This is a genomic window from Thermogemmatispora sp. (genome assembly GCF_042408735.1).
GTDB lineage: Bacteria > Chloroflexota > Ktedonobacteria > Ktedonobacterales > Ktedonobacteraceae > Thermogemmatispora.
Genome location: NZ_JBHOQV010000062.1, coordinates 1 through 57,671 on the forward strand (window position 1 = coordinate 1; position 57,671 = coordinate 57,671).

At 62.2% G+C, this 57,671-nt stretch carries 41 protein-coding genes and 1 pseudogene; 32 read left to right on the plus strand and 10 right to left on the minus strand.

What is annotated here, in order from left to right:
* The first annotated feature begins 222 nt into the window (after nt 1–222).
* Both ACFMO7_RS04735 and ACFMO7_RS04740 read left to right on the plus strand, forming a co-directional pair.
* On the plus strand, nt 223–1,518 hold the full coding sequence (locus ACFMO7_RS04735) for an NAD(P)/FAD-dependent oxidoreductase (protein ID WP_376794363.1): 1,296 nt from the start codon (nt 223–225) through the stop codon (nt 1,516–1,518).
* A 200-nt stretch (nt 1,519–1,718) separates the two neighbouring features.
* Nucleotides 1,719–5,165 carry a hypothetical protein gene (locus ACFMO7_RS04740; RefSeq protein WP_376794364.1) on the plus strand — a complete coding sequence of 1,149 codons (3,447 nt, stop codon included), beginning with the start codon at nt 1,719–1,721 and terminating at the stop codon, nt 5,163–5,165.
* Between the two features lie 38 nt (nt 5,166–5,203).
* On the opposite strand, the gene ACFMO7_RS04745 is transcribed toward ACFMO7_RS04740, so the two are convergent.
* Complete coding sequence (locus tag ACFMO7_RS04745; protein ID WP_376794365.1) at nt 5,204–5,449, minus strand: Clp protease N-terminal domain-containing protein; 246 nt, start codon at nt 5,447–5,449, stop codon at nt 5,204–5,206.
* Nucleotides 5,442–5,654 (minus strand): annotated as a pseudogene (locus ACFMO7_RS04750) (Clp protease N-terminal domain-containing protein); the annotation flags it as partial. The pseudogene ACFMO7_RS04750 and the gene ACFMO7_RS04745, both read right to left, overlap by 8 nt.
* A gap of 315 nt (nt 5,655–5,969) precedes the next feature.
* Between ACFMO7_RS04750 and der the strand changes: the two are divergent.
* From der to ACFMO7_RS04840, 18 genes are all read left to right on the plus strand, one after another.
* Nucleotides 5,970–7,397: a ribosome biogenesis GTPase Der gene (gene der / locus ACFMO7_RS04755; RefSeq protein WP_376794366.1), complete on the plus strand. Its 1,428-nt coding sequence runs from the start codon at nt 5,970–5,972 to the stop codon at nt 7,395–7,397.
* Nucleotides 7,398–7,723: 326 nt separating this feature from the next.
* Nucleotides 7,724–8,287: a type 1 glutamine amidotransferase domain-containing protein gene (locus tag ACFMO7_RS04760; protein ID WP_376794367.1), complete on the plus strand. Its 564-nt coding sequence runs from the start codon at nt 7,724–7,726 to the stop codon at nt 8,285–8,287.
* Nucleotides 8,288–8,617: 330 nt separating this feature from the next.
* A complete protein-coding gene (locus ACFMO7_RS04765; protein WP_376794368.1) occupies nt 8,618–9,265 on the plus strand; it encodes a TlpA disulfide reductase family protein in 648 nt (215 codons plus the stop codon).
* Between the two features lie 138 nt (nt 9,266–9,403).
* Entirely contained in the window at nt 9,404–9,883 is a 480-nt protein-coding gene (locus ACFMO7_RS04770) for a CopD family protein (protein WP_376794369.1), read from the plus strand.
* 214 nt (nt 9,884–10,097) lie between these two features.
* Nucleotides 10,098–10,562: a cytochrome c maturation protein CcmE gene (locus tag ACFMO7_RS04775; protein WP_376794370.1), complete on the plus strand. Its 465-nt coding sequence runs from the start codon at nt 10,098–10,100 to the stop codon at nt 10,560–10,562.
* 141 nt (nt 10,563–10,703) lie between these two features.
* Nucleotides 10,704–12,899: a heme lyase CcmF/NrfE family subunit gene (locus ACFMO7_RS04780; protein ID WP_376794371.1), complete on the plus strand. Its 2,196-nt coding sequence runs from the start codon at nt 10,704–10,706 to the stop codon at nt 12,897–12,899.
* Nucleotides 12,896–13,480, plus strand: a complete 585-nt coding sequence (locus ACFMO7_RS04785; protein ID WP_376794372.1) for a cytochrome c-type biogenesis protein CcmH — start codon at nt 12,896–12,898, stop codon at nt 13,478–13,480. Before ACFMO7_RS04780 ends, ACFMO7_RS04785 begins: the two co-directional genes overlap by 4 nt.
* Nucleotides 13,477–13,866: a hypothetical protein gene (locus tag ACFMO7_RS04790; RefSeq protein ID WP_376794373.1), complete on the plus strand. Its 390-nt coding sequence runs from the start codon at nt 13,477–13,479 to the stop codon at nt 13,864–13,866. Before ACFMO7_RS04785 ends, ACFMO7_RS04790 begins: the two co-directional genes overlap by 4 nt.
* A complete protein-coding gene (locus tag ACFMO7_RS04795) occupies nt 13,841–15,256 on the plus strand; it encodes a carboxypeptidase-like regulatory domain-containing protein (RefSeq protein ID WP_376794374.1) in 1,416 nt (471 codons plus the stop codon). Before ACFMO7_RS04790 ends, ACFMO7_RS04795 begins: the two co-directional genes overlap by 26 nt.
* An 81-nt stretch (nt 15,257–15,337) precedes the next feature.
* On the plus strand, nt 15,338–16,174 hold the full coding sequence (ccmA, locus tag ACFMO7_RS04800; protein ID WP_376794375.1) for a heme ABC exporter ATP-binding protein CcmA: 837 nt from the start codon (nt 15,338–15,340) through the stop codon (nt 16,172–16,174).
* Between the two features lies 1 nt (nt 16,175).
* A complete protein-coding gene (locus tag ACFMO7_RS04805) occupies nt 16,176–16,862 on the plus strand; it encodes a heme exporter protein CcmB (protein ID WP_376794376.1) in 687 nt (228 codons plus the stop codon).
* Nucleotides 16,863–16,928: 66 nt separating this feature from the next.
* A complete protein-coding gene (ccsA, locus tag ACFMO7_RS04810; protein ID WP_376794377.1) occupies nt 16,929–17,672 on the plus strand; it encodes a cytochrome c biogenesis protein CcsA in 744 nt (247 codons plus the stop codon).
* Between the two features lie 84 nt (nt 17,673–17,756).
* Entirely contained in the window at nt 17,757–17,903 is a 147-nt protein-coding gene (locus ACFMO7_RS04815) for a CcmD family protein (RefSeq protein WP_376794378.1), read from the plus strand.
* A 109-nt stretch (nt 17,904–18,012) separates the two neighbouring features.
* Entirely contained in the window at nt 18,013–18,507 is a 495-nt protein-coding gene (locus tag ACFMO7_RS04820; protein ID WP_376794379.1) for a DUF3054 domain-containing protein, read from the plus strand.
* 629 nt (nt 18,508–19,136) lie between these two features.
* The gene (locus ACFMO7_RS04825) at nt 19,137–21,059 is read left to right on the plus strand and encodes a hypothetical protein (RefSeq protein WP_376794380.1); all 1,923 of its coding nucleotides are present in this window, start codon (nt 19,137–19,139) and stop codon (nt 21,057–21,059) included.
* Nucleotides 21,060–21,128: 69 nt separating this feature from the next.
* Entirely contained in the window at nt 21,129–22,373 is a 1,245-nt protein-coding gene (locus ACFMO7_RS04830) for a DUF2851 family protein (RefSeq protein ID WP_376794381.1), read from the plus strand.
* On the plus strand, nt 22,370–23,161 hold the full coding sequence (locus ACFMO7_RS04835) for a pseudouridine synthase (RefSeq protein WP_376794382.1): 792 nt from the start codon (nt 22,370–22,372) through the stop codon (nt 23,159–23,161). The genes ACFMO7_RS04830 and ACFMO7_RS04835 overlap by 4 nt, the downstream gene beginning before the upstream one ends.
* A gap of 481 nt (nt 23,162–23,642) precedes the next feature.
* Entirely contained in the window at nt 23,643–25,121 is a 1,479-nt protein-coding gene (locus ACFMO7_RS04840; protein WP_376794383.1) for a hybrid sensor histidine kinase/response regulator transcription factor, read from the plus strand.
* Nucleotides 25,122–25,278: 157 nt separating this feature from the next.
* Here the strand turns inward: ACFMO7_RS04840 and ACFMO7_RS04845 are convergent, their stop codons facing one another.
* The 3 genes from ACFMO7_RS04845 to ACFMO7_RS04855 form a co-directional block, all read right to left on the minus strand.
* Nucleotides 25,279–27,873, minus strand: coding sequence for a RelA/SpoT family protein (locus ACFMO7_RS04845; protein WP_376794384.1), 2,595 nt, complete (start codon nt 27,871–27,873; stop codon nt 25,279–25,281).
* Nucleotides 27,874–28,461: 588 nt separating this feature from the next.
* On the minus strand, nt 28,462–31,092 hold the full coding sequence (locus ACFMO7_RS04850) for a RelA/SpoT family protein (protein ID WP_376794385.1): 2,631 nt from the start codon (nt 31,090–31,092) through the stop codon (nt 28,462–28,464).
* 482 nt (nt 31,093–31,574) lie between these two features.
* On the minus strand, nt 31,575–31,880 hold the full coding sequence (locus tag ACFMO7_RS04855) for a zinc-ribbon domain containing protein (protein ID WP_376794386.1): 306 nt from the start codon (nt 31,878–31,880) through the stop codon (nt 31,575–31,577).
* A 589-nt stretch (nt 31,881–32,469) separates the two neighbouring features.
* Between ACFMO7_RS04855 and tgt the strand changes: the two genes are divergently transcribed.
* Both tgt and ACFMO7_RS04865 read left to right on the plus strand, forming a co-directional pair.
* The gene (tgt, locus tag ACFMO7_RS04860; RefSeq protein WP_376794419.1) at nt 32,470–33,666 is read left to right on the plus strand and encodes a tRNA guanosine(34) transglycosylase Tgt; all 1,197 of its coding nucleotides are present in this window, start codon (nt 32,470–32,472) and stop codon (nt 33,664–33,666) included.
* 29 nt (nt 33,667–33,695) lie between these two features.
* Nucleotides 33,696–34,514 carry a biotin/lipoate A/B protein ligase family protein gene (locus ACFMO7_RS04865; protein ID WP_376794387.1) on the plus strand — a complete coding sequence of 273 codons (819 nt, stop codon included), beginning with the start codon at nt 33,696–33,698 and terminating at the stop codon, nt 34,512–34,514.
* A gap of 47 nt (nt 34,515–34,561) precedes the next feature.
* Here ACFMO7_RS04865 and ACFMO7_RS04870 read toward each other — a convergent pair whose 3' ends face one another.
* Together ACFMO7_RS04870 and ACFMO7_RS04875 are read right to left on the minus strand one after the other, a co-directional pair.
* Nucleotides 34,562–35,434: a hypothetical protein gene (locus ACFMO7_RS04870; protein WP_376794388.1), complete on the minus strand. Its 873-nt coding sequence runs from the start codon at nt 35,432–35,434 to the stop codon at nt 34,562–34,564.
* Between the two features lie 101 nt (nt 35,435–35,535).
* Complete coding sequence (locus ACFMO7_RS04875; RefSeq protein ID WP_376794389.1) at nt 35,536–36,447, minus strand: DUF488 family protein; 912 nt, start codon at nt 36,445–36,447, stop codon at nt 35,536–35,538.
* A gap of 368 nt (nt 36,448–36,815) precedes the next feature.
* Here ACFMO7_RS04875 and ACFMO7_RS04880 point away from each other — a divergent pair, with 368 nt between their 5' ends.
* The gene (locus tag ACFMO7_RS04880; RefSeq protein ID WP_376794390.1) at nt 36,816–37,619 is read left to right on the plus strand and encodes a glycosyltransferase family 2 protein; all 804 of its coding nucleotides are present in this window, start codon (nt 36,816–36,818) and stop codon (nt 37,617–37,619) included.
* A 35-nt stretch (nt 37,620–37,654) separates the two neighbouring features.
* Nucleotides 37,655–41,047 (plus strand): glycosyltransferase, encoded by a 3,393-nt coding sequence (locus ACFMO7_RS04885; RefSeq protein ID WP_376794391.1) that lies wholly within the window; start codon nt 37,655–37,657, stop codon nt 41,045–41,047.
* An 11-nt stretch (nt 41,048–41,058) separates the two neighbouring features.
* Here ACFMO7_RS04885 and ACFMO7_RS04890 read toward each other — a convergent pair whose 3' ends face one another.
* A complete protein-coding gene (locus ACFMO7_RS04890; RefSeq protein ID WP_376794392.1) occupies nt 41,059–41,823 on the minus strand; it encodes an MBL fold metallo-hydrolase in 765 nt (254 codons plus the stop codon).
* A gap of 68 nt (nt 41,824–41,891) precedes the next feature.
* Here ACFMO7_RS04890 and ACFMO7_RS04895 point away from each other — a divergent pair, with 68 nt between their 5' ends.
* Entirely contained in the window at nt 41,892–44,042 is a 2,151-nt protein-coding gene (locus ACFMO7_RS04895) for a protein kinase (RefSeq protein WP_376794393.1), read from the plus strand.
* Nucleotides 44,043–44,101: 59 nt separating this feature from the next.
* Here ACFMO7_RS04895 and ACFMO7_RS04900 read toward each other — a convergent pair whose 3' ends face one another.
* Together ACFMO7_RS04900 and ACFMO7_RS04905 are read right to left on the minus strand one after the other, a co-directional pair.
* Nucleotides 44,102–44,698, minus strand: a complete 597-nt coding sequence (locus ACFMO7_RS04900) for a hypothetical protein (protein ID WP_376794394.1) — start codon at nt 44,696–44,698, stop codon at nt 44,102–44,104.
* Nucleotides 44,699–44,936: 238 nt separating this feature from the next.
* Complete coding sequence (locus tag ACFMO7_RS04905; protein ID WP_376794395.1) at nt 44,937–47,318, minus strand: transglycosylase domain-containing protein; 2,382 nt, start codon at nt 47,316–47,318, stop codon at nt 44,937–44,939.
* A 264-nt stretch (nt 47,319–47,582) separates the two neighbouring features.
* Here ACFMO7_RS04905 and ACFMO7_RS04910 point away from each other — a divergent pair, with 264 nt between their 5' ends.
* The 7 genes from ACFMO7_RS04910 (at nt 47,583) to ACFMO7_RS04940 (ending at nt 57,611) form a co-directional block, all read left to right on the plus strand.
* On the plus strand, nt 47,583–48,353 hold the full coding sequence (locus tag ACFMO7_RS04910; protein WP_376794396.1) for a hypothetical protein: 771 nt from the start codon (nt 47,583–47,585) through the stop codon (nt 48,351–48,353).
* A 12-nt stretch (nt 48,354–48,365) separates the two neighbouring features.
* Nucleotides 48,366–49,280, plus strand: coding sequence for a 16S rRNA (adenine(1518)-N(6)/adenine(1519)-N(6))-dimethyltransferase RsmA (gene rsmA / locus ACFMO7_RS04915; RefSeq protein WP_376794397.1), 915 nt, complete (start codon nt 48,366–48,368; stop codon nt 49,278–49,280).
* A 213-nt stretch (nt 49,281–49,493) separates the two neighbouring features.
* Nucleotides 49,494–51,812: a tetratricopeptide repeat protein gene (locus ACFMO7_RS04920; protein WP_376794398.1), complete on the plus strand. Its 2,319-nt coding sequence runs from the start codon at nt 49,494–49,496 to the stop codon at nt 51,810–51,812.
* 391 nt (nt 51,813–52,203) lie between these two features.
* Complete coding sequence (gene accC, locus ACFMO7_RS04925; RefSeq protein WP_376794399.1) at nt 52,204–53,553, plus strand: acetyl-CoA carboxylase biotin carboxylase subunit; 1,350 nt, start codon at nt 52,204–52,206, stop codon at nt 53,551–53,553.
* A 255-nt stretch (nt 53,554–53,808) separates the two neighbouring features.
* Nucleotides 53,809–55,053, plus strand: coding sequence for a beta-ketoacyl-ACP synthase II (gene fabF, locus ACFMO7_RS04930; protein ID WP_376794400.1), 1,245 nt, complete (start codon nt 53,809–53,811; stop codon nt 55,051–55,053).
* 777 nt (nt 55,054–55,830) lie between these two features.
* Nucleotides 55,831–56,355 (plus strand): acetyl-CoA carboxylase biotin carboxyl carrier protein, encoded by a 525-nt coding sequence (locus ACFMO7_RS04935; RefSeq protein ID WP_376794401.1) that lies wholly within the window; start codon nt 55,831–55,833, stop codon nt 56,353–56,355.
* A gap of 287 nt (nt 56,356–56,642) precedes the next feature.
* Nucleotides 56,643–57,611: a TIGR03621 family F420-dependent LLM class oxidoreductase gene (locus ACFMO7_RS04940; protein WP_376794402.1), complete on the plus strand. Its 969-nt coding sequence runs from the start codon at nt 56,643–56,645 to the stop codon at nt 57,609–57,611.
* Nucleotides 57,612–57,671 lie beyond the last annotated feature (60 nt).

The window sequence follows — 57,671 nt, forward strand, 5'->3', positions numbered from 1 at the left end:
TGGGGACTGGTACAGCGATCGTCGCTATGGTACAATTGATGCCAATCAGCAACAGCGCAAGGATGCAGGCGAGGCCCTCCTACCTGTGCGTAGGCGCGCCCATTGAGGGAGTAGCCAACCACCATCGGCCCTGGCAACTGGCAGGCCACCCAGCCCCAGCTCAGCAGTCTCCCACAAGGGCCCGAGGGTCATCGCGAAAGCACCAGGGAGAGGAGCAACAGTATGCAGTACGCTATCTTTGGAGGCGGAGCGCTCGGCCTGGTGGCTGCCTACCGCCTGGCTCAGGCCGGCCAAGCGGTGATGGTCTTCGAGCAGGAGGAAGTGCCTGGCGGTCTGGCTGCCGGTTTCCAGATCGAGCCTGGGATCTGGCTGGAGAAGTTCTATCACCATCTTTTCCGCACCGACCGCGCCGCCATTCGCCTGATCAAGGAGCTGGGCCTCGGCCCACAACTGGTCTGGTCCACCCCACGCACTGAGTCCCTCATCGAGGGCCAGATCTATCGTCTCGATTCGCCCACGTCGTTGCTGGCCTTCCGCCCGCTGCGCCTCTACGAGCGCCTGCGCGTTGGAGCCGTAGCGGCCTTTCTGAAGCTCTCCCCATCCTGGCCACTGGAGGGCCGCACCGCTGCCCCCTGGCTGCGACGCTGGATGGGCCGACGCGCCTACGAGCTGGTCTTTGAGCCACTCTTTGTCAGCAAATTCGGCTCCCTGCACGAACAGATCGCTCTGCCCTGGTTCTGGGCCCGCTTCCACGATCGCACCACCAGCCTGGGCTACCTCAAAGGCGGCTTTCAACAGCTCTACGACCGCCTGGCGGAACGGATCACGGCCCTCGGCGGCAAGATCTTGCTCGGAACCCGCATCGAAGGCGCCGAGCCGCTCGCCGATGGCCGCTGGCAGGTGCGCACAACCCGCGGTACCTGGACGGTCGATCGGGTGGTCTCTACCCTGGCAACCCGCCTGACACTGCGCCTGATCCCTGCCTTGCCCCCAGACTATCGCGCTCGCTACGACTGGGGCCAGGCCTATGGCGCTCACTGCCTGATCCTGGCCCTCGATCGCCGCCTGACCGCCACCTACTGGCTCAATATCTGTGACCCCGGCTACCCCTTCCTGAGCATCGTCGAGCATACCAACCTGCGCCCTCCCGAGGAGTACGGCGGTCGCCATCTGCTCTACCTGGGCAACTACCGCCCGATGGATGACCCGCTCTTCCAGATGGAGAAAGCAGAAGTTCTCAGGGAGTTCCTGCCCCACCTGCGCCGCATTCGCCCGGATTTCGATCCTTCCTGGGTGCGCGAGAGCTGGATGTTCCGCGCCCCCTTCGCCCAGCCAATTGTGACCCCCGACTACCGCACGCATATCCCCCCTCTCAAAACCCCCTTGCCCGGCCTCTGGCTGGCTAATATGTTCCAGGTCTATCCCCACGATCGCGGCCAGAATTATTCCATCGCCCTGGCCGAGCGCCTCGTTCGCCTGATCCTGGAGGAGGAGAAGTCAGCTCCCTCTCAACGCTGAGGCAGCACCCTCCTCCCTCTTCCTCCCCAATCCTAAACTACAAGTAGAGCAGTTTTCTACTTCATCCTTGCTGCTCTTTTGTTCCTGACTCAAAGCAAATCAGATACATTGCCACTATTCTGAAAAAACAAGATGCTCAAGCTGCACGGAAGCAACGGAAGCAACGGTCTCTTCGGAGAGCGAGGAGAGGAGGAGGGTTGATGAGCCAGGCTCGTTTCTTCCGCCAGCGCCATCCATTAACCTGGCTGGTGATGGTGCTGGCCTTGATCGCCACACTCTTGCCAGGTCCTTTGATGGGCAGCCGACTGCCCCTGCACCAGTCCCATACCCCAGCGGGAACCAGCGCGGGCCGAACCCAGGCAAAAGCCCCCGGGAACAGCGGCCACACCGCCGTGTTGACCTACAAAAACGACAATTGGCGCAGCGGCCAGAACACGACCGAGACGATCCTGACCCTGAGCAACGTCAACGCCCAGAGCTTCGGCAAGCGCGTTGCCTATCCAGTCGATGGCCAGATCTACGCCCAGCCTCTCTACGTGCCCGGCCTCAACGTTAATGGGACGCTCCACAATGTGGTCTTCGTGGCGACCGAGCATGATAGCATCTACGCCTTTGACGCCGACGCCCAGGCCAGCAATAGTGCCCCCCCTCCGCTCTGGCACGTCAACTACCTGCCCGCCGGCGAGACAACGGTCGCCTGGGAGGACGTGGCCTGCGGCGATACGGTGCCGGAGGTCGGGATTACCGGTACGCCGGTCATCGATCCGGCAACACGGACCATGTTCTTCGTGACCTTCTCGGAAAACGCCAACGGGCAGTTTTTCGATCGGCTCCATGCCATCGACATCAGCACAGGCCGCGAGCGTCCCGGCAGCCCGGTAGTGGTTCGAGCCAGCGTTTCTGGTCAAGGGGCCGGTAGCCAGAACGGAACGGTGAGCTTCGACCCTCGCTACGAGCGCCAGCGCGCCGCACTGCTATTGGCTAACGGCCAGATCTACATCGCCTGGGGCTCATTCTGCGATAACATGCCTTACCATGGTTGGATTATCAGCTATACCTACGATGGCAACGGCTTCCATCAAACCCATGCCTTCAATGTGACGCCCGATGGGGCAGGAGCCGGCGTCTGGCACGGCGGCGGTGGTCTGGCCGCCGATAGCGAGGGCAATATTTACTTCATCAGCGGAAACGGCGACTTTGAGCCTTCCGCACCGCATCCGTCCCTGGGCGACAGCTTTGTCAAGCTCAGCCCCGACCTGCGCCTCTTGGACTACTTTGCTCCGTTCAATCAGGAGTGCCTGGGAGAGGCCGACGCCGATCTCGGCTCGGGCGGCCCACTCTTGCTCCCCTCCTACCCAGAGCTGATCGGCGGCGGCAAGGAGGGCCGCATCTATGTGCTGGACACCAATAAGTTGGGCCAGTTCACAACTGTCACCCAACCCTGCACAGAAAGCAATCGCAGCCGAACCGATGTGGACCAGGTTCTTCAGGAAACTCCCCCCAGCACCGTCGGCGGCATGTATGGAACTCCAGCCTACTGGCGCAGCGCAAGCGCGGAGTACGTCTATGTTTCCAGCGTCGGACGCCCCACTCTGGCCTACCGCCTGCAGCGCAACAGCAAGGGCCAGGCCCTCCTGCCGCCCACACCCAGCTCCCAGACACCCGAGAGAAGTTTTCTCTTCTCGGGCGGCAATCCCTCCCTCTCCAGCAACGGAACCAGCAACGGTATCCTCTGGCTGATCGATCCAGGCGGCATCTTGCGCGCCTACGATGCCACCAACCTGAGCCACGAGCTGTACAGCAGCGCCCAGGACCCGGACTATGATACGCTCGATAGCTACGTGAAGTTCAGTACGCCAACGATCGCCGATGGCCGGGTCTTCGTGCCAACCAAGACCATGCTGACGATCTACGGCCTGCTCAATAAAAGCAGCTCTCCCCCTCCGCCGGTAACCTACAATAATGTGGGCATCAGCGACGATTTTACGCAGAACGTGCAGGCAGCCAACTACGACGGCCTGGGATATAGCTACTCGGCGACAGCCCTGGCTCAGGCCGGCATCACGCCAGGGGCCAGCGTGCTCTGCGACGGCCTGGCCTTCATCTGGCCGGATCTGCCGGCTGGGGTCAAGGATAACTACCAGGCCAATGGCCAGACTATTCCTTTGAACAGTGGACCAGGCGTGACCCTGCTCGCCTTCCTCGGCTCAGCCACGCAGGGATCCACCAGCGGCCTGGCACGCATCAACTACGGCGACGGCTCAACACAGACCTTTACACTCGGCCTGACCGATTGGACAAGCGCCGCGCCCGCTTTTAATAATAAGCTGGTGGCTACGATGAGCTACCGCAACGGACCAGGCGGTCAGCAACCGGTGGCAGTCTACCTATTCTACACCGCTGTCGCGGTCGACCCGACCAAAGCGCTTAAGAGCGTGACCCTGCCCCTGGAACCGGCAGGTTCCAGCCGCCTGCACATTTTTGCTCTCGCCACCAGGGGCCTCTACGGCAGCTATAACAACATTGGGGTGAGCGATGACCACCTGCCCGCCCACGCCAATTTCGACAACGCCGGTCACAGCTACTCGCTGCAGGCCCTACAGCAAGCCGGGATCAATCCCGGCGATAACGCCTTCTACCGCGGCGTCTCCGGCGTGGTTTTTCAGTGGCCCAACGCGGCAGCCGGCCAACTCAACAACTATATCGCTGCCGGGCAAACGCTGCCAGTAGCACCCCAGAAGAACGCCAGCCTGCTAGCCTTTCTGGGCGCCGCCTCGGGCGGCCCCTCCTACGGTACAGCCTATGTCAACTACAGCGATGGCAGCCGCCAGCCGTTCACCCTCGGCTTCAGCGACTGGACCCTCAATGAGGGCAAGGCCCGCGGACCAGCCTTCGGCAATGGCATCTTTCTGACGCTGCCGTACCGCAACCAGCCGACAGGGCAGGAGTTTATGAAGACCTACATCTTTTTCGCCGAGGTGGCCCTACAGAGCGGCAAGACGGTCAAAAGCGTGACGCTACCAGCCAGGGTTAATCAGGGCCTGCTGCACGTGTTTGCTGTGGCGACCAAGACGGCGGAGGAGACACCTTACAATAATGCCGGTACAAGCGATGACAGCAATCCTCAGGCCGCCAACTTCGATGGTACGGGGGCCAGCTACTCGGCCCAGGCCCTGGCAGCCGCTGGGGTTTTCCCCTGGCAACCATTAGTCTACAATGGAGTGACCTTTAGCTGGCCGAATATCGCTTCGGGAGCGAACAATAACTACCTGGCCAACGGACAGACCATTCCTCTCTCCGGCAGCCCTCACGGAACCATCCTGGCTCTGCTGGGAGCGGCAGACCACAGCGATCCCTCGGGCGCCCACGGCCAGGTGCTGGTTCGCTATAGCGATGGCTCGCTTCAGGCCCTGCCACTCTGCCTGAGCGACTGGACGCTCGGAGGCGGCTCCTTTAGTCCGAGCTGTGGCAATAGCATCGCCATCGTGACGGCCTACTATAATCGCCCCGGCGGTCCACAACTGCAGCCAGCCTACGTCTTCTACGCGGAGCTGCCCCTGGACCCGGAGAAAACGGTCAAGAGCATTACGCTGCCGACAACAGTGCTGGGCGGCCACCTGCATATCTTCGCCTTCGGCTTCAAGTAGCTGGACGCAGCGAGCACGCGTCTCGTCGCTCCTGGCTCTCACAACCCAGCGGCGGGGTGGGACTCATCCCGCCGCAGACGATGTAGCGGCGCGCGGGCCTTCTCCAGGCGGAGACCAGCCCGCTCAAGAGCCGCGGTCGCCAGGGTCCCTTGCCGACGCAGGAGGGTCAGGAGCAGCTGCTCTCCGCCCACAAAGCCAGGCTGGCTGCTCCTGGCACACTCCGTCGACGGCCAGAGCAATGGCCCGCTCAGTGGCCGCTCGCAGCAGAAGCAGAGCCAGGTCAACCTCCAGTCTCTTCAGCAAGCTGGCAACAGCGGTGGAGGTACCGCTTGCCAGTCCAACAAGAAGATGCCCTGAAGCAATGTAGCTCTGCTGATGTCTTCCTGCAGCTTCCTGGGCTTCGCGTAGGGCTAGCTGGACATCACTGGTAAAGCCTTGAAAACGACCCTGAACGCTGCTTCGCCCGCCTTTGCGGCCAAGCAGCAGCAAGTCAGGCCGGGACAGCTCTTGCTCCCGCTTCTCGGCCTCAATGAGCGGCTCATTGCTGTGGCTTTTGCGGTCCAGTCACTTCTAACAGAAAGAAATGCTTCTCCCGGTAAGCTCTCTTGCTCCTCCCTTCAGTCCCTTAGACGACCTCAGGCATGCAGGCACGAGCTTCCCCACTATGACATTTTGCAATGAGGAGAGCGGGGGCGAAAAATCGGGACTCAAAGCAGGCCGGAATTTGTGTTATAATCAGACCCAGGCTGTTTTTTGTTCTGACAGACTCCTTTGCGGGACCGCAAGAAAGGGGTGGTAGGGGCTATGAAGCCACTTGTCGCCATTGTAGGCCGACCGAACGTCGGCAAATCTACGTTTTTCAACCGCATGATCGGTGAGCGGCGCGCCATCGTCGAAGATCTGCCTGGGACGACGCGCGACCGCCTTTATGGAGATACGGACTGGAATGGTCGCAGCTTTACCCTCATCGACACCGGCGGCCTGGCTCTTGGTGAGGCCACTCCGCCAGGCCAGGTCGGCTTGAGCGGGATCAGCGGCGATCTGATGGAGCACGTGCGCGCTCAAGTTCGTCTGGCTATCGAGGAGGCCGATGTTATCGTCTTTATGGTGGACGTGCGCACCGGCATCACGCCAGCCGACGAGGAGGTGGCCGCTCTCCTGCGTCGCACCAACAAGCCGGTGATCCTGGCTGCCAATAAGGCCGATAACGATCGACAGAGCCAGCATGCCCCAGAGTTCTACGCCCTGGGCCTGGGCGAGCCGATCGACATCTCAGCGCTGCACGGCCTGGGCACCGGCGACCTGCTGGACAAGATTGTCGAGTCCCTCCCGCCAGCCACGCCCGACGAGCAGGCCGAGGAGGACGAAACGGAGCAAGTCCGCATTGCGATTGTCGGGCGCCCGAACGTCGGGAAGTCCTCATTGCTCAACCGCATTCTGGGCTACGAGCGCTCCATCGTGAGCGAGGTTCCTGGCACGACGCGCGACATGATCGATACCGAGCTGCTCTTTGAGGATCGCAAGCTCGTGCTCATCGACACCGCAGGCATCCGGCGACGTGGGCGTATCGTGCCGGGCATCGAGAAATACAGCGTGATGCGCTCGATGCGGGCCATCGATCGCTGCGATGTGGCCCTCTTGCTCATCGATGCCGTCGAGGGACTGGCGGCCCAAGATACGCACATCGCGGGCTACGTGCACGAGCAGGCCAAAGGGATCATCGTGGTCGTCAACAAGTGGGACGTCGTCCAGGAGCTGCGGCGCGCCTCGCGTCGGGGAGAACCAATCAGCCTGACCCGTGAGATCGCTGAGGCCGAGGAGTACCGCAAAATTCTGAGTGCCGGCCTCAAGTTCATTCCCTATGCTCCGGTGGTTTTCGCCTCGGCCAAGACCGGTTACCACGTGCAGTCGCTGCTGCGCAAGGCGATCGAGATCGCCGACACACGCTTCGTGCGTATTCCCACAGCGCGCCTGAACGAGGTGGTGCAGGAGGCGGTCCGTCGTCATCATCCAACGACGCTTCACGGGCATCAGCTGAAGATCTTTTATGCCACCCAGGTCCAGGTCAATCCACCAACCTTCGTCTTCTTCGTGAACAACCCGGACTACCTGCACTTCAGCTACGAGCGCTATCTGGAAAATCGTCTCCGCGAGGCTTTCGGTTTCGCCGGCACGGGGATCCGCCTGATCTTCCGGGCCCGCTCGAAGGTGGAGCTACCTCGCCTGGGCTAGGCGAGAGGGTCTGTTGCGCCTGTCCGCCTGGCCCGATTCGGCAGGGGCCTCCCTCTGGTCGCGCCTGTCCTATCCAGGCCCAGGGGCCGGAACTCACCTTTGTCTTCTCATCCTTCTTTTCCGTTCTTTCTTCCTTTGCCTGGCCGAAGGCAGCGGGACCCCCGGCTGCCCCCGCCGTCGGCTGCGTTGCAACGGCAGAGTCTCCTTGCAAGGGGGGGAATGCGTGTACCTCTGGGTAGAGCAGTCTGTGAGGGATGGGAATGGGAGATGTTGCTCTGCCCATCGTTGTCTTTGCTTCTTGACCTTTGCAAAGGAGGTTGCGATCGATGCAAGGGACGAATCTGCAAGGTATGCGCGTGGCCATCCTGGCAACGGATTACTTTGAGCAGGTCGAGCTGACTGAGCCTAAGAAGGCGCTGGAAGAGGCAGGAGCGCGCGCGGTCATCGTGGCGCCTAAAGAAGGGCAGATCCAGGGCGTGAACCACGTCGAGAAAGGTGACAGCTTCCCGGTCGATCTGACGTTGCAGCAGGCCAAACCAGAGGAGTTCGATGCGGTCCTCCTGCCTGGCGGAGCCTTGAATGCCGATGCGCTCCGCGTGCTGCGCGAGGCCCAGGAATTCGTACGGCGCATCGACGCCGCCGGTAAGCCCATCGCGGTCATCTGCCATGGCCCGTGGCTGCTGGTCTCCGCTGGCCTGGTACGTGGACGCACTTTAACGAGCTACCATACGATCCAGGATGACATCCGCAACGCCGGCGGCAATTGGGTCGATCAAGAGGTCGTGCGCGATCGCAATTGGGTGAGCAGCCGCAGCCCTCGCGATCTTCCCGCTTTCAATCGGAACATGGTTGAGCTGTTCGCCCAGAGCCGGGTGAGCGCCCGTGGCTAAGGGTTTTTGAAAGTCAGGCGAGCCGCTTCTGTCGGCACGAAGTGAGGCGCCTGGAGAGCGACGCAGCAAAGCTCAGTCGAGCAGCGCCCTCTCGCAGGCGCCTTTTTCATCCGTCTGTCAGACCAGGCCGGGCAAGGCTGCGCTTCTCCGGTCTGAGGGTAGCCAGCCCAGCCAGCAGGCCTGGCCGCGAGGGCTGACCGCCACTTATTTGACAGCTACCGATATTCAGGCTATTGTAAGGTATGGGTCAAGGATTGCAAGCCCGCTATCAGGCAGCACCCTCATAATTTAGCCTGGCATTATCTCGCACGCAAAACGAACAGGGCACCGATGAGCAGCGAAACGCTACCGGTTAATGACAGCCCCGCGACGGCCAACGAGCTGGCCCTGGCACGACGCAGACGGAAACGTAGCATCGCAATTTTTGCGATTGTCAGCCTGCTGAATGTGGCGCTGCTGGCTGTGCTGTGGTCGCAGCTGCTGACTCCCGCCCCAGGGCAGAGGACGACCAGCAGTGGTGCGGCCCCGGCAGGCTTCAGCGGACCAATGGTGGGGAAGATGGCTCCAGATTTTCGCCTGCCTCTCTTGGCTTCAGGCACCGGGTCGAATAGCTCGATCTCTCTCTCCGATTTTAAGGGGCAGGCCGTCGTGCTCAACGTCTGGCAGTCCTCCTGCGAGCCGTGCCAGCGCGAGGCTCCGGTCCTCCAGGCAACATGGCAGCGCGTACAGGGCCAGGGTATCGTCTTTCTGGGCCTCGATTTCCAGGACAACCGCAGCGATGCCCTGAGCTTCTTGCAAGCCCACGGCATCACTTATACCAATGTGAGCGATAGCAACGGGGCCACGGCCATCAGCTATGGGGTTGCCAATCTGCCGACGACCATCTTTATCGATCGCCAGGGCAGAATCGTAGGCTGGCATGAGGGCGAGCTGACAGTCCAGCTTCTGGAGCAGGGCCTGGAACTGCTGAACCACTAAGGGTACGCCAAACGCTTGCCAGCAGGAGCCTGGCCTGGCTTGGGGGCCAGGCCAGAGGCGATAGCCAGGCCAGGCAGGCAAATCAGGCAGAAAGGAAAACAACTGGAAATTGGCTCAGGAGGATAAAGGAAGCTGGCTATGGACTGGCTGCCGGCTCTGCTGCCCCAGGGGCTGCTCTTGATCATGCGGGCGATCCATACGCTGGCCGCCGCAACCTGGGTCGGCGGTAGCATGATGTACTTGCTGGTGGTGCAGCCGGCGCTGCGCCTTGCTCCTGCACCTGAGCTGGCCGCCAAGATCGCGGCGCGCTTCAGACGCCTGGTCAATGGCTGCGTTGGCCTGCTCCTGGTGAGCGGGGCCTTTTTAACGGTCGATCGCCTGACAGAGACGGATCTCGGTTGGCCCTATGTGCTGACGCTCAGTTTGAAGATCGCTCTGGCGCTCTGCCTGTTTGCTCTGGCTTTTTATCTGGGGCAGAGTCCGATCCGTCGACTGGCTCGGCGCTCGTCTCGTTTTGCTCAGGTCGCTCCTCGTCTGATGTTGGCTCTGGGCGTGGTGGTCTTCGCCCTCGGCGCCCTGCTCAATATCCTGTTCGAAGCTAGCCTTACAAGCCGTTAGTCAGGCGATCAGCTTCGGCCTGGCTCCTGGCTCGCGCTGTACCGCCGGTAGCGCTCAGCTTTCTTCTCGCCGGCCTGGCAGCCGGCCACAGAGAGCGGAAGAGCGAGCGAGCGAGCGAGCGAGTTGACACAGAGAGCTACGAACCGAAGGAGAGACGTGCGGGCCGCCTGTCTGCGGGCCAGGCTCGCCTTTGAGTTGTGTGGAGGTTCCTTTCGTGCAGTCGGCTGTGGTTTCTACTCAGACCGAGAAGGATACCGTCCAGATCCCAGCGCGCAAGCGCCGGCGCTTTCCCGCCGGGCTGCTGGTTGCTGGCCTGGCAATTGCCGCTGCCGTCACCTATTTGATTGTGGCGAATACGCGCTCTAGCGCTGTGTATTATATGACAATCGCCGAGTTGAAACACTGTACGACCTGCAGTAGCCAGGCGGTACGAGTGATGGGCCTGGTGCAGCCCGGCTCGATTACGCGCCACGATCAGACGGTCAGCTTTGTGATTACGGACAATCGGCAATCGCTGCCAGTGGTCTACAGCGGCGTGGTGCCCGATATTTTTCGCGCGGGCATTCAGGTGGTAGTCGAGGGCTACTACCATGGCCAGGGCGCCTTCCAGGCTCAGACGCTGCTGGCAAAATGTCCGTCGAAGTTCCAGGCCGCGACGCCAACGCCCAGCAGCAGCTGAGGCCGGGTCCGGCAGCGGTAGTACTTTGTTTCTGCCTTAGATTGATCTCTGCCTTCTCTACCTACCCCAGCGGCAGCCCGCCAGGATGAAGGAAGAGCTGGCTGCCCGCCTGTGGGAGTGCCTTCGAGGGAGAAGAGAGCTGTGTACGTTTCTGATCTGGGCGCGAGCGCTATTCTGTTGGCGTTGCTTTTCGCGATCTATACACCGGTGGCGGCGGTAGTCGGCGCCTGGCGACAGAGTGAGGCTCTGGTGGCCAGCGCCCGCCGGGCGACGCTGGCGGTTGCGGCTTTCTTACTGGTGGCCTCGGGGTCGCTGGTGGCCTCCTTTCTGCTGCACGACTTTGGTGTGAGCTATGTGGCCCAGCACTCTAGCCTGAGCATGCCCTGGTACTATGTGACGGCGGCTTTCTACGGCGGACAGGAGGGTTCGCTGCTCTACTGGGCTTTGACGCTGGGGCTGTTTTCGGCCCTCTTCGTGTTGACCTCGCGTCAAGCCCCGGCGGCGCTGGTCCCCTATGTCCTGGCCACCTTGATGGCTATCGAGACCTTCTTCCTGGTGGTGCTGGCCACGGTCTCCAGCCCCTTCGTGCGCCTTGCCCACCCCCCCGCTGATGGCATCGGCCTCAATCCGCTGCTGATGGACCCGGGTATGCTGCTGCATCCACCGCTGCTGCTGATGGGCTATATGAGCTTCTCGCTGCCTTTCGCCTTCGCGGTGGCCGCCATGATCACCGGTCGTCTCGATAGCGAATGGCTGCGCGCGCTCCGACGCTGGATGCTGGCCGCCTGGACGATCCAGAGCGCCGGCCTGCTGATGGGCGCCTGGTGGGCCTACCACGTGCTGGGGTGGGGCGGCTACTGGGGCTGGGACCCCGTGGAGAATGCGGCCCTCCTGCCCTGGCTGACGGCAACGGCTTTCTTGCACTCGACAATGGTGCAGGAGCGCCGTGGGATGCTGAAGGTCTGGAATCTGGCCCTGGTGATCGCTTCCTTCGCTTTGTCGATTTTCGGCACCTTCGAGGTGCGTAGCGGTATTATTAGCTCGGTCCATTCCTTCGCCTACTCGTCGATCGGCTCCTATTTTCTGGCCTTTCTGGCGCTGGTGATCGTTTTCAGCCTGGGCCTCTTCTTGTTCCGTCTGCCCCGGCTGCGCGCCGAGCAGGAATTCGATTCGGTGGTTTCCCGCGAGGGAATCTTTCTGGTGAACAATTTGTTGCTGGTGGGGATCGCCTTTGCAACGCTGTGGGGAACGCTCTTCCCCCTGATCTCGGCTTTTGTGCGCCATGAGGAGATGAGTGTGGGGGCACCTTTCTATAATCAGGTGACTGGCCCACTCTTCCTGCTACTTTTGCTGGCTATGGGGGTTGGCCCGCTGCTGGCCTGGCGCCGAACCTCGTTCCAGGCCCTGCGTCGCAATCTCGGCCCTCCTGCCCTGCTGGCGGCCCTCTGTGCGGCTGTTCTCCCCCTGCTTGGGGTCTCGTCTTTGTGGGCCAATGTGGCCTTCTCGGTCTGCAGCTTCACGGGCTGCGCTATTCTGTATGAGCTATGGCGCGGAGTGCGGGTGCGCCACCGCCACGGCGAGCCGTATCTGCAAGCCTTGCTGATGCTTTTCGCGCGCTATCGCCGCCGCTACGGGGGCTACCTGGTGCACCTCGGTCTGCTGATTCTGGCCGTGGGGGTGATCGGCTCTCACTTTTTCCAGATGCAAACCGATGCGACCCTTAAGCCTGGCCAGCAGGTGAGCATCGCCGGCTACCAGCTCATCTACCTGGGCAACATCGAGAACTTCTACTCCGAGAAGGATGTGGTTGTCGCTCAGTTTCAGATCTGGCAACATGGCCAACTCCTGCGCTATATCTATCCCGGACGCCAGATCTACCATAACTTCAGCGATCAGCCGGCCAGCATGATCTCGATTACGACCTACGGCCTGACAGATCTCTACGTCTTTCTGGAAGACTGGCAGGGAGCGGCCCAGGCGACGGTCCATATCTATGTGAATCCTTTGACGGTCCTGGTTTGGTTGGGTGGGCTGGTCCTGATTCTGGGCGGCCTGGTATGCTGGTGGCCGGAGCCTCCCGCTCGCGCTCGCTTCAGCCGGCAGGGAAGGCCTCTCCTGGTCGCCGAGGGAGGAGAGAGAGCTGCGAGCCTGGCCTTGCCCTCGGGGGTCTCCCAGCGGTCAAGCGGTCCCGCCCCAGGAGCGACCGGTCAGCAGGAGCGCAGGGAGCAGGTGACGGCCACGGCGCCAGTCGACGAACAGCCGGCTGCCGTCAGCCCATCCTCGTCTGCCCCCGCAGAGCTGCTGCCGGCACGGCCTGAGGAGGAGGCAGGCAAATGAGAGGGCCCTCAATACGAGCACGAACCCTGGTCCCGGTCCTGGCCCTGCTGCTGGTGGCCGCGATTGCCTTTGTCTGGTGGTTTGCCTATCTTTCTCATCCAAGGACGACGACCCTGGACCAGCGGGTGGCTGAGGTAGCCTCTCAGCTGCGCTGCCCAATCTGCCAGGGCGAGTCGGTCCAGGACTCACCTTCTGAGCTGGCTCAGCAGATGCGGGCAGTCATTCGCCAACAGCTCCAAGAGGGCCGCTCAGAGCAGGAGGTGATCCAGTACTTCGTGGATCGCTACGGAGAGACGATTCTCTGGAACCCGCCTCGCCAGGGCTTCAGCCTGCTCGTCTGGCTGCTTCCACCAGCCGCACTCCTGGGCGGCGTGGTCCTGATCTTCTTCGTTCTGCGCGAGTGGCGCCAGCGCCGCACGGATGACGCTCGTCCGGCTTCGTCGCCCGAGGAGACGGCCCTCTCACTCTCGGCCCCAGAACTGGATGAGGAGCTGGAAGGCTACCGCAGAGAGTTGGAGGCGGAGCTGGCCGCCGATGATCCGCTCTTTCAGCCGCTGCATGCACGGAGGGAGGCCCGATGATCTTGCCTGCTTCGCCACTGGCTTTGCTGGTGGCCATCCCCCTGGGACTGCTGGCCCTGGCCCTGGTGCTCTATCCGCTGGTACGCCCGATAGACCAGCAGGCCGCTATCTCCACCGATGGCGGATGGGAGCTTGCTTCGGCCGCCGAATCGGTCCCTTCTGAGGAGGAGGCGGCGGCACGCGCCGCCCTTCATGAGGTTGAGCTGGAGTATCAGCTCGGTAACCTGGCAGAAGCTGATTATCGCTCCTTGCGCGAGCGCTATTTGCGACGGGCGCTGCTCGCGCTCAGGGAGCGCCACATGCGCGAAAGGGCACTAGATACTTTGATTGAGGAGCGCTTGCGCCTATTGAGGGAGGAAGATGCCGGAAGAAGCAATGGAGCCTAGCGGTGGACCTGGCCGCGGTCGCCCTTCCCTGGCTCGGGTGTTTGTGTTTGTGGTGTTAGCCCTCTTCTGGCTGGTCTGGCTCGGCTGGCCAACTGCTCTGAGCTGGGCCGCGAGTGGGGCCAACACGGGAACGATCCGCGGTCATCTGGTGAATGGGACTCATAACAATGCTCCTGTGGCAGGGCAAAGCGTGACACTACAGATGGCCCAGGATGGTTCGGCACGCGACCTGACAACGGTCAAGACCGATAGCCAGGGGGCCTTTCTCTTCTCTGGCCTGGCGACGGCCAGCACGGTCAAGTACGCGGTCTATACCCGCTACCAGGGCGCTCAGTATGTCTCTGATCTGCTGGACCTCAGCAAGCAGCCAGGGCAGGAGATCGAGCTAAGAGTCTATGATGCCACCAGCAGCAGTGCGGATCTGGCAGTGGTCCAGGCGACGATTCTGGTGCACGAGCCAGATGCCAGCAAGGGGACCTTCACGGTCTCGGAGATCTACTTCTTCCAGAACGTGGGGAAAACGACCTATGTCGGGTCGCTGAACGCCAGCCAGGGGCGTCCCAATGCGCTGCTGTTCTCGCTGCCCCAGGGGGCGCGCAATGTGGCTCTGGCCCAGGGCTTTAACGGCGTCGAGGCCGTCCAGGTTGCGGGCGGCTTCGCCAGCGATGCCGCGGTGCCGCCGGGAGAGACGCAATTCTCTTTCTCCTTCGAGGTGCCTTATCAGAGCACCAGCTATGATTTTGCCTATACATTCTTCTATCCAACGGTGCAGCTCTCGGTGTTGACACCGCCCGCCCTGCAGGCCACTTCGGGTGCTCTCCCCTCCAAGGGATTGATGACAGCAAACAACCATCCCTACCTGTTGCTGCAGAACCAGAATTTCCGCGGCGGCGACCAGGTCCACATCAAGTTGCAGGGCCTGCCCTTGAGCGCAGACCAGAACGAGAGCCGCGGCCTGCTCCTGGTCCCAACCTGGGTCTGGCTGGTCGGCGGCGTTCTGGTAATGCTGGCGATTATCGTCCTCTCTTCGCTGTTCTATCACCTCTTCCAGCGCTGGCGCGAGAAGAAGGGGCGAGATCGTCAGCATGCCCCGAAGCGCCCCGCGGCCGCACGGGCAGAGGCAACGCATCCGAGCAGGGAGAAAGTGGCAGCGGCGAGCAGCGAGCAGGATCTGCTGCTGCGCCAGTTGCTGGAGCTGGATAAAGCCTTCGAGGAGGGACGCCTCAAGAAGGCTGAGTATACCGAAGAGCGCGCCAGGATCAAGGAGCGCCTGCGCGTTCTAATGAGCCTTGAGCAGGAAAAGGGAGAGCGGCGCCGAACGGGAGAGCATCAGACGGCTGATACCGCCCGCTCCTCGTCTCACTCCAAGCGCCGCCCAGAGAAAGGGTAAAATTGGCGGAGTGCCAGAGATGGCAGCCAGGAACCTGGCCGGCCTCGCTGATGAGAAGAGCAGAGCCGTGATCAGGAGCAGATGGGGATCACAATGATAACCACTGGCAGCAATGAGCGAGCCGACAAGCGCGAAAGCAGTCGGACCAAAGGGGAAGTGCCTTCTTTGACCGCGGAAGCAGGGGAACAGGAGCGGTTGCCTCACTCAGCGGGCGGGCGACCATTAGTAGAGATCCAGGGGTTAAGGAAGAGTTTTGCTTTCCGCCCGGTATTGCGCGGCATCGACCTGAGCCTGCAGGCCGGGGAACGGCTGGCTCTGCTGGGAGCTAACGGAGCCGGGAAAACGACGCTCCTGCGGATATTAGCCTGTTTGACACGCCCTACGGCAGGTCAGGCCCTGATAGCGGGCCTGGATTGTGTGCACGATGCCCAGGAGGTGCGGCGCCTGGTGGGCTTTGTGGCGCATCAACCCTATCTCTATGAGGAGTTGACAGCTCTGGAAAATCTGCTCTTCTTTGCGCGCATGTATGGGGTGACCCATGGGCGCGAGCGGGCCTCCTTGCTGCTGGAACGGGTCGGTCTGGCCCGAAGGGCGCGCGAGCGCGTCGGCTCGCTCTCGCGCGGCCAGCTCCAACGCCTGGCCCTGGCTCGTGCTCTCTTACATGCACCGCCCCTGCTCCTGCTCGATGAGGCCGAAACGGGACTGGATGAAGCCGGCACTGCCCTCCTGTCCGCCTTGCTGGCCGAGCAAACGGCTCGTGGTGGGGCACTCATCTTAACAACCCACCGGCCAGAGTTCGCTCTGCAGCAGGCAGATCGCCTGGTCATGCTCAAGGGAGGGCGAATCGTCTATCAGGAAAGCGCGGCTGGCCTGGAGCTGGCTGAGCTGCGCCGAGTCTATCAGGAGGTGGTTAGCTGAGATGGGTGCGCTGAGCAACTTCCGCCTTTTTTGTAATCAGGTGCTGGCAATCCTCGGAAAAGATATTCGTTATGAGCTGCGCAGCAAGCAAACCTGGCTGGGTATGGGCCTCTTCGCGCTGCTGGTCTTTGTGATCTTCAATTTCGCCTTTGACCTGCGCGTCGAGAATCGGGCCGCCGTGGTCCCTGGGGCGCTGTGGGTAGCCTTTGTCTTTGCCAGCCTGCTTGGCCTGGGCCGCACGATCGCCGCGGAGCGCGAGGGCGGTTCCCTGGACCGCCTGCTTCTCTGCCCGGTGGATCGCCGCGCCATCTACCTGGCGAAGCTGCTTGGGAATCTGCTCTTTATCGGCGTTGTCGAGCTGGTCGCTTTGCCGATCTTCGCCGCCCTCTTCTCGGTTCCTCTCTTCAGCGGCGAGCTGTTGCCGATCGTACTGCTCGGCACACTTGGCGTGGCCATTATCGGCACTCTTTTTTCGGTCATGACCGCGGCCACGCGCGCCCGCGAGCTGCTGCTGCCCCTGCTGGTCTTCCCGCTCATCGTGCCAGTCGTCATCGCGGCGGTACGGGCCACGGGAGCGCTGATGATCGCTGCGCCCGCTGAGCCGCCCTGGCTGGGACTGCTGGCCGCCTTCGATGTGATCTTTCTCAGCCTGGCACTTCTGACCTTCTCCTACATAGTTGAAGAGTAAACAAGACGTGAGCAAGCTTTTGATAAGGGTTGGTGGGCCGCCCGCCCGCCAGGAGGAACGGACCGTATGGCTGTGATCAATAAGGGTGATGCGGCTCTACGCGAGGCCGCCATGCCGACAAAAAGGCCGCCCTTGCCTCTGGTGTCGCTGCTGCTCGGCGCTCTGGCATTCGTGGGCATGATGATTTCCATATGGGCGATCTTTCTCTACGCTCCTACCGATGCCATCGAGGGCCTTTCACAGCGTATTTTCTACTTTCATGTGCCGGTGGCCTGGCTGGCCATGCTCTCATTCGTGATCGTGGCGCTCGGAGGAGCCGTCTATTTGTGGCGCGAAGACGAACGCTGGGACTGGCTGGCGCTGGCCGCGGCGGAGGCCGGGGCGGTCTTCACGACGTTGACGCTTGTGACAGGCTCCCTCTGGGGCCGGGCAACCTGGGGAACCTGGTGGACCTGGGACGCTCGCCTGACAACCAGTTTGATTCTCTGGTTTCTCTATATCGCCTACCTGATGCTGCGCAGTTACCTTGGCAAAACACCTACCAGCGCACGCGCCGGCGCGGTGCTGGCTATCCTTGGCGTTATCGATGTCCCTATCATCTACGAGTCGGTCAATTGGTGGCGTACCCTTCACCCGGCGGCCGAGATCGGTACCCCTGGCGCTCTGCCTCCCTCCGTCGTGCTGGTCTTGATGCTCGCTTTGACCAGCTTCACGCTCTTTTATGGGGCGCTGCTGATCCAGCTCTATCAGATGGTGCGCCTTCAATACCTGACCTGGCGGCTGCGCGCTCGCCTGCAGGCAGCCGATTAGAGAGAGGAAGAGGAGACTTGAAAGGCGCTTGGGGAGTTGGCTCATGAGCCTGCTACAGGCTCAGAGCAGAGGAGGTTTCAATCTATGGTATATATGGTCATCGCCTATGCCCTGGTTTGGGCTGGACTGTTCGCCTACCTGGCCTTTGTCGCGCTGCGCATTCGCGCCGTGCGCACGGAGCTGGCAGCGATCGAAGAGCTGGTACGCGAACATGAGGCAGGCCGGGAATAGCTGCCGCGCAGACCTGCGCGGCCAGAGCGGAGCGATATTGGCCCCTCGCTTTCCTCGGCCTTGTGATATGATCTACCTACGAGACAAACTGTTTAGGAGTAATGGAGTAATGGCAGCAACGGAGCGAAATCTGGAAGAGCCTGGTCAGCAGTCGTCGGCATCGTCCCCCACTTCTCTCAGGACAACGCCCGGCTATGTAATCAACCTGGTGATCGGGGACGTGCTGGTCTTTCTACTGTTTGCCTTTGTCGGCCTGACAAGCCATCATGAGCTGAACTGGGGGGCGCTCCTCTCTCAGATCGTGTCGGTGGCGCTGCCTTTCATGCTGGGGTGGTTTCTGGTTGCACCCTGGCTGGGAGTCTACCGGCGCAAGTTAGAGACGAGCACACGCCTCATGACCTTCTACACCTTGCGCGCCTGGATCGTCTCCTGGCCGGTGGCAATGGGTCTGCGCTGGCTCTTCGTTGAGCGTGAGCATCCGGTCTCCCTCGATGCTTTCCTGACATTCTCGCTGGTGGTTTTCTTCACTGTTCTGGTGCTCCTGATGGTCTGGCGCTGGCCCTTCGCCTGGTATCGAAGCGGGCGGCTTCGCGGCCTCCACTAGTTCCTCATCAGGGGCAGAGCTGACCAGATCCTGGAGACTCCTGTTGGTCTGCCATTCCAGCAGCAGGCGCTTGTTCCCCTCCGATCCGCTCCCCAGTCCAGAGGGAGCGCAGCAAAGGTGCCTTGTTGGGGTCCTCCGCAGGCCCACAGTTACCCGCTCAGGACCCTTCGGGAGGCATCTATTGCAATCTGGGAGTCGATAGGCTATCCTCTCCGAAAGGGAGGAGGGTGGGGTATCCACTCACTTATTCGTTCGCTCATCCATAACTGCAAGCTGACCCTGGCCCGACTCAGGCTGTGGCCGGACGGGCGTCCGGCCAGCGACCGCCTCCTCACCGCTATCAGCCGCCGTAGTCGCGCCGCAAGCACGGCAAGCCGAGGTCCTGGGTGAGCAGATGGCAGCGTGGGAGACAGGTTCGTTGACTGATTGATTGATCGATCGATCGCGTGGTCCGGTGGGTAGAGAGCTGGTCGATTTGACCCCAGAGATCGCGGCGGACTCTTCTAAGCGGCTCCATGGCCGCTAGATACGGCTGAGGGCATAGGGGCGTTTTGCTCGTTTGCCTGTTGGCATCCAGCGGCAGTCACCAGTCTCAGAGAAGACACAAGAGGAGAGGAGAGGAGAGCGCCATGACCCAGGTGCCATCTGATCACGAGGCAGAGTCGCAAGAGGCTCTGGTCGATCTCACGAAGAAGCTGCGCAAGCGCGAGCGTCGCCTGCTTCAACGCCTGCAGAAGGCTCAAACCGCTCGGGCGAAGGCGGTCGAGCGTCTGAATCGGGCCCAGGCCCGCCTGGAGAAGAGAACCGCGCGCTTACAACGTCTCGAAGAACGGCTCTCATTGGTACGCCAGCAGCTTCAGACGCTGGAGGGGCTGGCTGAGCGGACGCCGGCGCCTGTCGCCCAAGAGGAAACCGCGTCTGTCTCCAGCTCCCAGAGGCTTGAGTTCCCCACGGCGCAGGCTGTGCAGGAAGAGACGGCGTCCCGGGAAGACCTTTCCCCTGGTTCTTCGCCTTCGCCAAGAGAGGCAGCGGGTTTGCCAGAGGCCAGCGATGCTGTCAGGGGTAACCCAGCGCTCAGCGAGCTGCAGGCTTTGGCTCACTTGCTCCTCGAGGAGGGGCGTCGCGAGGAGCAGCTCCGGGCAGGCTGGAAGCAGCCTGAACACGCTTCTTTTTCGCTGCTAGAGAAAGCAGAGACAGCGGAAGTTTCTTCCAGCGAACAGGCTTCGGCTGCCCCTGCGCCAGAGACGCCCGGCTGGCCAGCCTTCGATCAGACGGCAGAGCCTGGGGAGGGGCGTGAACCGGAGTGGGTGAGTCAACTGGCAATCGACGAGAGCGGACCTGCCCCAAAGGGGGACGAGCCAGAGCTACAGACCAGCGCTGAGCGTTCGTCCGTCTCGCCAGCCGAAACAGAGCAGAGCGGGCAGCAGGCCCCAGCAGCAAGGGAGGCACGTCAGCAGGCAATGACCACAGCAGAGCGTCCGCGTCAGGCAGCTCTCTACGGCTTTGACGAGCCTCCCGACCTCCCCGAGTCCGAGGATTCCAGCGCTGAGGAGGCCGATTTTCTGGGGATGAACCCCGCCGCACTTGCCTCCTCGTTGCTACCAGCCTCACCTGCGGAACTGGTGCGCGAGGCCCGAGCAGCGGCGGAGGCGGCAGAGGAGGCTGCCAGACTGGCGATCGAGCGCGCCGCTCAAGCGGCAGCCCGCCTTGAACTCCTGCCGTCGGGCCGCCACCTGGTCCAGGAGCTGGCCGAGGTCGAGCAGGCGGTAGCTCAGGCTAGCCATGCCGCCGAGATCGCTCAGACGACGGCGCGCGCAGTCGAGCGCTGGGCTGGGGCGATTGCCCCAACAGCCGATACATCGCTCCCCGCCCAGAGCACTGCCGAGAGCCAGTTGGTCCAGCCAGCCGAGAGCCAGACAGAGTCAGTCAGTTCTTCCAGCGAGCCAGCTCCCTCCCCCACACCTCCAGAGGAAGCGCTCTCTCCAGCGGCAGCGGCCTCTGCTTATGTGGACCTGGAGCCGGTGACGACTGCTTCCAGCCCGGAGGGAGAACAAAGAGCGGCGCGCTCCCCCTCAGACGAAGAGCAACCCGATCCTGCCCCAGCGTCTTCCGCTCCAGAGGAGGAGAGGAGAGAGCCGACAGCATCAAGAGCGGAGGCAGAGGAAACCTCGAACCTCAGCAGGACGGCTGCAGCGACCGAGTTCTCAGAGGAGGCAGTGCCCGCCCCTCAGGAGGCTAATGATCAGGCAAGCGCAGAGGGGCGGGCCACCAGCAAGACCGTCCATTCCCCTCCAGAGTCGCCGTCGGCCCTGGCAGCTTCACAGGAGCCAACAGAGGGAGAAAGCAAAAGAGAAGACCAAGAAGAGACGGCAACAAGAACGTTGAGCACATCACAAGCAGACGGCACACTGGGAGAAGGGGTCAGACCATCGGAAGTGGCAGAGCCAGAAGCGAGCGCAGAGACCGAAGCAGAGCCAGAGGAGGGAACGGTAGTGCCCACCGAGGCAGCAGACCACCCACCGATCAAGAGGGAGGAGGCACAGGCAAACTGAGAGGGCGGCTGGCTGATGCTATCTGGTTTGCCGCTACAAGTGAGCATAAGATGGCGAGAGGGGAAAGAGATGAGGAAGAGATTCACGGCAGAAGAAGAGAGCCAGTCAAGAGGTAGATTTCGGGAATGCAAGAGGAGCGCAAACGCTTCGGGCGCGCTCACCGGCGATCAGAGCGCGAAGGGGAGCAGCGGTTCCGGTCTGAGCGAGGATGAGGTGGCGCGCCGCTGGTGGGCACTCCCACCAGGTACGTCGCTCCCTCTGAGCACGGGGGGGTCGCTGCTCTTGCTCTTTCCGGGGCGCCCTGGTGGACGCTGCGGGCCGGATGTCCGGGATGCTGTCTTCTACGACGGAGGGCAGGAAGTGGTGGGCGATGTTGAGCTGCACGTGCGAGCCAGCGACTGGCAGGCCCATGGCCATTACAACGACGCACGCTATAACAACGTGGTGCTGCACGTTGTGCTGATCTGCGACCAGGCCAGGCCGTTGCGGCGTCAAGACGGCAGTCTCATCCCGCTCTGCTCACTCTACGATGCGGTGATCACGCCTGCCGATCTTCAGCTCTTTCCTCCGGCTGCCGACGGCTCACCAGCGCGGTGGCCCTGTCAGCGTCTCTGGCCTCAGATGGCACCCGCCGAGCGCGCCCACCTGCTCACCCTGGCCGGTACCCTGCGCTTCCAAGAGAAGGCCGAGCGCTTTGTGACAGCCCTGCGGCAGACAGAGGCCCATGCCTCCTTCTCTGCGTACGACGTCTGCCTGATTACAGCCCTGGCCGAGGGCCTGGGATACGGGCGCGACCGCCGCTTTTTCCGCGCCTGTGGTCGGCGCCTGCTCGGCCTGGCCACGGCCCTGCCCGAGCCAGAGGGACGAGCCTGGAGGCCGCCCCGACTGGAGGCCACGCGCCTTCGGGCGCTGGGCTTGCTGGTCGCCCGCTGGTCGGTGACGGGCGCCTGGGCGACCCTCCTGCCGGCTCTGGGCCTCGAGCTACCCGGGAGGGCGATCGCCGGGTTACGGGCCGCACTGGCTCCTGTGAGCCGCTCCCGCTGCGACATCCTGATCTGCAATGTGGTCTTACCTTTTGCCTACGCTGTCGCTCTGATCGAGGGGAACAGGGCACTCGCCGACCAGGCTCAGCAGCTCTACCAGCATTATCCGGCCCTGCCATCCAACCAAATCACGCGCGCCATGTCCCGGCAGCTCCAGCTCCCAGGCGAGCCACGGCTCGCCTGTCAGCAGCAGGGCCTTCACCATATCTATCAAGAAAGCTGCCGCGCCAAACGCTGCGGCCTTTGCATGGCAGGGAAGCAGCTGCTATGAGCACTTCAGCAGGCAAAGAGCGTCTCGCTCGTTTTCTGGCCCATGCCGGCGTCGCTTCACGTCGCCATGCCGAAACGCTCATCTTCAGCGGGCGAGTGCAGGTCAATGGGCAGACGGTGACCACGCCAGCAACGCGCATTGATCCCGCACGCGACACGGTCACCGTCGATGGCCAGCGCATTCAAGCGTCGAGGCGTCACCTCTACCTTATGTTACACAAGCCAGCGGGCTATGTCAGCACAGTGAGCGATCCCCAGGGGCGGCCCACGGTGCTGGATCTGCTGCCCGAGGAGCTGCGCCGCCTGCGCCTCTATCCTGTCGGGCGGCTCGACCTGGACACCACAGGGCTGCTGCTTCTCACCAACGATGGCGAGTTCGCGCTGCACATGATGCATCCCCGTTTCTCTCCTGAGAAACGCTACCGGGCACTCGTGCGAGGCTATCCCTCTAGCAGCACGCTGGAGCGACTTCGCCAGGGAGTAGTGATCGAAGAAGACGATGGGCGTCCCTACCGCACTGCGCCCATCGGGGTGCGACCACTACAGCGAACGGCAGCCGGCACGTGGCTGGAGCTACGCCTGCACGAGGGGCGGAAACGCCAGATTCGACGTATGCTTGCCAGTGTTGGCCATCCAGTCATCGAGCTGCAACGGGTGGCCATTGGTCCTCTGACGCTGGGCGACCTGGCGCCCGGAAGCTGGCGCCCGCTGACCAGGGCCGAAATTGCTGCCCTCCAGGCCCAGGCTGCGCCAGCGCGCTCCAGATCGGCAGAATGGAGGAAGGGATAGCCCTCCCGCATAGGCGGCACTGACCCACAAAGGCCAAGAATCTTCCAGAGCTGCATCGCTCTCCCAGATTGCAGTCCTTCCGACTCCCTAAACGGCACTTGGGCTTTTGAGACTAAGCTTCCATCCAGGCAGCAGCGTGACTGCCACCCTATCTCATCTCTTGTTCTTAAAAGAAGCTCTAGTCGACTCTCGCAGTCCAGACCGAAGGTGCCTGTGTCACCAGACCGCTCCCTGGTCGGCCAGTGCCGGTCTTCTCACGGCAGCCGTCGGGTTCTCCCTCCTGGCTCCTTACCAGCAAGAACCTACCCGCCAGTGGCGGCAGAGACTTCCTCTTAACATAGGAAGACATGGCTTGTATCTCCTGGGTATGGTAAGAGGAGCAAGAGTAGAGCATGCCAGGGCAGCCAGCAGGCCGGCCTCAGCTCGCAGCCGGCGCGCTCTTATGAGGCGTCACAGCACTGGACCGGGAGAGAGACCTTCTATGTTCACAGCGGAGAGGCTTTTACAAACAATCCGGCGTCTCCAAGACCTGCCCGAGCCGGACGGGCGACGCCTGCTCCTCAACCTGCTGCGCAGGGGCAGCGCGGCCCGACGTGGCCTGCTTTTCCTCATCGCAGAAGAGGCTGGGCAATTGCGCCTGCTTGAGAGCAGTGGCCGTCTGCCGCCGTGTCCGCTCCCTCAGAGCGAGCAGCGGCGGGGAGAGAGCGCCGTCGATCTGATCCCCTTGCACGGCCTCTTTGGCAGCACTCTCCGAGAGCCTGCGGCCCGCTTCATCCCCTCCATCCAGGGCGAACCGCGGGCCTTACCCATCGAGCGCTACTGGAGCAGCGCCGCCGAGCGCCTGCTCCTCTGTCCCCTGGGCCTGGCTGGCCGGTCCCCCAAGGCCCTTCTGGTCCTCTGCTTCACCTCCGAGCCGGCCGGCCAGCCAGCAGCCCAGCACGACACCCCGGCGTCCCTGCTCAAGAACGACCTCTTCCAGTCCTGCCTCCTGCTGCTCGCGAGCTACCTTCCCTCCTCCTTCTCCTTCACAGGAGCCAGTGCCGATGAGCAGGCAAACGAAGGCCGGCCCCAGAAACGCCGGAGCGCAGCAGCGGCAGTGGCTCCCCTAGCAGCCAGGTCCCTGCCGCCAGGAACGGCGATCGAAGAAGAGCGGGCGCGCATCGCCTTCACTCTTCACGACGGTCTGGCCCAGGAACTAGCACATCTCCTGCATCAACTAGAGATAGCAGACTCGCTGCAGGAAAGCCAGCCAGAGGAGGCCCGGCGCGCCCTGGCGGAAGCCCAGCAGCAACTGCGCCAGAGCCTGGAGCGTCTCCGCGAAACCATTGCCACCCTGGCACCTGCCCCACTCGGAGAGATCAGCATCGAGCTGGCGCTGCGCTCGCTACTGGCTGACTTTCAAAGAGCGGTGCCCACCATCGCCCTGGAAGAAAGCATAGAGCAGCCCCTGACCATGCCCCGCGCCCTTGAGGCGACGGTCTTCCACGTAGTGCAGGAGGCACTCAATAACGTGCGCAAGCATGCTCAGGCCAGCCGCGTCAAAATTAGCATCAGCACCCTACGCCGGGAGAAGACACTGCTGGTGAGCATCGAAGATAACGGGAAGGGTTTCGCGCCAGACCGCCGCGAGAGCAGTCTGGCGCGCCAGCTTGGACTCTACTTCATGCGCGAGCGCGTCCAGCGAGCCGGCGGCAGCCTGACCATCCAGAGCGCCCCCCAACAGGGCACGCACATTGAGGCACGTTTCCCCCTGAGAGTCGCCGTCTCCCCTCTCACCGCTCGCGAGCGCCAGATTCTGGAGCTACTCAGCAACGGAGCCAGCGACCGTGCGATCGCTCAGCAGCTCGCATTGAGCGCCGAGGCTGTCAGAAGGCATATTCAAACCATCTTGCACAAGCTCAAAGCCCACAATCGAACTCAGGCCGTCGCCAGCGCTCTCCGCCGCCGCTGGCTAGAGTGAAGCGCCTCTATCCCCATCCCACCCACCCAGATCCGAGCAGACTCCGGGCAGCAGAAAACAGCCCGAAAGACGGTCCTGAGGAGAGAAACAGCCGTGACTCACCAGCAAATCGGCGGCAAAGCAGCCAGGACAAAGAAAAAGCAGAGAGACTGGAGGGCTAGCGTCGGCGGTTACGCTTCAAATCTCTGCCGACCTGGAGCACATCTTTGACCCGCTCCAGGCGAGCGATGATACGCTGGAGCTGCTCGAGGCTTTCGATCTCCAGGGTTGCATTGATCACCGCCAGCTCGCGCGCACCATTAGTACGGGTAGACAAAGCGGCCATATTGATGCCCAGCTCGGCGACCGCACTGGCAATATCGCGCATCAAGCCTGGACGATCCCGCGCCGTCACCAGGATGGGCGCCAGATAGCGGGACTGCTCCACGCCAGCCCAGCTCACCGCAATCAAGCGTTCGCTGTTATGCTCGCGATAGCGAGCAATGTTGGGGCAATCGGCCCGATGGACAATCACGCCGCGACCGCGGCTGATAAAGCCCACGATCTCATCGCCGGGCAGAGGGCAGCAGCAATTGGCCAGGCGGGTCAGCAAGCCGGTGACCCCGTCGACATAGAGATTGACCGCTGGCGCCTCTTTAGTGCCGCTGGCGGAGAGCAGCGGCTCCCCCTCCTGGTGAGTGCCATTCTCGCGCTCACGCCCATCGCGCTCGCGGACCTGCAGATACTCGCCCAGGCGCACAGCCACCCAGTGCTGACGGATCTTATCGCTGCCGATGGCCGCCAGCAGATCCTCAAAGGAGGCGAGACGAGGCTCCCGTTGCTCGCGCTGAGCATTATACTCTTCCACCAGGCGATCCTGCAGCTCCTCCGTCAGCACCTCCAGGCCCCGCAGGCCAAGGGCCTTCAGCTCCCGATCGAGGCGCTCACGTCCGATCTGGATATTGATATCGCGCTCGTGGGCCTTCAGATAGCGGCGAATGTGGCTGCGAGCCGCTGCCGTGCGCGCGAAATTGAGCCAGTCGCGGCTGGGATGAGCCGTACGACTCGTCGTAATATCGACAATCTCACCATTCTTCAGCTCATAGTCCAGGGGAACCATGCGCGCCACCAGCCGCCCCCCCTCGCCATCGTCGATCTCGGTAATGATGCGGGCGCCGGCGCAATGATTGCCGATCTCGCTATGAATGCGATAAGCGAAATCGATCGGCGTCGAGCCAGCGGGCAGATCCTTGACCTCGCCCTTGGGGGTGAAGACAAAGATCTGCTCGGAGAACGGATCGCTGCGCGAGGTCTCGGGCAACTCAGGCATACCACTCTGGGTAGCTCGCAGCTCGCGCTGCCACTCGGCCAACTGGCGCAACCAGGTCAGCAGCTCTTTGGCCGAAGGCGAAGCGCGATCTCCCGCATCCTTATAGTGCCAGTGCATGGCCACCCCATACTCGGCGAGCTGGTGCATCTCAAAGGTGCGGATCTGAATCTCCACCAACTGCTCGTCGAGGCAGAAGACCGTCGTATGGAGGGCCTGATAGCCGTTGGGCTTAGGATTGGCAATATAGTCCTTAATACGGCCCTCCTTGGGCTTCCAGAGACTATGGACATGGCCAAGGGCCAGATAGCAGTCCTGGGTCGTCTCCACCAGAATGCGGAAGGCGATCACATCGTGGATCTGATTCAGGTCCAGGCCGCGTTTCAGGTCTTCCAGGCTCTCGGTGCCGAGCAGGCTGGGCTGAGTCGGCAGGCCAGCGGAGCGCAGAATCTTCTTGTAGAAGCTAAAGAGGTGCTTAATGCGGCCAGAGACCTCCACATGCTTGAGGCCAATAGCCGCCATCTCGCGGCGCAAAATCTCACAGACCTTCTGCACATAGGCGCCCCACTGCTTCTTCTCGGCCTCCATCTGGTCGCGGACCCAGGCATATTGCACGGGCTGCAGGATCTCGAAAGCCAGGTCCTCCAGCTCGCACTCCACGCGCGACATTCCCAGGCGGCCCGCCAGCGGGGCATAAATCTCCCGCGTCTCCCGCGCCATCGTCAGCCGCTCCTGGGGATCGTACTGGAAAGCCGGATCGCGCAGCATACGCATCGCATGCAGGCGGTAAGCCAGCTTCAGCAGGACGACGCGCGGATCATCGGACATGGCCAGGAACATCTTGCGCACCGTCTCGGCCTGCTGATGCTGTAGCGCGTCGCGGTTGCGTCGCTTGCGGCTCTCGCGGCTACTCTCGACCTCAACGCGGCCCGTGGCGGGCAACAGTTGGGCACCAACCTGCTTTTTGCGCTCCAGAATGTTGAGGCGCAGCATGCTACTGACCACGCGCTCCACCGGGCGCCCCAGCTCCTCGCTCAGGCGCTCCAGAGAGAGCAGCTCGGCATCCACCGCTTCAAAGACCAAACCGGCGGCGACGCCAATGGCATCGATACGCATCTCGGCCAGAATCAAAGCCACGCCCAGGGCATGTTCCAGAGGAGGAAGGGCGCGCTTTCCCCTGACCCCACGACAGCGCTCCTGAGCCAGATTCAAAGCATGCTGCACCAGTTCAATCTCGGAGGGGGACATATATTCCTGAACACGAGCCAGCAAGGCTTCTGCCGCACGCTCGTCGGGGGGTTTCTCTCCAACGGCAGTGGTCAGACCTCCGCCGGCCTCCACTTCCCCCAGCGCTCCCGAGGCAGACACAGATGAGCGCTCGCCCAATTGTCGGTCTGACTCATGCTCGATCGTCATCTCGACCATGTGCACATTTCTATATTTCATGAAGAAAATTGCAGGATACAGCCCAGTGCGGATTCACTTATCGCTCTTCCAGGGTAACTTTGCAAGAATCGTCAGCGGCCCCGCCACCTTGCTTTTTCACCGATGTGCTCCTTCATTCTCGCCTGGCAGCATCCCGGGCCTAGCGTTTCACAGGTTCTAGCAGTACATCCTTTCAGATTATAGACCTTGCAGATAGCCTTGTCTAGCTGCCCCAGGCAGCGGCAGACAGCGAGGAAGCGGCCAGCAGGGCGCTCAGAGCTGGACTAACGTAGCCCACAAAGTCCACACGGCCCTCAGCCCAACCCCAGGGTAAAGAGTACCACCGGCGAGGAAAGGGCGGGCGACTGACAGTCCTACCAGGCCAGCCGCTGCAGAAAGGATCACCACACGCTGCTCAGCGCCAGGCCAGGCCCAGGCTGCCCGGCGCGGCGCTGCCACCTGAAAAAAGGGTGCTGCCCACGCCCGAAAGGAGGGGGTCGCCAGCGCACGGCCAAGGCAAGCGCGCCATCCAGGGGGAAGACGAGAGTTCTGGCCCGCGCCAACGGCCACCAGCTCCGTCCTTGACTAACCCGACTCCAGCGCAGCAGCTCAGCTCAGCGGCTCTGAGAGGGTGCTCTCATCAGTCGCACGGCTGCTCCCCCTGCTACCCTGGCCGGCTCGATAGCCCAGGTTGCGTCGCACACTGACGACGCTCTTGACCTGCAGCAGGCGTTTGAAAATGCGCTCAATCTGATCTACCGACTGGATCTCCATCGTTGCCGTGATCACGGCCTTCTGGAGAGCCGGGTTCGTCGTTGAGGAGACCGCCGTCATGTTGATGCCGGCATCGCTGACGACCGCCGCCACATCGCGCAGCAAGCCAGCCCGATCGCGGGCCACAATAGTGATGGGGGCCAGATAGGACTGCGTTTTGACCTGCGACCAGTCCAGATCGAAGATACGGCCTTTGACGCGCTCGCGGAATCGCTGCAGTGTACGGCAATCCTGACGATGAACAATCAATCCCTTGTTTGGACTGAGAAAGCCAGCAATTGCGTCCCCCGGCAGGGGACAACAGCAATGGGCGAGGCGCGTGGCCAGGCCGGAAGTCGGATGGCGCTCGTTGGCCTGCGTCGGGTACGGCGACGAGCGATGTCCGTTGAGAGCAGGAGCAGCAGCCACGGACAAGGACTCGGAGTCGGGCAGCCCGGCGGTTGCTCCCTCCTGCCGCAGCGCTCCACGCTCGCGCAAGAGCGGCAGAAGCTCCCCGACCAGATCCTCCACAGGCAAGTCACCCCGCCCAAGGGCCACGTAGAGGGCCTCCACCGACGGATACTTGCGCGCGCTGACCAGCGGCAGCAACTCCTCGTCTCTCAGAGCCTCAAGTCCCGCCGCGCCCGCAGCCTTGAGCGCCAAATCCAGCCGCTCGCGCCCAAGCTGGAGGTTGATCTCGCGCTCGTGGTTCTTCAGGTAGCGCTTAATCTTAGTGCGAGCATTGGCCGTACGCACGAAGGAGAGCCAGTCGCGTGTTGGATGAATCGCCTGATTAGTCACAATGTCGACAATTTCGCCGCTTTTCAGCTCGTAGTCCAGCGGGACCAGGCGCGTTACCAGGCGCTCGCTATCGCCCAGGCTGGTAATGATACGGGCTCCGGCGCAGTGGTCGCCAATGTCGGTATGGATGCGATAGGCCATATCAACCGGAGTTGATCCGCGGGGCAGATCTTTAATCTCTCCCTTGGGGGTAAAAACAAAAATCTGCTCTTGAAAGATATCGCCTTTGACGGCCTCGATGAAGTCATCGGCGCTCTGTGGCAACTCGCGCTGCCACTCGCGGAGCTGCTCGATCCAGGCGACCATCTCCCGATACGAGAGGCGGGAGCCGCCGCGCTCGCGCAGATACCAATAGCTGGCGATCCCGTAGTCCGCCGTACGCTGCATCTCATGGGTGCGGATCTGAATCTCGGCGAGGCGATTATCGAGGCAGAAGACCGTCGTATGGAGGGACTGATAGCCGTTGACCTTGGGAGTAGCGATGTAGTCCTTGATACGCCCATCCTTTGGGCGCCAGAGAGCATGGATATGGCCGAGGGCCAGATAGCAATCGTGGTCGCTACCGACAAGGATACGGAACGAGACCAGGTCATGCAACTGGCTGACCTCGCCGCCGCTCTGCAGCAACTTGCGGTTAATGCTGGCCAGATGCTTCTGCCAGGCCAGCACCTCGGCCTGGATCTCGGCGCGGCGCATCTCCTCCTCAATGGCAGCGCAGACCGCATCGACATAGGGCTGACGTTTGCGCCGCTCCTCCTCGACCTCGCGCGCCAGGCGCTGATAGCGTTCCGGCTCCAGATAATAAAAGGCCAGATCTTCCAGCTCGGCCTGCACCAGACCCATACCTAACCGTCGTGCCAGCGGAGCGTAGATCTCACTCGTCTCGCGAGCGATGATCTGCTGCTTGGCCGGCGGCATAGCGTTTAAGGTACGCATATTATGCAGGCGGTCGGCCAGCTTGATAACCACCACACGCGGATCCTCGGCCATCGCCAGGAGCATCTTGCGCACCGTCTCGGAGCGAAGACGGCTCTTGAGGTCGCGAGCGGCCTCCTCGCTGTGTTCAGGATGGGAAGCGGAGCCAGGCAGTCCGGCCCCAGAACTGGAGCCGTTCCCGTTCGCGGGCTTGCCGGCCAGAGCCTCAAACTTAGTCACGCCATCAACGATGGTCGCTACCGCCGGACCGAACTGGGCCCGGACCTCCTCCAGCGTGTAGTCGCTATCCTCGACCACATCGTGCAGCAAGGCGGCCACAATGCCATCGGCGTCGATCCGCATCTGGGTGAGGATCAGCGCCACCGCCAGCGGATGCAGAATATACGGCTCGCCTGAGCGGCGCCGGACCCCCATGTGAGCCCGATTCGCCAGCTCGTAGGCCCGCTCGATCTTCTCGACATCCTGCGGCGAGAGATAAGCGCGGGTTTCCGTCAGCAACTGCTCAAAGGCATCGCCCTCCAGATGCCCATCCGAAGGCTGGTAGGGATAGATCACCGTCCAGGTTCGCTGTCGCCGCTCGTGCCGATCCTGATCCTGACTGGCGGCATCCGGGGCTGCAGTGATCAGCGCATCGGTGTCCACGCTCATATTGGGGGAAACCACCGAGGCCACGGGTCGGCCATCAGTTCCCTCTGGCCCCATCAGGGTACCCGCCTCATGCCGGCTGCCATGTTGTTCACGTGAGTCCATATCTGGGTACCCGATCCTCTGCCTGTGCGTATACTGTTCAACAAATTTAGCTGGCCGTTGAGAAATGTTAGACACCTGTCTGTGTATTACCTTGTAATTATAAGGTGCGAGGCATTACTGTCAAGCAGTAGACGGCGAGCGCCAACAAAGAAAAGAAAGAGACAAGGCCAAGAGCAGACCTTGGTCTTGTCCGCGAAGCAGATAAATTGCTACGACTACAATGATTCCTACGTCTCAGGATCACCTTCCCTCACAGGAGCGCGAGCCACAAGCAGAGCCGCGCAGTGGAGGGAGGCCAAACGGGGGTGACGCTGTGCTTGTTTGGTTGTTTGTTTGCTCGCTCGTTCGCTTGCTACCCCGCTCTCCTGCGGTCCTGGTAGCCAGCCATCTCACAGCCCGAACGCAGGCGCCGATCAGAGCGGCCTGGCCCGTTCGGTCAGCGTAGCGGCTGATCCATTCGTTCCTTCAGGGAATGAGGCAGGCTAGCGTCGCGCCACGCGCGCTTTATCATAGCAGCTACTGCAGTAGACAGGCCGGTCGTTGCGGGGAAGGAAAGGCACGCGCGCCTCCTGCCCACACTCGGCGCAGATCACCGTGTGCATCTCGCGCGGCGCGCGCTCGCTCCGGCTGCCTCCTCCCGCTGCCTGGCGCCGCAAGGCCCGACAGGACGGGCAACGCGCAGGCTGGTTCAGCAGGCCCTTCTGCTGGAAAAACTCCTGTTCCCCCGCAGTGAAGACGAATTCGTTTCCGCAGTCACGGCACTTGAGAGTCTTGTCGACGAAGCTCAACCAAGGACCTCCTTAGTGGTATGGTCGGTATCCTCTTCAGGTCCATTCCTGGCCTCTGTCACCAGTCTGTTCGTCGCCCTGAGCAGCATGGGACCCATTCCTGATGGCACTGTGCGCAAGACCAGTCTCGGATTACCGCTTGAAAGCATACACCAACTTTTGCTGTTTTTCAAGTGATTCTCGTCCCAACCAGTCAACGTTTTGATATTTTTACGCGCTTTTCATGTGAAGTGGACCGCCTTACATTGGTTTCACTATGTTTCTCTCTTTGTCAAAAGGATTCAGTCGGCCAGCCAGGCCCTCTCCGGCTAGCAGAAGGGCGTTGCATAAACCTCGGCGATTCGCTATACTGCTCTTCAGCAGAGGAGTCGCGTCCGGCAGGCAGGCAGACGGGCGGTTTGCAGGCTGGCCGAGCCGACTTTGAGCCGCTTTATTCCGACAGGGGGCCTTGCCCCCCTGCCTGGCTTGACAGCGGCGCGGCGCGCCCGACTGGGCTGGGCCGTCCTCCTCTCACCAGGCACGCTTGCTGTCAGGAAGGGAGTGGCCAGTGAACGCACTCGCGGCACGTTCTGGCGCCTTTGCCTTTACGATCGACGTTGAGTATCCTCCGGTGCCATCGGCCCCCACCTGGGCCCGCGCCTGTACGCTGCAGACGCCTCACGGGACGATTCAGACCCCAATGTTTATGCCCGTTGGCACCCAGGCCACAGTGAAGTGCCTGACGCCCGAGGAGGTACAGGCCGCCGGCGCGCAGATTATTCTCGCCAATACCTACCATCTGATGCTGCGCCCCGGCTCGCAGCTGATCGACAGCTTCGGGGGCCTCCACCATTTTATGCGCTGGCCCGGTCCGATGCTGACCGACAGCGGTGGCTTCCAGGTCTTCAGTCTGGGCCACCTGCGCAGACTGAGCGAGGAAGGGGTAACCTTCAAGTCGCATCTAGATGGCTCGCTGCACTTGCTGACTCCCGAGCGCTGCCTGGAGATCGAGGCCGAACTGGGCGCCGATTTTGTGCTGCCCCTGGATATTTGCAGCGGCTACCCCTGTACACCCCAGGAGGCCCGCCTCGCTATGGAGCGTACCCACCGCTGGGCACTGCGGGCCTTGGAGGCTTTCCAAAAACATCCACACCGTCCCCAGCGCCCCCAGGCCCTCTTCGGCATCGTGCAGGGAGCCTTCGATGCCGGGCTGCGCCAGGAGAGCGCCCGCTTTGTCGGTTCCTTGCCCTTCTTTGGCCTCTCGATCGGAGGGCTGTCGGTCGGCGAACCCAAGGCCCTGATGTGGGAGCTGCTGCGAGCAACCACCCCAGCTCTGCCGCGCGAAAAGCCACGCCATTTACTGGGCGTGGGTTCGCCAGAGGACCTGATCATGGGGATCGATCTGGGTATGGATCTCTTCGATTGCGTGCTGCCAACGCGCGTGGCCCGCCACGGGGGTCTCTTCACCCGCACCGGGCGAGTCAATATTAAGCGCGCCCGCTTCCGCGACGAGCATGGTCCGCTCGAGGAGGGCTGCGATTGCTATACCTGTCAGCATTATAGCGCCGCCTACCTGCATCACCTGGCTCGCGCGGAGGAGCAGCTCTACTATCGCCTGGGGAGCATCCACAATCTGCGCTTCATGCTGCGCCTGGCCGCCGAGGCGCGGGCGGCGATTCTGGCAGGGACCTTCCCGGCTTTCCGCGACGCTTTCCTATCCAGCTATGTGCCGGCCTCGGAGACAGCCCGCGAGGAACAACGGGCAAAGTGGCTGGCACGGGCGGCCGCGCGCGCGACGTCGTCCTGAGCCTGCCAGGGAGAGAAGGATCAGAGTTTATGGCCGAGACCTTTCGTTTTCTCAATACTGGGATACACGACGCAGCCCTGAATATGGCGATCGATGAGGCGATCCTGCTACACCACCTGCGCGGCGAGGTGCCGCCTACGCTGCGCGTTTTCCGCTGGTCACAGCCGGCGATCTCGCTGGGCCGCTTCCAGAACGTGGAGCGCGAGATTCTTAGCGATCGCTGCCAGGAGCGCGCTGTGGCCCTGGTGCGCCGCCCGACGGGAGGGCGCGCCGTCTACCACCGCGACGAGTTCACCTATAGTATTGTGACGAGCCGACGCTACGGGGCACCCTCTGGCGTGGTGGCCGCCTATAGCTATCTGGCCCGCGGCCTGCTGGCAGCCCTGGCCCTGCTGGGAGTGCAGGCGGAGATCAGCGATGGGCGCGTGCATAAGCATCCTTCGGCAGCCTGCTTTGCCTCGTCGACCCAGGCCGACCTGACCAGCGGCGGCTATAAGCTGGTGGGCAGCGCCCAGGTCTGGCGCGAGGATGCCCTGCTGCAGCAAGGCTCGCTGCCGCTCGATGATCGGGCAGCGGAGTTCTACGCTCTGCTGCGCTTCCCCGATGAGGCCGCACGAGCTGAGGCCCTGTCCCTCTACCGCCAGAAGACTCAGCCGCTGCACGCTTTCGCGCCCACCGCGACCTGGGAGGAAGTGGCAGAGGCTTTTCGCCAGGGCTTCAGTCAGGCGCTGGAACGGGAGTTTGTGCCGGCAGAGCTGAGCCGCTCAGAGCTGGAGCTGGCCGAGCAGCTCGTGGCCGAGAAGTACAGTAAGCTTGATTGGCGCAAGGACCGCCTGACGCTGGTCTGAGCAGCTTCCGCCAATCCAAGCAGCTTCTGCCCCGCCCTTCAGCAGCATCAGAAAAGGCTGAGCTGGACAGGAGCGCTCTTATGAACTCGAGAGATCTTTGGCGGGTAGAACACGCCAATAATAATAAATGGATTCGGGCTTATCCTATGGTACCGGCGGGTCGTCCCTAAAAAAAGATAGATATCTCGCGCCGCGCAAAACTCTTCCAGGTACCTGCGACGGACCAGACGATTGGCCTCCGCTTCATCGCCATTGGCCCTCGCCAGGCAGTTCCAGTACAGGGCCCCAAGCTCCCAATCTTCTATCAGGAGTTTATGCGGCCTGCTATCACCTGCGCTTAGAAAGACGTAGGAGTACTTGTAAGGAAGCTTCTTGATAGGTATCCTTTTCTTTGCCTCTCCAGCGGCATCTATCTCAAACAGATTATTCTGCAGGTAAAAATCATCCCACTTCTTTTTCCAGCGGCGACTTGTTGGCTCGATTGTGAAGTCGACGATTTCACAGGGCTTGAGGACAGCCAGCGAACGTTGCTGAGGGCCTTTGGCCAGGCCAATCACTTCTGACATCGAATCGAAGACTTCCCGAAGCACATAGCTCTTTCGCTCTTCCCAGCCCTCGGCGCTGGCCGGTATATGGCCATCGAGCGCGATCCGTTCATCCAGCCCCAGGCGGGGCCGATAGCTCTCTGGCCGAAAATCTTTGGCATTTCTGACAAGATCGAGACGAATCCATTCGAATTTACGGTATTGCTGATCATAAGGAAGATTCCGGAAAGGGATGGGATAAATTCGTAGCCATTTTCCATTTTCAAGCACCCCCGCCGTACAAACCAGCTCTTCGTACCTATTGGAGGGAAGAGGATAGGCTTTGACAGCGATCAAGACACGAGCATCGGGAAGTGTCTCGGGCAGATACATCATGGCCTCCTTCTTGAGCGAGGGCTGACTTTCTCCCTCTTCAGGCCAGAGCCAGCCAGCCGTCAGCGCTCCGACAGGAGCAGCGGGGGGTCTGTCGGCTGTGACTATCCAGGGGCCTGCAGGAGTTGATGAGAGGCAGCCTTGCTTGCCAGATGAACAACAGGGGCATCGATATAACCTTGCTCGCACAGATACGCGGCCAGCACAGCACGATGGCAGTGGCCGGGATCGGCCTCAAAACAGGTCAGGGCCACCCGTCTCTTCTCAGCGACGAGCGCAGCCAGCCGCTTGACACTCTCGGCCGCCTGCGGAAGCAGGTCGTTAGCGTAACGAGCAAAGAGCGCGCGATAGGCTTCCTCGCTCTCCAGGTCCCGTCGCAACTCAGAGGGCACTCCCAGGGCCGGCAAATGGAGATAGGCAATCCCTACCTCGTAGAGGGCCTGGGCCAGACGTGCCCTGGCAAAGCCGAACTTGCGCGAAAACGGATTGCGCCGCACGTCGACCAGAGCGCGCACCTCATGAGCCAGCAAAAGAGCCAGGTAGGCGTCCAGGCTCAGCCCCTCGTAGCCCACAGTGAAGAGACAGGCAGCTTCCTGCGACTGAGCCGGGGCCGTCTCGGGCAGAGAGAGGGCCGCGAGCTGGCGGCTAAGTCTCCGCCAGGTCCGGCGTCGATCAGCAGCCAGGCGCTGACCTTCCTCCCAGACCCGCGCCAGCCGGCGGCGATCCTGCTGGCGGAGCTGAGCCAGGAAAGAGGTCTGGCCAGCGGGTGGGAGCAGCGCCACTCGCGGCGGTGGCGTCAGCCAGCGCCGCAGACGCAGTGTCTGCAGGTCATGCTCAAGCACAAAGCTGCGCACCTGCTCGCCCCAGACGACGAATTGATAAGGAGCCTGGCCCCGCTCGCGCTGAGCATGGAGACAGAAGAGCATGATCAGCAGCAGAGCCGTCTCCTCTTCCAGCTCTTCTCCGGCCAGCTCAGCCAGGGCTAAGACCAGCCGTTGGCGATAGACTATGGTCATGGGTCGGAATCTTCCTCTCGTCTCAGCATCTTCCAGCTACTAAGACGAAAAGGCGACCACTCAGCGACACCCTGGCGGCAAGAGTCCCAGGGACGCCGGCCAGGCCAGCGCACCCCGATCACCCTCCAGGCTCATCTTCCCACGATCTTTATTCTACTTCATCCAGAATATTTATTCAACCATCCGTACCGGAAACAAAGCAATCGTTCAGCACAACTCAGATTATAAACGTTTTTCATTCAAATACATGTTAAGTTGCTCATCCTCATAATAGCATAAGAAAGGCAAGGAGAGCTTTCTTCTACGGTGTGAAGAAAGGCGGTAATAGCACCTGTAGCCACATATCTAGAGAAAGGATATCTAGCGCAATGAGCATTTCGTCCCTGGCACAAAGCGATTCCAAGGATACGGAGGCACCGGCCAGGGCGTCAGCCCTGTCCAACGCCGACGCCGTCGCTGTTCCACGCAGCCTCTCGATCGTGCTCCTGGTCCAGAACGAGGAGGCCAGCATCGAGCAGGTTGTGCGTTCGCTGTTGAGCGGCCTGGAAGACTGGGCCACAGACCTGGAGATTCTTGCTGTTGATCGTGGAAGCCACGATCGCACAGGCATACTGCTCACACGTCTTGCCGCGGAGGAACCGCGCCTGATTGTCCTACACCAGCCCGCGGGCTGCGCCTATGGCCAGGCCCTGGTTCGGGCTTTGGGTCTGGTCAGCAAAGAGTTCGTCCTCCTCACGGAGGCTCAACCCGGCCTCAATGTGGACCTTCTCAAGCGCAGCTTTGCGCTTCTGAGCGATTACGATGCCGTGCTCGGCTTCCGCCAGCGTCAGGGCTGGCAGCGGCTGACCGCGCTGCTCTGGCGCTGGCTGCTCTCTTTCACGCTGGGCCTGCGTGTACGTGATCTCTACTGCCCCTTCAAGCTCTACCGCGCCGAATTTTTCCGGCAGCCAACTCTGAAGCTGGAGGTGCAAGGTCCCCTGATCAACGCCGAAATGCTCTATAAATTCGTGCGCGCTGGCTACGTCTACACCGAGATCGCCATCGGCGCAGAGAGAGCAAGCAAGCCGGCCAGGCCGTCGCTGTGGCGCAAGCTTGCCCTGTGGTGGGAAGCGCTCTCTGAGCTGAGCAACTACAGCGGTCGCTGCTATCAAGAAGAGCATGGATGTATTTGAGCAGTATCACTGGAGGAGTGTGGAGGAGAGGAGTAATGGCGTCCGGTCTTCTAACAAAGGAATCTCCCGAACTAAGCGAGCTGCACTTTCGTAACCGCGTGGCGCGCTATCGGCGCTGGCTAGAGGGCAACGTTGGTCCCGGCACGACGCGCAGCAACAGCCGCGAGCTTGCCGAATACCAGCGTGCGGCCTGTCGTCCGATCCTGATTCATGGCAAGGAGGTGACCGTCTTTGCACCATTCCACCCCGAGCATGCGGCCCTGCGCACCTTCAGCCGCGCGCAGCTTGTGCTTCTCAGCGGCCTCTTGCTGGCCTGGGGCGGAGCGTTGGTCTGGCAAGGGCCAGGACTGCTCGTTGTGGCCACGGCCCTGATCACCCTGCTCTACGTCGCCCATCTGCTGCTGCAGTTCGCTATTCTGGGGACCCATCTGCTGGCCCCCGCCGCGGCCAGCGGCGACGAGCGCATCGATGACCACCTGATCAGCGCCCTCAATAACGCCGACTGGCCGCGCTATACTATCCTCTGTCCGCTCTACCGCGAGGCTGCCGTCGTGGGCCAGATGGTGGCCGCCCTGCGTGCTCTGGACTACCCTCGCGATCGTCTGGAAATCCTGCTCTTGACAGAGGAAGATGATGTCGAGACGCGCGCTGCCCTCAAGCAGCTGGCCCTGCCCGCCCATTTTCGGGTCCTTGTTGTGCCGCGGGGCTATCCCCGCACCAAGGCACGCGCCTGCAACTACGGTCTACTGCACGCCCGCGGCGACTATCTGGTCATCTACGACGCAGAGGATATCCCCGATCCTCTCCAGTTGAAGAAGGCCGTGCTGACCTTTGCCCAGCACGATCACTCGCTGGCCTGCGTGCAGGCACGCCTGAACTGCTATAATCCCGCCCAAAATATCCTGACTCGCCTCTTTACCGCTGAGTATTCCCTCTGGTTCGATCTGGTGCTGCCGGGCCTGCAGCGGCTCGGTCTCCCGCTGCCGCTCGGTGGCACCTCGAACCATTTCCGCGTCTCGGTGCTGCGCGCTGTCGGCGGGTGGGATGCCTTCAATGTCACCGAGGACTGCGACCTGGGGCTGCGCCTCTTCCAGCACGGCTTCAGGACCGTGATTCTCGATTCGACCACCTACGAGGAGGCCAATTCTCGCCTCAGCAACTGGCTCCGCCAGCGCTCACGCTGGATTAAGGGCTATATGCAGACGTACCTGGTCTACATGCGCCACCCGCTGCTCTATCTGCGCGAGCGGCGCCTGCGCGAATTCTGCAGCGTGCAACTGGTGGTCGGTGCCAGCGCCGCCAGCCTGCTTCTGAATCCCCTCGTTTGGGCACTCTCCATCTTCTACGTCTGCACCGGTGGCCGCTATCAATCCTTCTACCACCTGCTCTTCCCCGGCCCCATTCTCTACGCGGGCGCCTTCTGTCTGATCTTCGGAAATTTCTTTCATCTCTACCTCAACCTGCTGGCCCTGCTCCAGCGCCGCTACTATAGGCTCGTGCCCTGGGCTTTGCTGATGCCCTTCTGCTGGCTATTGGATAGCCTGGCCGCCTACCTGGCCCTCGCCGAACTACTCATCCGTCCCCACTACTGGCAAAAGACGCTTCACGGTTTCCATCTGCTCAAACAGCAGAAAGCTCCTGAGGCCCTCACGACGTCGGGTGTTCCCATCACTCCAGCGCGCGGACCGGGCGAGATCGAGGTTGGCCTGACCCCTATTCGGCCAGGCGCTCATCTGCCTTTCAGGCCACTGCGCCTGGTGCTGACGCCAGAGACGACCATTCGCCCCTTGCCGCGCATCAAGCGATCGCAGCCCCACGATCTGGGCGCCCTGGTGACCCTGCTCTGCGCCTGCCTGAGCAGCGTCTCGGCCTGTCTCTACTTCTTTCTGCATCAGGAAATCCTCCTCTACGGCGATGCCTACGCCCACCTACGCATTGCGCGCAGCGTCTTCGATAGCGCCACTCCTGGCCTGGCCCAACTCGGCGGCGTATGGTTGCCGTTGCCCCACGTCCTGATGCTCCCCTTTGTCTGGAACGATTTTCTCTGGCACTCGGGGCTGGCGGGCAGCTTTGTCTCCATGATCTGCTACGTCGTCGCCTCTCTCTACCTCTACCGCGGTGGCTTGCGTCTGACGCGCGACCGCTGGGCCGCCTTCCTCTGCTCTCTGGTCTTTATGCTCAACCCCAATATCCTTTACCTGCAGTCAACGCCGCTCACCGAGCTGACCTTGATCTGCATGATGACAGTCGCCGGCTACTACTTCTTGAGCTGGGCCCAGGAGAATCGCCCGCGCTACCTGGTATTGGCTGCGGCCAGCACTTTCCTGGCAACGCTCTCGCGCTACGAAGGCTGGTCCTTCTTTGTCTGCCTGCTACTGTTGGTTGGCCTGACCAGCCTGCTTAAACGACGCTCCTTTGCTGAGACCTGGGCCTACATGCTGGTCTTCGCCCTCCTGGGAGGATTCGGCATCGCTCTCTGGCTGGCCTGGAACCGTATCATCTTTGGCGACACCTTCTTTTTCTTGCATGGCCCTTTCTCCTCTGAGATGCTGCTCTCTAGCTTCGCGCGGGCCGGCCGCTTTTACACCTACCACAACGTTAGCCTTTCTCTGCTGACTTACCTGCTGCTCTCGGTGAAGACCTTCGGGCCATTCCTGCTCTTTCTCTCGTTACTTGCCTTTGTCTTCTTTCTGCTGCGCCACCAGTTGAAGCCGGAGACGCTGGCCCTGATCGCCTTTATGGCCCCGCTCGGCTTTTACATACTCTCGATCTACAGCGGCCAGGCGCTGATCTTGCTGCCCGAGATCGGGCCGGGCCACGACCCAGGGCGCCTGTATAACGACCGGCACGGCGCGGCGGTTGTGGTGCCGGCAGCCCTGCTGCTGGCAACGCTGATGAGCAGCGGGCTGCGTCTGTTGCGCGGACGCCTCCATCTTCTGGGGCGCCTGGCCTGCGCGGCGGCGATTTGTGGCCAGGCTTGCTTCATTGCTGCCACCGGCATCGTGACCCTTCAGGACGGCCTCTACGGGAACTCTTGCACTGGGACGCATCCGGTCAGCATCTACCTGGCCAAGCATTACAACGGTGGTCTGATCCTCGAGGATGTCTCTCCCACCAATTTCGATGTTTCGGAAGCCGGCATCAACTTCCGCAACGTGATCTACGATGGTTCGGGCCGCCTTTGGCAGCAGGCCCTGCGCGATCCTGCGGCTAGCGTCGATTGGATCGTGCTTAATCCTCGCCTCCCAGGCGATCGTGTGGCGCGGGCCTTGCCGCCGGGCAGTCCCTTGCTGCGTCAGTTTGCCCTGGTGCTGGTCGATCCGCGCAGCGGCATGCACCTTTATCACCATCGCGGGCGCCCGCCGCTGCCGGACCGTCCGATTCCTCCCGAACTCCTGACCGCTCACCGCCTCTGTCCTAACGACTGAGCGAGGGCCTATCACTCGCCTGCTGGCTCGCAGCCTTCCTCGTCGGGCAAGACAAAGGTCATGAGGTCACGCCCGACGAGGAGGCTGCCACGATAGCCTTCGGCGCGGGCCTGCTCCTGCAGGCGGGCCGCGTCCAGCTCGCGGTAGAGATGCGAGCAAACAAGCGTCCTGACCTGGGTGGCCGCGGCCAGTTGGACAATTTCGTCGTCGCTGAGGTGCCCGGAATCGATGACAGCCAGGTCGCAGCCTTGCAGGAAGAGACGCTCCTGCTCGTGAAAGGAGGAGTCGCCCGTGACAGCATAGCGCTGTCCCTGCCAGGTGAAGCGGAGACCGTGATTGCCCGCGGGCGGCAGCTCTATGAAATCGAAGCGGTAAGGTCCGACCTGGAAGGTCTCCTCAGCGATCTCGTGGACCAGGATCTGGTAGTGGGGCTGGCGGAAGCTATGGGGACTAAAGAGACGCATGAGACCGTCGACGAGGCGCTGCAGGCCGGGTGGTCCGTAGAGATGGAGGTCCTGTTTGCGAGGTTGCCGCCGCGACCAGGCTCCGGCATGCATGAGGGGAATAAGGTCAGAGACATGGTCGGGATGGAAATGAGAGATAACGATGTGCTCCAGGGCATTGGGGTGAAGGCCCACTTCAAGCAGGCGCTGGCAGATGCCCCGCCCGCAATCAAAGAGAATGGGCAAGCCCGCTAGATTGAGGAGAACGCTGGAGGCGCGGCGCTCCAGCTCGATCTGGCAGGTACCGGTGCCAAGCAGCATGAGATAGCTCATTGGTGGTCATCCCTCTTCTTGACAGACGAACGTTCTAGATGCTATCATGCAGGAAGATCATTGGTAGCATGCAGGACCAGCAAGCAATGCAGGGTTCCTTCCTTCTTTATTGTGACATATGCGGAGCCGCTAATCGTCCCCAGGCCCGTTTCTGCTCCACCTGTGGTCGCCCACTGCAGAATGGCGCTCAGGCTCAATCTGCATCAGCGCCCAACCCTGTCCGGACAGCGCCCTCCACGCCTTCGACACCGAGCGCGCCCCCTACCACTGGCCTGCCGCCCTCCAACACCCCGCTCCGGGGGCGCTACCGCATCGACACCCAGGTCGGCAAGGGCGGCTTCGGTGCCGTCTATCGGGCGACCGACCTGCTCCTGGCCAACCGGGTAGTAGCCATCAAGGAGATGAGTCAGCAGCAGCATCTGAGTCCCCGGGAGCTACAGGAAGCCACCAGCGCTTTCCAGCAAGAGGCTCTTCTCCTGGCAAGATTGATGCATCCGAATCTACCGCGCATCTACGATCACTTTTGCGAAAACGGGCGCTGGTACCTGGTGATGGACTTTATCGAAGGGGAGACCCTGGAGGAGCGCCTGAGCCGGATGCCCAACGGGCAGCTTCCCCTGGCCGAGGTCTTGCGCCTGGGCATCCAGCTTTGCAACGTCCTGGGTTACCTGCACAGTCGTCAGCCGCCGATCATCTTTCGCGATCTCAAGCCAGCCAACATCATGCTGACCGGCGACGGGCACCTCTATTTGATCGACTTCGGGATCGCACGCCTTTTCAAACCTGGTCAGAGCAAGGACACGACGGCCCTCGGCTCTGCCGGCTATGCCGCCCCCGAGCAGTACGGCAAGGCTCAGTCGACGCCGCAGACCGACATCTATGCCCTGGGGGCCACGCTGCATCAGCTTGTCACCGGCCAGGATCCCTCGCTCTCTCCCTTTACCTTCACCCCCTTTCCGCAGCAGGATGCCGTCCATCGCCGGCTAGAGGAGCTGGTGATGCGGATGGTACAGACCGAAGTCAGCCGACGCCCGGCCAGCGTCCAGGAGGTCAAAAGCGAGCTAGAGGGCCTGGCCTCCCAGCACCTCCAGTATCCCGCTCCCCAGGGCGGCCGGGGAGCTTCCCGCAGTCGGTCCGCCCCCAGCCCAGCGGCCTCGGCCAGCAGCGGGGCGAGCGTCGTCACGTCCTCCTCCGCGGCGCCGCTGATCGTGCGCTGCCTTTACAAAGGTCATCAGCGTAACAGCAGCATCTACGCCCTGGCCTGGTCGCCTGACGGGCAGCTGCTGGCCTCCAGCGGGGCCGACGGCAGCATCCAGATTTGGGAAGCGCTCAGCGGGCAGCGGCTGCAGCGCTGCGAGGGACATCGCGGCCCCGTCTACGGTCTGGCCTGGGCGCCGGACGGGCAGCGCCTCGCCTCGGCGGGACGCGATGGCAGCGTGCGCCTTTGGAGCCTGAGCACGGGCGTTGAACTCGCACGCTACCAGGGCCACACCTCCTACGTCTACAGCGTGGCCTGGGCACCCGATGGTCAATTGCTGGCCTCGGCCAGCGATGACGGCACTGTTCACGTCTGGGCTGCAGCCAGCCCCTCGGAGAAGAACGTCTATCAGGCTCATCACAGCAGCGTCAAGGTTGTTGCCTGGGCGCCGGACGGGCAGCGCCTCGCCTCGGGCGGCAGCGACAGCATCCTGCGCATCTGGCCGCGCCCAGTGGGCAAAGGGCGCAGCTTGCTGACCTCCTGGCTCTTTTCACGGAAGCAGATCAACTGCTCCGGCCAGCGGCGGCGCATCGATGACCTCGCCTGGTCGCGCGATGGACGCTACATCGCTGCCGGCAAGGCCGGCGGCTGCGTCGAAATCTGGGAGAGCCATCACGGAAAGGCCCAGAGCAGCTATCGCCAGCACAAGGGACCAGTCTACACCCTTAGCTGGCGCCCCCGAGGCTCGCTACTCGTCTCTGGCGGGCGCGATGGCCTCGTGCATTGCTGGCAGGCCATTGACGGGCAACAGCTCTTCGCCTACAACAGCCAGCAAGGCATCCTCTACTCCCTCGCCTGGTCCCCTGATGGACGCTACCTTGCCTGCGGCGGCCAGGACGGAAGCGTCTACGTCTGGGAGGTCAGCTGGCGGCAGGACAGCCCGGCTCTCTTCTCTCCGCTCATCCGGCAGGGGCAGAGCAGGACCAGCCAGAGCCAGGGGAGGAAAAGATACCAGCGGTAGCGAGAGCCAAAGCACAATTGGCGAGGCCGCTGGCCCGGCCAGATGCCCCATGGCAGCCACTAATCGCCGACGGTAGCCCCAACCACAAAAGCGTCGACACGCGAAGCCTTGCCCCGCCAATAGGGGACCTTGAACTTGTGCCCCCCGCTGAGGATCGTCACATCGCGCATGTGGATGTAGTGGTAGACAATCGGTAAGCCCTCCGGCCCATACTCCGGCTGATCGGACGGCGGCACCAGGGCCGTATAGTACCTGCGCAGCGCATCGGCAGTATCGGGATCGTGCTCACGATGCGTTTCTTCATTGAGATCGATATAGAACTGAGCATAGTGCGCCGTACTTACCATCACCCCGAAAATGAGCAGGCCGTGCATCTGAAGCATCATCTCAATTTCGAGATCGTGCTGCTCTACAAGCTGGATCCACATCTGAAGCGCCACATCCTGCTCACCGTACTCCCTGAGCCAGAGCTGGCGACGCTCCATGCGTGTCAGAGGACGAAAGCCACTCTCTAGCGCCTCGTTGAGTTCCCTCTCCTCGGCGGCAGAAGCCGGCGAGGAGGAGGCAGCCGCACCGGCATTATTGTTATGAGCGACTGACGGCTGCGGCTGCTGCGGACCCTTTTTGTTCGCTTCCTGCCCGGATTCGTTACCCATTGAAAGAGAAACCTCCACAATAAGCCATGTTGCAACATCCAGTACCCTTCTCTGCTCTTCTTATGATATCACGGAGCGAGGGAGAGAGCCGTCAGGAAAGGGAGAAGAACAGGAAAGAAGGAAGGCGGCGGCACTGCTCTCGGTGCCGGGCAGAGGATCAGAGAGCAAGCAGTGCCGCCAGGCTGGGCTGGTGCTGGGACCGGCGAGGGATAGCGAAGACCTGCCTGTTGGTCGTAGCTCAGGAGGTCGTAGGCAGAGTACCGTCAATAAACCAGTCGGTCACCGTCGGATCGCCTGCGCGAGGCAAGAGGCCAGTCAGAGCAGAGACCGTGCCCAGGTGCACGTTGGCAGGCCGGATAAAGTCCTCGGCCGGATAGTGATAGCGCTGGGAAGCATACTCCATCACATCGTGCCAGATGGGGCCGGCACCCGTAATACCGATGACATTGTTCATCGCGCTGTTGTCGCTATTGCCAGCCCAGACGCCGACAGCCAGATAAGGCGTATAGCCGACGGTCCAGTTGTCGCGAAACGTCTGAGTCGTGCCAGTTTTGGCGGCAGCCGGGCGATCGGCCAGTTCCAGAGGGTTACCCGGGCCAAACTCGTGGTAGCGGGAAGCCTTATCCGAGAGAATGCTGCTGATCAGGAAGGAGACATCGGCTCCCAAGGCTCGCACCCCATGTGGGTGGGCGGCATCGTAGCGATAGAGAGGATGACCCAGGCTATCGGTAATCTCGAGGATGGAGACCGGCGGGACACGCACCCCCTGATTGGCGAAGGTCGCATAGGCCCCAGTCAGCTCCAGCAGCGAGACCTCCGCCGTTCCCAGAGCGATAGAGGGGAAGAAGCACTGCTCTGGCGTCGCCTTCGGCGCATTGTAATTCTTGCGGCAGGCTTGCAAATCGGCGCTGTCGATCGAGGTAATGCCCAGGCGCTTGGCCATGTTGAGGACGTTATCGAAGCCAACGTACTCGACCGTCGTCACCGCCGGAATGTTGAACGAGTTCGCGATGGCGTTGCGAATCGTCATCGGGAAGGTCGTGTGGAACTTCTCATCGTAGTTGTTGGGCGTATAGTAGCCGGAAGGCGAATTTGCATCTTTCACCGGATAGATCGTGCGATGATCCGGGACGATCATGGCCGGGTACCAGCCCATCTCGAAGGCGGTGGCATAGACGATGGGCTTAAAGGCCGAGCCGGGCTGGCGCAGAGCGAGAGCCGAATTATACTGGCCCTGGACCTTCGGACTCTGGTTATTGAAATCGGCGCTGCCATCCATTGCCAGAATCTCGCCCGTGGTTGGACTCATCACCACTACAGCGGCATTATTGACATTATTTGTCTTATAGAGCGGTCCCTGATACTGTCCCAGATAAGAGTCGTACTCGACCGTATAGAGGTGATCATGTACGATCTGCTCCACCTTCTTCTCCAGGGTCAGATCGAGGGTCGTATAGACATTGTAGCCCCCATTGAGCAGATTCTGACTGCCGAGCAGGGTGGTCAGTTGATCGATCACATACTGCACAAAGTGGGGGGCCTGAATATGATGGGTCTGGCTGTAGGGCTTAAAGACAAACTTTTGGCTTTCAGCCTCTGCCGCCGCCGCCTGTTGGGGGGTGATCATCCCCAGCTCCACCATCGACTGCAAAACCACCTTCTGGCGTGCCAGCGCCGCCGGCTTATTGAGCGTCGGATCGTAGTAGGAAGGACTTTGCGGGAGGCCAGCCAGCAGCGAGGCCTGCGCCAGATCCAGTTGAGCCACCGCTGGCTTGCAGCGCGTCGCCGTACACTTCGGCTGCAGATTGAAGTAGTTCTCGGCCGCGGCCTCGGCGCCGTAGTTGAGGTCGCCATAGTAGACCGTGTTGAGATACATCTCCATGATTTTCCACTTGGGATACTGCTGCGTCAGGCCATAGGCCAGCACAGCCTCTTCGGCTTTGACCGCCAGCGTGCGCGGCTGGTTGCTGAACAACTCGTTCTTAATGAGCTGCTGGGTAATCGTGCTTCCGCCCTGAACGACGCTCTGGCTCTGCAGATTCGAGAAAACGGCCCGCAGGATGCCCTGCAGATCGACCCCCGAATTCTCCCAGAAGGTATGATCCTCGGCGGCCACAGTGGCGTTGATCAACAGCGGCGAGATATCAGTATAGCTGACATAAGTGCGATGACCACGGTTGGCGCTGTGATCAAACAACTCGTAGAGCAGCGTGCCGTTGCGGTCATAGATGCGCGTCGTCTGAAAGAGCGCGTTATTATTAGCAATATTTCGTAGGAGAGGCAACTGAGATTCGTAATAGGCGTAAACGGCGCCGGCGCTACTCGAAAAGAGGGCGATACCGAGCAGCGCGGCCACGAGAAGGATGATAGCCCAGCGCGAAGCGTGGCGGGGGTAGAAGCGTCGTCGCCAGCGCTTACGCAGGAGAATACGATTGGCGCGCCAGCGGCGCAGCGGAGACCCTCCACTACCGCCGCTCGGAGCAGAGCGGGCAGCTAGAGCGGGAAGGTGTCCTCTGGCTCCGGAGAGGCGGCGAGCCGGTAGCTGCAGGCCCGGGACCCGCGGACCGAGCGCAGCGCTGCGCTCAGGTCCCCCTGCGCGTTGACTCTCGTGGTGATCCATGCTCTCTTCCTCTTCTCGCTTGCGAGCAGATGTGGTGGTGGCCAAACCACCAACGCCCTCTTCGATCTATAGAACGATCGATGTGTTTTCGCGTATCATGATAGGTAATTCAAGACCACTCTGCAACCCCCATAGACCCTTTGCGTATCCTATGGTAATAGATCGTTCCTCGCAGGAGCTTTGTATCGTCGTGGTCAGAGTCAGGGAAAAAGGGGCCAGAGCCAGCAACGAGTGAGCGAGTGAGGGCAGCAAGGAGCGAGAGCTATGCAGCAGCAAGAGCAAGATAAGCAAGGGCAGCAGCCTGCTCCAAAACAAGCCGACTGGCAGGGAGGCACCTGGTCAGAGGGAGAAGGCAACCGCCGGCGTTCTTCGTTCGGGAATCTGCTGAATCGGAAGCGCGGGCGTGACCGGAGTCACTGGCTCCACCAGGAGCCGCCCGGGCACTACGCAGAGCCGCTGCATGACTACAGCTATCGGCGCGGCTACCCGGCGCAGGACTATCCGCATCGCGAAGAGGAAGAGTCGGCCCGGGCGGTTTCCGGGTCGTCGGACGCTGCCACCTGGCCGAAGGGGACAGACGAGAGCGGGTCAACGGCGGCCTCGGTGCAGGCCGCCGGGCGGGGAGGGAGGTCCTCTGGCGCGGAGGCATCTCAGCCAGCGGGCTTCGGTCCAGGTCAGTCCTGGCGAACCGTCCCTCCACCGGTCTGGTCAGAGCCTCCCTGGTGGGCGCGACCTCAGCCGCAGCGGGGTCATCACCTCATCTGGATCGTGCTCGGGCTGGCGCTGCTGGTCCTCTTATTCAAGCTAGTGCCCTGGGTTGGAGGACTGCTCCTTGGGCTGTTGCTAGGAGGTGTAGGCCTCGTCGTAGGACTGGTCGGCGGCCTCATCGCGCTGATCGTTGGCCTGCTCGGCGCCACGATCGGCCTCATCATTGCTGTGATCGTGGCGGGTCTGCTCTGTCTACTCCCGCTGGCCATCGGCGGTGCGATCGTCTGGCTGCTAGTGCGGGGAAGCTCCAACCTGAGCGGGAGGTAAGGGCACTCAACGATGGCCACAGAGCTGGATCTGACAAACCCTCACACTCTCCGTGCGCTGCTCCAGCAGCATGGCATGCGTCCATTGAAGTCGTTCGGGCAGCATTTTCTGGTGGACCGGGGGGTGCTGGCGCGCATCGTGGCGGCGGCAGAGCTGGAGCCAACAGACCTGGTGCTCGAGGTAGGAGCAGGCACCGGCGTTCTAACACGCGAGCTGGCCCGCCGTGCAGGCCGAGTGGTCGCAGTGGAGCTGGAGCGCTCCATGTTGCGCCTGCTCGCCGAAACCACTGCGCCCTTCGGGAATATCGAGGTGGTGGCCCAGAACCTCCTGACGGTTGATCCAGGCGCCCTCTTTGGCCAGCAGCCCTACAAGCTGGTAGCCAACCTACCTTACTACATCACGGCTCCAACCTTCCGCCATTTCCTGGAGAGCGAGCTTCCCCCGCAGCTCATCGTTGTAATGATTCAGTACGAGGTTGCCCAGCGCATCGTAGCCGCTCCCGGCGACCTGAGCCTGCTGGGCGTGAGCGTCCAGTTCTTTGGGCGTCCGCAGCTCATCGCCCGGGTACCGGCGCGGGCCTTCTACCCACCGCCGCGCGTGGATTCGGCGATTGTGCGGATCCGGGTTCAGCCACGGGCAGCCCTGACGCCCGCCGAACGGGCAGTTTTCTTCCGCCTGGTCCAGGCCGGCTTTGCGGAGCGACGCAAGCAGCTGCACAACACCCTGGCGCGCGGGCTGGGTTTGTCCGCCGAGACTGTCGATGCCTGGCTGAGGAAGGCTGGTATCGCCCCACAGCGGCGCGCCGAAACGCTCAGCCTCGACGAGTGGCTGCAGCTCTGGCGTAGCTTGCCATCCGCGGCGCTCAACAGCCAGGAGCCAAAGTCGACCCCGAGTCTCCACCCTCCGGAGCCCTCGGACCAAAAGTAAGCTGAGCAGCAAGATGCGAGACTGGCCAGCTCAAGAACCGCGAGCAGGCGGCAAGGTCCAGGGTCCTGTTCTCAGGGCGATGGCCCTGCCGGAGACCGTCCGCTGGCAACCTGGCTAACTGTGCTATGATATAGGATGGGTGAAGAGTGCGATGCGATGGCCCGCCCGCCGGTTGGGACCGCTGCAGTTCGAGCCTGAGTGACGAGTTTTTTTATGACAACGCAGGAGCAGGAAGTCTTTTGTGACCGCTGCGGCATGGCCAATCCTCCAACGGCGCGCTTCTGTCAGCACTGCGCCGCTGCCTTGCCGTTCCAGCATACCACTGGCACCCTTACAGAGCAGACGCTGTTAGCCGGGCGCTATCAGCTGCTGAGACTTGTCGGCCAGGGAGGGATGGGAGCCGTTTACAAGGCCGCCGATACACGCCTCAACAATCGTCCGGTCGCCGTCAAGGAGATGAGCAAAGCCGGCCTGACGCCGGCCCGCGTTCAGGAGGCGGAGCAGGCTTTCGAACGCGAGGCGAACCTGCTGGCCGAGTTGCGCCACCCCAACCTGCCACGCATCTACGATCACTTTACCGAAAATGATCGTTCCTACCTGGTCATGGACTTTATCGAGGGCGAGTCGCTGGAGGAATATCTGGCCCGCCAGGGTGGCAATCCGCTGGCAGTGGAACAGGTGCTGAGCTGGGCCGAGCAGCTCTGCGACGTGCTCGGCTACCTGCACAGCCACCAGCCACCGATCGTCTTCCGCGATCTCAAGCCCTCTAACGTGATGATCGATAGCGGCGGGCGCCTTTACCTGATCGACTTCGGCATCGCACGGCTCTTTAAGCCGGGCCAGTCCCGCGACACCACGGCGCTTGGCTCCCCCGGCTACGCGGCCCCGGAGCAGTACGGCAAGGCCCAATCGACCCCTCGCTCGGATATCTATAGCCTGGGGGCCGTGCTACACCACCTGCTCACCGGTGTTGATCCTTCAGACCAGCCGTTCTTTTTCCGGCCCGCCTCCGAGCTGAATCCCGCCGTTCCCCGCGCCCTGGAGGCCCTTCTGCAGCGCATGCTGGAAATGGATCCGGAGAAGCGCCCGGCCAGCACCCAGGAAGTCCTAGAGGTACTACGCGAATGTCGCCAACCGTCTGCATCGGGCACGGCACAGGGAGCCTCCGATGCCGGTCGTCTGATCGAACAGGCCCGGCGGCTACGCACGCAAGGTCGCCTGACAGAGGCCCTCGAAGTCTATGATCGCCTGCTTGCCCGCGACGCCTCGCAGGCCCTCGCCTGGCAGGGGCGTGGCCTCACCTACGGGGCTCGGGCCCAGCATCGCGAAGCGCTCGAGTCGTTTAACAAGGCGCTCAAGCTGGACCCCACGTTGGTCACCTCCTGGATTGGCAAGGGCACGGCACTCAACGCCCTTCATCGCTATCAGGAGGCCCTTCAGGCCTTCGAGCGAGCGCTCCAGCTCGATACGCGCAATGCCACCGCCTGGAACGGAAAAGGGGCCGCGCTCTCAGGTCTGCATCGGGAGGCAGAGGCGCTGGCCGCCTTTGAGACCGCCCTACGCTACGATCCGAGCATGGCGCGCGCCTGGTACAACAAGGGGCTGCTGCTCAATCGGCGGGGACGCCTGGAGGAGGCTCTGGAGGCTTTTGACCAGGCCCTGCGCTACGATAACAGGCAGGCCCTGGCCTGGTGTGGCCGGGGGCAGGTTCTCCATGAGCTAGGTCAGGTGCGCCAGGCTCTTGACGCCTTCGAGGAGGCGACCAGGCTCCAGACCGACCTTGTTCCCGCCTGGGCTGGCAAGGGAGCGGCGCTTTACGACCTTCAGCGCCCTTCGGAGGCCCTGGGAGCCTTTGAGAGAGCGCGCGCCCTCGACCCTCATTACGCCCCTGCCTGGTATGGCATCGCCCAGATCTACTACGGTCAGCACCGCCTACGCCAGGCGCTGGATATGTTAAACGAGGCCCTCAAATACGATCCGGGCTATGTCAAAGCCTGGGTACGGCGCGGCGCGATCCTGAGCGAGCAAGGCAACCATGCGGCCGCCCTGGAAAGCTACAATCGTGCCCTGGCCCTTGACGCCAACCACGCCCAGGCCTGGCAAGGTAAAGCGGCTGCTCTCTACGCCCTGGGACGCTACCCCGAAGCCCTGCGCGCCTACGAGCAGGCCCTGATACTGAACCGCAACATGCCCCTGTGTTGGAACGGGAAGGGGAATACGCTCTTCCGCCTCGGCTACCATCGCCAGGCCCTCGAAGCCTATGATGAGGCCCTGCGCTGCGATCCTCAGCTTGCCTCAGCCTGGCACAACAAAGCGCTGCTCTGTCAGGAGCTGGGCCGTTACGAAGAGGCCCTGGAGGCCGCCGAGCGGGCCATCCAAATCGCGCCCGACGACCCCGACCACTGGGAACGCAAGGCCGAGGTCCTTAAAAAGCTGCGACGTAAGCACGACGCGCGTCAGGCCGAAGCAGAGGCCGCGCGTTTGCGTGAGCAGGCCACGGCGGGGTCACGGCCCTCCTCGCGGCCCTTCTGAGCGAGGTCCCGCCCTACCCGCCGCCCCCCTGAGCCGTGGATCTCCTCCGTCCACCGCTGTCGGTCCCAATCCAGCCGGCCTTTCCTTTTCTTTTCTGTCTGCTTGCTTTCCCCTTGACAATGCTTTCAGGCCCGAGATAGCTTCTGAGGCCAGAGCTGGTCGGGCCCAAAGTGGCCGTCATCAGCAGACAAGTAGGAGAGCAGAAACTGGACCGTTATCCTCCTCAGGCGATCAGACGAGCAAGAGAGAAGTCGGCTGCTGTCCCACTGGTCGCTGTCGGGCGGGCATGGTATAATAACCCGTAAATTGCCCCTGCCATGTCAAGCAGGGAATCACCGCCAGAGAAAGGACGGCGCAGGTCCCCTGCGTTTGCCCTGCTCGATCGAGGGCCATGTTTCGAAAGATCCTGATTGCTAACCGAGGCGAAATCGCCCTACGGGTTATTCGCGCCTGTCGCGAGATGGGTATTCGTACGATCATTGCCCATTCAGAAGCCGATCGCGATTCGCTGCCGGTACGCATGGCAGATGAGCGCATCTGCATAGGACCGGGACCAAGCGGCAAAAGTTATCTTAATATTCCAAATATCATCAGTGCTGCTCTTATCTCCGGGGCCGAAGCTATTCATCCCGGCTATGGTTTCCTCTCAGAGAATCCCAGCTTTGCCCAGATCTGTGCAGATGTGAATCTGACTTTTATCGGTCCTTCCGCCACGGCGATGGCGATCATGGGCGATAAGGTCTCGGCTCGCGAGGCGATGGCTGCCGCCGGACTGCCGATGCTACCGGGCACGCGCGTCCTGCGAACTCTCGGGGAGGCGCGAGAGGCTGCGCGCGAGATTGGCTTTCCATTGATGCTCAAGGCTGCTGCTGGCGGAGGAGGACGCGGCATCCGCCTGGTCAACAGCCCCGACGAATTCGAGCGCGTTTTCACCCTGGCTCAGAACGAGGTGCGCGAGGCCTTCCGCGACGACGGCCTCTATCTGGAGCGCTACCTGCCGCGTGCACGGCACATCGAGATCCAGGTACTGGTCGACCACCACGGCAACGGCGTTCACCTGGGTGAGCGCAACTGCTCATGCCAGCGTCGCAACCAGAAGGTTCTTGAGGAATCGCCCAGCCCGCTGCTTTCTCCCGAGCTACGACAAGAGATCGGGATGAAAGCCATTCGGGCCGTGCAGCAGATCGGCTATACCAATGCCGGCACTCTGGAGTTTCTGCTCGACGAGCAGAACCGCTACTATTTCATGGAGATGAACACGCGCTTGCAGGTCGAGCACCCGGTCACAGAAATGGTGACCAGCGTCGACCTTGTCAAGGAGCAGATCCGCATCGCCGCCGGCGAGCCGCTGCACCTGAGACAGGAGGATATCCAGTTCCGCGGTCACGCCATCGAGTGCCGGATCACGGCGGAGGACGCGGAGGCCGATTTCCGCCCGCAAACCGGGGTGGTGGAGAAATACCTGCCGCCCGGCGGTCCTGGCGTGCGCGTCGATAGCCATCTCTACGCCGGCTACTCGGTTCCTCCGCACTACGACTCGTTGCTGGCCAAGCTGATCGTGTGGGCTGAGGATCGCGAGGCCGCCATTGCGCGCATGCAGCGCGCGCTCGATGAGTTTGTCATCGAGGGCCTGCCCACGACGATCCCTTTCCACAAGCGTCTGCTCAGGCATCAGATCTTTATCCGCGGAGAAGCCTACACCCGGTTCCTCCAGGAGGAGGCTGCCTCACTTGGCATCTGACCGGGTTCGCACTGGGTTCGCACCGGGTCCTCGCTGGGTTCTCAGCGGGCCTCTCCTTGCCGCTCCGCGCCCGCTTTCTGCTGTCCGGCCAGTCTCCGCGGCGCATCTCTCTCGCCTGCTCAGCAGGCAGGTAGAGAGCCAGCCAGCCAGTCAGTCAGTCAATCAGGGCTTGTTAGCGGAGCAGGTCTCCAGGTGGCGCATTGGCTGCTGGCCCGTGAGCGGTTAAGGGAACCCGACTACAGAGGAGGTGACGTAATGAGACGTGTTGTTGTAACCGGTTTAGGGCTGATTACTCCCCTGGGGAACGACGTGGCGTCCTCCTGGGAAGCCCTCTGCCAGGGGAAATCTGGCATCGCCGAAATCGTCGGCTTCGATACCAGCCCCTTCCGCGTGAAGTTCGGGGGCCAGATCAAGAATTTCGATCCTTCGGCCTATATGGACCGCAAGGAGATCCGCCGTACTGACCCCTATCAGCATATCGCCATTGCTGCCACCAAGCAGGCCCTCGCTCAGGCCCACCTGGAGATCACCGACGAGATCGCCGACGATGTGGGGGTCTACATCGGCAGCGGCATCGGCGGCCTGGTGACGCTCCACGATCAGTTTCGCGTGCTCTTCGAGCGGGGACCGGACCGCATCAGCCCCTTCTTCATCAATATGATGATTATCGACGGCGCCCCAGGCATCGTCTCAATCATGACGGGCGCACGGGGTCCGAACTGGGCTGCGGTCTCGGCCTGCGCCACCAGCGCACACACCATCGGAGAAGCCTGGGAGACCATTCGGCGCGGAGATGCCAGGGTGATGATCGCCGGCGGCTCCGAGCGCGGTATCACGCCGATCGCCATCGCGGCCTTCGACAATATGCATGCCCTCTCGCGGCGCAACGATGATCCCCAGGGTGCCAGTCGGCCTTTCGACGCGACTCGCGACGGCTTTGTAATGGGCGAGGGGGCCGCCGTGCTTATTCTGGAGGAGCTGGAGTTTGCGAAGGCCCGCGGGGCTACCATCCTGGCCGAGATGGTTGGCTACGGCGCAACTGGTGACGCCTATCATGTAACCGAGCCGGCCCCCGGCGGCGCCGGGCTGGTGCGCGCGATGCAGATCGCTCTGCGCAAGGCCGGCCTGCGGCCCGAAGATGTTGACTACATCAATGCTCACGGCACCTCGACGCCTTACAACGATCGCACCGAAACCCAGGCCATCAAGACCTGCTTCGGTGAACATGCCTATCGCCTGGCGATCAGCTCCACCAAGTCTATGACTGGCCACACCCTTGGGGCCGCCGGCGCCGTCGAGGCGGTCATCAGCATCATGACCCTGCTGACCGGCATCATTCCGCCGACTATTAACCTGCAGCATCCCGACCCCGACTGCGATCTGGACTACGTGCCCAATCAGGCGCGCCAGGCCCAGGTCAAGGTGGCGATGTCTAACTCGATGGGCTTCGGCGGCCATAACGCCTGCCTGCTCTTCAAGCGCTACGAGGAGGGCCAGTAGAGGGCAGCCTTTCGCCTCTGCTTGCTGCCGGCTTCCCTCCTCCCCACCGGCCTGAGCAAACCGGGGCCAGGGAGACTAGCCAGAGGCGTGCTCTGCCCACGCCCGGGGGGCTTCCCTCGCTCGCTCCGGTTTGCCCTATGTCTTTAGTCCAGGCCAAGAGCCATAGACCCCACGGCTCAACCCAGGCGAGGGCTTGCGGGGAAGCTTGCAAGCCCGGCTCTGACCAGCCCAAGCGGCTGAGCCGAAGGACAGGGCGAGGAAGCCGCTCCGTCGTCGGCAGACTAAAGACCCACTCCGTGATGCTTCCCCAGTCCCGGACCCTGGAAGCTCCGGCTGCAGACAACCTTCGGGGTGTGGGCGAAACGGGCCGGAGCAGATGGCCGGCCGGCGACTTGGGTGAGGGGAGCGGTCCAGGAGAGTCCGCCTGGGCCCGTTCCCGGCCCCGTAAGGGGTCCGAAAGGAAGGGATGGATCATGGGTGTTTGTGCTGGACAAGAGCAGGATGCGTTCCAAGATGGTGCGCGGATTTCGCACGGGGGATCTGGTGCGTGCGGCAGTTCCGAAGGGCAACTACACCGGCGTCCAGAGTGGCCCTGTGGCCGTGCCCGCCTCTGAATCCTTCCGGGTGGGACAAGCGGATCGGATGGGGTTTCGTGGAAGTGTTGTCGCCTGCTTCAGCGGGCAGATGGATACGGGTATGCGAAAGGAAGGCGCGGCGCCTCCTCCCCAGGCGGGAACGCCGGGGCTTCCGGCGCCGCATGATTTGGTGAGAGTAACGATGAGCAACAAAGAAGAAGATCGGAAGACAGCCTGGATCGAGCGCCTGGAGGAACTGGTCCACGCCCTGGAAGGCAGCTCGGTGGCAGAACTGGAGCTGAGCGAGAACGATCTCGAGATTGTCATTCGCCGCCAGCCCGGCATGGTGCTGGTGAGCGCACCAGCGTTCACTGAGACGGTAGTGACAGCTCCGGTCGCTCAGGGGCGCAGCCGCAGCCAGGGAACGGCCAGGCGGCCCGCAGGCCCTGGCAAGGCCCCGGCGGCTAAGAGCCGCGACGAGGAGCGCACACTTCCCATCGTGGCGCCGCTCTCGGGGGTCTACTACGCAGCTCCCTCGCCAGATGAACCGCCCTTTGTCTCGGTTGGCGACGTCATCCAGGTCGGCCAGACCGTGGCCTTAATCGAGGCCATGAAGTCCTTTAACGAGGTACCTTCCCCCGTCGCCGGGCGCGTGAGCAAAATCCTGGTCGAGAACGGGGCCGTCGTCCAAAAAGACGAGGTGCTCATGCGCATTGAGCCGGTCTAGCCGACGCCAACCAGCCTGGCAGGCCAGGGAAAGAACAATCTCCACTGCGCACCGGACTTCCAGGCGCCGGCCATCAGGCATCTGGCAAGGGCGAGGGCGAGCGCGGACGACTACCCCTCCATCGAGGTTGGCAGACAGACAGACAGATAAACAGGCAGGGACCCAGGGTAAAGCGGAGGCTTCCGGTATGGCCAGCGAGCCTGCGGGTTCCTGTCTTTTCTTCTCTCCCGAGCATGAGTGGGCAGTGGCTCGGGAGACGGCCAGACGAGATAAGGAGAACAAGGTCTATGATTGAGCAGCACAACGTCCATCGGCCCCTGCGCTTCGGCGTTCTCTCGCACAATACAACCCCCGACTTTGCAGCTCTGCTGGCACAGGCTCAGCGTGCCGAGCAGCTTGGCTACTCAACCTTTTTGCTGCCCGATCACATCGGTGACCAGTTCGCGACAACACTGGCTCTGGCCAGCATCGCCGCCGCTACCACTCGTCTGCGTGTGGGCAGCTACGTCTTCGCCAACGACTTCCGCCATCCGGTCATGCTGGCGCGCGAGGTGGCCACCCTCGATGTTCTTTCGGGCGGGCGCTTCGAGCTGGGACTGGGGGCCGGCTGGATGGCCAGCGAGTACCAGCAGTGCGGTATCCCTTTCGCCTCCCCCGCTGTGCGTATAGAGCGCCTCAGCGAGTCGCTGCAGATCATAAAGGCCCTGCTGGCCGGCGAACGGCTCTCCTTCAGCGGCCAGCACTACCGCATCGAGGGCCTGGCCCTGGCTCTGCCACCACAACAGCGCCCCTACCCGCCGATCCTGATAGGTGGCAGCGGAAAACGCCTGCTCTCGCTGGCGGCGCGCGAGGCGAGCATTGTGGGTTTTTCTCCACGAACCCAGACTATCAGCGTGGCCGGCCACATGAACCAGAGTCTGGACCTGGAGGACGCCCTGGCACCGGCTCTGGCCGAGAAGGTGCTTTGGGTTCGTCAGGCCGCCGGCCCGCGCTTTGCCTCCCTCGAGCTGAATCTGATCGTCCTCGAAGTCATCCTGACCAGCGAGCGCCAGCAGGCCCTGGCCGAGGTTGCCAGTCGCTACCATCTTGCTCAGGAGCAGGTCGCCAATACACCTTATTTCCTCATCGGTAGCCCAGAGGAAATCTGTACCCAACTGCAACACTATCGCCAGCAGTATCACATTTCATATTGGGTGGTCTGGGAAGAATACATGGAGGCGCTCGCTCCCGTCGTGGCCATGCTAAGCGGCCAGTAATTACCAGGACTTATCTCCAGATGAGTCTCTTCCATCTATTCTAGTAGACTCTTATCGATT

What these genes read in the sequence shown, in the direction of transcription:
- ACFMO7_RS04735 (WP_376794363.1), top strand. Translation starts at nt 223, where the DNA reads ATGCAGTACGCTATCTTTGGAGGCGGAGCGCTCGGCCTGGTGGCTGCC.
- ACFMO7_RS04740 (WP_376794364.1), top strand. Translation starts at nt 1,719, where the DNA reads ATGAGCCAGGCTCGTTTCTTCCGCCAGCGCCATCCATTAACCTGGCTG.
- der (WP_376794366.1), top strand. Translation starts at nt 5,970, where the DNA reads ATGAAGCCACTTGTCGCCATTGTAGGCCGACCGAACGTCGGCAAATCT.
- ACFMO7_RS04760 (WP_376794367.1), top strand. Translation starts at nt 7,724, where the DNA reads ATGCAAGGGACGAATCTGCAAGGTATGCGCGTGGCCATCCTGGCAACG.
- ACFMO7_RS04765 (WP_376794368.1), top strand. Translation starts at nt 8,618, where the DNA reads ATGAGCAGCGAAACGCTACCGGTTAATGACAGCCCCGCGACGGCCAAC.
- ACFMO7_RS04770 (WP_376794369.1), top strand. Translation starts at nt 9,404, where the DNA reads ATGGACTGGCTGCCGGCTCTGCTGCCCCAGGGGCTGCTCTTGATCATG.
- ACFMO7_RS04785 (WP_376794372.1), top strand. Translation starts at nt 12,896, where the DNA reads ATGAGAGGGCCCTCAATACGAGCACGAACCCTGGTCCCGGTCCTGGCC.
- ACFMO7_RS04790 (WP_376794373.1), top strand. Translation starts at nt 13,477, where the DNA reads ATGATCTTGCCTGCTTCGCCACTGGCTTTGCTGGTGGCCATCCCCCTG.
- ACFMO7_RS04795 (WP_376794374.1), top strand. Translation starts at nt 13,841, where the DNA reads ATGCCGGAAGAAGCAATGGAGCCTAGCGGTGGACCTGGCCGCGGTCGC.
- ccmA (WP_376794375.1), top strand. Translation starts at nt 15,338, where the DNA reads ATGGGGATCACAATGATAACCACTGGCAGCAATGAGCGAGCCGACAAG.
- ACFMO7_RS04805 (WP_376794376.1), top strand. Translation starts at nt 16,176, where the DNA reads ATGGGTGCGCTGAGCAACTTCCGCCTTTTTTGTAATCAGGTGCTGGCA.
- ccsA (WP_376794377.1), top strand. Translation starts at nt 16,929, where the DNA reads ATGGCTGTGATCAATAAGGGTGATGCGGCTCTACGCGAGGCCGCCATG.
- ACFMO7_RS04815 (WP_376794378.1), top strand. Translation starts at nt 17,757, where the DNA reads ATGGTATATATGGTCATCGCCTATGCCCTGGTTTGGGCTGGACTGTTC.
- ACFMO7_RS04820 (WP_376794379.1), top strand. Translation starts at nt 18,013, where the DNA reads ATGGCAGCAACGGAGCGAAATCTGGAAGAGCCTGGTCAGCAGTCGTCG.
- ACFMO7_RS04825 (WP_376794380.1), top strand. Translation starts at nt 19,137, where the DNA reads ATGACCCAGGTGCCATCTGATCACGAGGCAGAGTCGCAAGAGGCTCTG.
- ACFMO7_RS04830 (WP_376794381.1), top strand. Translation starts at nt 21,129, where the DNA reads ATGAGGAAGAGATTCACGGCAGAAGAAGAGAGCCAGTCAAGAGGTAGA.
- ACFMO7_RS04835 (WP_376794382.1), top strand. Translation starts at nt 22,370, where the DNA reads ATGAGCACTTCAGCAGGCAAAGAGCGTCTCGCTCGTTTTCTGGCCCAT.
- ACFMO7_RS04840 (WP_376794383.1), top strand. Translation starts at nt 23,643, where the DNA reads ATGTTCACAGCGGAGAGGCTTTTACAAACAATCCGGCGTCTCCAAGAC.
- ACFMO7_RS04845 (WP_376794384.1), bottom strand. Translation starts at nt 27,873, where the DNA reads ATGAAATATAGAAATGTGCACATGGTCGAGATGACGATCGAGCATGAG.
- ACFMO7_RS04850 (WP_376794385.1), bottom strand. Translation starts at nt 31,092, where the DNA reads ATGGACTCACGTGAACAACATGGCAGCCGGCATGAGGCGGGTACCCTG.
- ACFMO7_RS04865 (WP_376794387.1), top strand. Translation starts at nt 33,696, where the DNA reads ATGGCCGAGACCTTTCGTTTTCTCAATACTGGGATACACGACGCAGCC.
- ACFMO7_RS04870 (WP_376794388.1), bottom strand. Translation starts at nt 35,434, where the DNA reads ATGATGTATCTGCCCGAGACACTTCCCGATGCTCGTGTCTTGATCGCT.
- ACFMO7_RS04875 (WP_376794389.1), bottom strand. Translation starts at nt 36,447, where the DNA reads ATGACCATAGTCTATCGCCAACGGCTGGTCTTAGCCCTGGCTGAGCTG.
- ACFMO7_RS04880 (WP_376794390.1), top strand. Translation starts at nt 36,816, where the DNA reads ATGAGCATTTCGTCCCTGGCACAAAGCGATTCCAAGGATACGGAGGCA.
- ACFMO7_RS04885 (WP_376794391.1), top strand. Translation starts at nt 37,655, where the DNA reads ATGGCGTCCGGTCTTCTAACAAAGGAATCTCCCGAACTAAGCGAGCTG.
- ACFMO7_RS04890 (WP_376794392.1), bottom strand. Translation starts at nt 41,823, where the DNA reads ATGAGCTATCTCATGCTGCTTGGCACCGGTACCTGCCAGATCGAGCTG.
- ACFMO7_RS04895 (WP_376794393.1), top strand. Translation starts at nt 41,892, where the DNA reads ATGCAGGACCAGCAAGCAATGCAGGGTTCCTTCCTTCTTTATTGTGAC.
- ACFMO7_RS04900 (WP_376794394.1), bottom strand. Translation starts at nt 44,698, where the DNA reads ATGGGTAACGAATCCGGGCAGGAAGCGAACAAAAAGGGTCCGCAGCAG.
- ACFMO7_RS04905 (WP_376794395.1), bottom strand. Translation starts at nt 47,318, where the DNA reads ATGGATCACCACGAGAGTCAACGCGCAGGGGGACCTGAGCGCAGCGCT.
- ACFMO7_RS04910 (WP_376794396.1), top strand. Translation starts at nt 47,583, where the DNA reads ATGCAGCAGCAAGAGCAAGATAAGCAAGGGCAGCAGCCTGCTCCAAAA.
- rsmA (WP_376794397.1), top strand. Translation starts at nt 48,366, where the DNA reads ATGGCCACAGAGCTGGATCTGACAAACCCTCACACTCTCCGTGCGCTG.
- ACFMO7_RS04920 (WP_376794398.1), top strand. Translation starts at nt 49,494, where the DNA reads ATGACAACGCAGGAGCAGGAAGTCTTTTGTGACCGCTGCGGCATGGCC.
- accC (WP_376794399.1), top strand. Translation starts at nt 52,204, where the DNA reads ATGTTTCGAAAGATCCTGATTGCTAACCGAGGCGAAATCGCCCTACGG.
- fabF (WP_376794400.1), top strand. Translation starts at nt 53,809, where the DNA reads ATGAGACGTGTTGTTGTAACCGGTTTAGGGCTGATTACTCCCCTGGGG.
- ACFMO7_RS04935 (WP_376794401.1), top strand. Translation starts at nt 55,831, where the DNA reads ATGAGCAACAAAGAAGAAGATCGGAAGACAGCCTGGATCGAGCGCCTG.
- ACFMO7_RS04940 (WP_376794402.1), top strand. Translation starts at nt 56,643, where the DNA reads ATGATTGAGCAGCACAACGTCCATCGGCCCCTGCGCTTCGGCGTTCTC.